53 protein-coding genes and 9 tRNA genes (1 of these 62 cut by a window edge) are annotated in these 55,801 nt (G+C 63.7%); 19 read left to right on the forward strand and 43 right to left on the reverse strand.

Annotation, left to right across the window (positions count from 1 at the left end):
• Positions 1–706: 706 nt before the first annotated feature.
• The 3 genes from NAV27_RS14145 to NAV27_RS14155 all read left to right on the forward strand — a co-directional run bounded on the left by NAV27_RS14145 (position 707) and on the right by NAV27_RS14155 (position 2,439).
• The gene (locus tag NAV27_RS14145; RefSeq protein ID WP_008567607.1) at positions 707–1,147 is read left to right on the forward strand and encodes a hypothetical protein; all 441 of its coding nucleotides are present in this window, start codon (positions 707–709) and stop codon (positions 1,145–1,147) included.
• 37 nt (positions 1,148–1,184) lie between these two features.
• A complete protein-coding gene (locus tag NAV27_RS14150; protein ID WP_008567608.1) occupies positions 1,185–1,592 on the forward strand; it encodes a hypothetical protein in 408 nt (135 codons plus the stop codon).
• Positions 1,593–2,241: 649 nt separating this feature from the next.
• Positions 2,242–2,439: a helix-turn-helix transcriptional regulator gene (locus NAV27_RS14155; RefSeq protein WP_008567609.1), complete on the forward strand. Its 198-nt coding sequence runs from the start codon at positions 2,242–2,244 to the stop codon at positions 2,437–2,439.
• A gap of 11 nt (positions 2,440–2,450) precedes the next feature.
• Here the strand turns inward: NAV27_RS14155 and NAV27_RS14160 are convergent, their stop codons facing one another.
• The 8 genes from NAV27_RS14160 to uvrB all read right to left on the reverse strand — a co-directional run bounded on the left by NAV27_RS14160 (position 2,451) and on the right by uvrB (position 8,810).
• Entirely contained in the window at positions 2,451–3,620 is a 1,170-nt protein-coding gene (locus NAV27_RS14160) for a tyrosine-type recombinase/integrase (RefSeq protein WP_102828786.1), read from the reverse strand.
• A 300-nt stretch (positions 3,621–3,920) separates the two neighbouring features.
• Positions 3,921–4,370 (reverse strand): acyl-CoA thioesterase, encoded by a 450-nt coding sequence (locus NAV27_RS14165; RefSeq protein ID WP_008567612.1) that lies wholly within the window; start codon positions 4,368–4,370, stop codon positions 3,921–3,923.
• Between the two features lie 213 nt (positions 4,371–4,583).
• Positions 4,584–4,659: transfer RNA gene (locus tag NAV27_RS14170), tRNA-Glu, on the reverse strand.
• A gap of 45 nt (positions 4,660–4,704) precedes the next feature.
• Positions 4,705–4,780, reverse strand: a tRNA-Ala gene (locus NAV27_RS14175).
• A 50-nt stretch (positions 4,781–4,830) separates the two neighbouring features.
• Positions 4,831–4,906 (reverse strand) — tRNA-Glu (locus NAV27_RS14180).
• 50 nt (positions 4,907–4,956) lie between these two features.
• A tRNA-Ala gene (locus NAV27_RS14185) sits at positions 4,957–5,032 on the reverse strand.
• 177 nt (positions 5,033–5,209) lie between these two features.
• Positions 5,210–6,691, reverse strand: a complete 1,482-nt coding sequence (gene gltX, locus NAV27_RS14190) for a glutamate--tRNA ligase (protein WP_102828785.1) — start codon at positions 6,689–6,691, stop codon at positions 5,210–5,212.
• 103 nt (positions 6,692–6,794) lie between these two features.
• Complete coding sequence (uvrB, locus tag NAV27_RS14195; protein ID WP_102828784.1) at positions 6,795–8,810, reverse strand: excinuclease ABC subunit UvrB; 2,016 nt, start codon at positions 8,808–8,810, stop codon at positions 6,795–6,797.
• Between the two features lie 210 nt (positions 8,811–9,020).
• Here uvrB and NAV27_RS14200 point away from each other — a divergent pair, with 210 nt between their 5' ends.
• Positions 9,021–10,217, forward strand: coding sequence for an amino acid aminotransferase (locus tag NAV27_RS14200; protein WP_008567616.1), 1,197 nt, complete (start codon positions 9,021–9,023; stop codon positions 10,215–10,217).
• Positions 10,218–10,317: 100 nt separating this feature from the next.
• Positions 10,318–10,393, forward strand: a tRNA-Asn gene (locus NAV27_RS14205).
• Positions 10,394–10,646: 253 nt separating this feature from the next.
• Here NAV27_RS14205 and NAV27_RS14210 read toward each other — a convergent pair.
• The 4 genes from NAV27_RS14210 to NAV27_RS14225 form a co-directional block, all read right to left on the reverse strand.
• Entirely contained in the window at positions 10,647–11,009 is a 363-nt protein-coding gene (locus NAV27_RS14210) for a VanZ family protein (protein WP_008567617.1), read from the reverse strand.
• Between the two features lie 198 nt (positions 11,010–11,207).
• The gene (gene bamJ / locus NAV27_RS14215) at positions 11,208–11,966 is read right to left on the reverse strand and encodes a BamJ family beta-barrel-assembly machinery protein (RefSeq protein ID WP_102828783.1); all 759 of its coding nucleotides are present in this window, start codon (positions 11,964–11,966) and stop codon (positions 11,208–11,210) included.
• A gap of 259 nt (positions 11,967–12,225) precedes the next feature.
• Positions 12,226–12,302: transfer RNA gene (locus tag NAV27_RS14220), tRNA-Asp, on the reverse strand.
• 13 nt (positions 12,303–12,315) lie between these two features.
• A tRNA-Val gene (locus NAV27_RS14225) sits at positions 12,316–12,391 on the reverse strand.
• A 212-nt stretch (positions 12,392–12,603) separates the two neighbouring features.
• Here NAV27_RS14225 and rdgC point away from each other — a divergent pair.
• Complete coding sequence (gene rdgC, locus NAV27_RS14230) at positions 12,604–13,524, forward strand: recombination-associated protein RdgC (protein ID WP_102828782.1); 921 nt, start codon at positions 12,604–12,606, stop codon at positions 13,522–13,524.
• Between the two features lie 54 nt (positions 13,525–13,578).
• Here rdgC and NAV27_RS14235 read toward each other — a convergent pair whose 3' ends face one another.
• From NAV27_RS14235 to NAV27_RS14250, 4 genes are all read right to left on the reverse strand, one after another.
• Entirely contained in the window at positions 13,579–14,940 is a 1,362-nt protein-coding gene (locus NAV27_RS14235; protein WP_102828781.1) for an MFS transporter, read from the reverse strand.
• A 7-nt stretch (positions 14,941–14,947) separates the two neighbouring features.
• Positions 14,948–15,274: an AzlD domain-containing protein gene (locus tag NAV27_RS14240; protein ID WP_102828780.1), complete on the reverse strand. Its 327-nt coding sequence runs from the start codon at positions 15,272–15,274 to the stop codon at positions 14,948–14,950.
• Entirely contained in the window at positions 15,271–15,987 is a 717-nt protein-coding gene (locus tag NAV27_RS14245; RefSeq protein WP_102828779.1) for an AzlC family ABC transporter permease, read from the reverse strand. The genes NAV27_RS14240 and NAV27_RS14245 overlap by 4 nt, the downstream gene beginning before the upstream one ends.
• Positions 15,988–16,163: 176 nt before the next feature.
• Positions 16,164–16,724: a GNAT family N-acetyltransferase gene (locus NAV27_RS14250; protein ID WP_008567624.1), complete on the reverse strand. Its 561-nt coding sequence runs from the start codon at positions 16,722–16,724 to the stop codon at positions 16,164–16,166.
• Between the two features lie 279 nt (positions 16,725–17,003).
• Here NAV27_RS14250 and NAV27_RS14255 point away from each other — a divergent pair, with 279 nt between their 5' ends.
• Both NAV27_RS14255 and NAV27_RS14260 read left to right on the forward strand, forming a co-directional pair.
• Entirely contained in the window at positions 17,004–20,471 is a 3,468-nt protein-coding gene (locus NAV27_RS14255) for a hybrid sensor histidine kinase/response regulator (RefSeq protein ID WP_102828778.1), read from the forward strand.
• A gap of 73 nt (positions 20,472–20,544) precedes the next feature.
• Positions 20,545–21,792 (forward strand): MgtC/SapB family protein, encoded by a 1,248-nt coding sequence (locus NAV27_RS14260; protein WP_077684009.1) that lies wholly within the window; start codon positions 20,545–20,547, stop codon positions 21,790–21,792.
• A 6-nt stretch (positions 21,793–21,798) separates the two neighbouring features.
• Here NAV27_RS14260 and NAV27_RS14265 read toward each other — a convergent pair whose 3' ends face one another.
• Positions 21,799–23,265 carry a DNA recombination protein RmuC gene (locus tag NAV27_RS14265; RefSeq protein ID WP_102828777.1) on the reverse strand — a complete coding sequence of 489 codons (1,467 nt, stop codon included), beginning with the start codon at positions 23,263–23,265 and terminating at the stop codon, positions 21,799–21,801.
• Between the two features lie 42 nt (positions 23,266–23,307).
• Positions 23,308–23,661, reverse strand: coding sequence for a tetratricopeptide repeat protein (locus tag NAV27_RS14270; protein ID WP_008567628.1), 354 nt, complete (start codon positions 23,659–23,661; stop codon positions 23,308–23,310).
• A 549-nt stretch (positions 23,662–24,210) separates the two neighbouring features.
• Between NAV27_RS14270 and NAV27_RS14275 the strand changes: the two genes are divergently transcribed.
• The 4 genes from NAV27_RS14275 to NAV27_RS14290 are packed head-to-tail and all read left to right on the forward strand — an operon-like array spanning position 24,211 to position 28,946.
• Positions 24,211–26,772 carry an intermembrane phospholipid transport YdbH family protein gene (locus NAV27_RS14275; RefSeq protein ID WP_102828776.1) on the forward strand — a complete coding sequence of 854 codons (2,562 nt, stop codon included), beginning with the start codon at positions 24,211–24,213 and terminating at the stop codon, positions 26,770–26,772.
• 35 nt (positions 26,773–26,807) lie between these two features.
• Positions 26,808–26,999 carry a YnbE family lipoprotein gene (locus tag NAV27_RS14280; protein WP_008567630.1) on the forward strand — a complete coding sequence of 64 codons (192 nt, stop codon included), beginning with the start codon at positions 26,808–26,810 and terminating at the stop codon, positions 26,997–26,999.
• An 8-nt stretch (positions 27,000–27,007) separates the two neighbouring features.
• On the forward strand, positions 27,008–27,352 hold the full coding sequence (locus NAV27_RS14285; RefSeq protein ID WP_008567631.1) for a YdbL family probable chaperone protein: 345 nt from the start codon (positions 27,008–27,010) through the stop codon (positions 27,350–27,352).
• A gap of 49 nt (positions 27,353–27,401) precedes the next feature.
• The gene (locus tag NAV27_RS14290; RefSeq protein ID WP_102828775.1) at positions 27,402–28,946 is read left to right on the forward strand and encodes a phospholipase D family protein; all 1,545 of its coding nucleotides are present in this window, start codon (positions 27,402–27,404) and stop codon (positions 28,944–28,946) included.
• 28 nt (positions 28,947–28,974) lie between these two features.
• Here the strand turns inward: NAV27_RS14290 and NAV27_RS14295 are convergent, their stop codons facing one another.
• Complete coding sequence (locus tag NAV27_RS14295; RefSeq protein ID WP_102828774.1) at positions 28,975–31,341, reverse strand: DNA polymerase II; 2,367 nt, start codon at positions 31,339–31,341, stop codon at positions 28,975–28,977.
• A gap of 51 nt (positions 31,342–31,392) precedes the next feature.
• Positions 31,393–32,364, reverse strand: coding sequence for a GlxA family transcriptional regulator (locus NAV27_RS14300; protein ID WP_102828773.1), 972 nt, complete (start codon positions 32,362–32,364; stop codon positions 31,393–31,395).
• A gap of 106 nt (positions 32,365–32,470) precedes the next feature.
• Here NAV27_RS14300 and NAV27_RS14305 point away from each other — a divergent pair, with 106 nt between their 5' ends.
• Positions 32,471–33,019: a cysteine hydrolase family protein gene (locus NAV27_RS14305; protein ID WP_102828772.1), complete on the forward strand. Its 549-nt coding sequence runs from the start codon at positions 32,471–32,473 to the stop codon at positions 33,017–33,019.
• Positions 33,020–33,146: 127 nt separating this feature from the next.
• Here NAV27_RS14305 and NAV27_RS14310 read toward each other — a convergent pair.
• From NAV27_RS14310 to dapA, 4 genes are all read right to left on the reverse strand, one after another.
• Positions 33,147–33,236: transfer RNA gene (locus NAV27_RS14310), tRNA-Ser, on the reverse strand.
• Positions 33,237–33,344: 108 nt separating this feature from the next.
• Positions 33,345–34,214 carry a phosphoribosylaminoimidazolesuccinocarboxamide synthase gene (locus NAV27_RS14315; RefSeq protein ID WP_102828771.1) on the reverse strand — a complete coding sequence of 290 codons (870 nt, stop codon included), beginning with the start codon at positions 34,212–34,214 and terminating at the stop codon, positions 33,345–33,347.
• 92 nt (positions 34,215–34,306) lie between these two features.
• Positions 34,307–35,404 carry an NlpB/DapX family lipoprotein gene (bamC, locus tag NAV27_RS14320; protein WP_102828770.1) on the reverse strand — a complete coding sequence of 366 codons (1,098 nt, stop codon included), beginning with the start codon at positions 35,402–35,404 and terminating at the stop codon, positions 34,307–34,309.
• Between the two features lie 17 nt (positions 35,405–35,421).
• Positions 35,422–36,300, reverse strand: coding sequence for a 4-hydroxy-tetrahydrodipicolinate synthase (gene dapA, locus NAV27_RS14325; RefSeq protein WP_008567638.1), 879 nt, complete (start codon positions 36,298–36,300; stop codon positions 35,422–35,424).
• 222 nt (positions 36,301–36,522) lie between these two features.
• Between dapA and NAV27_RS14330 the strand changes: the two genes are divergently transcribed.
• Both NAV27_RS14330 and NAV27_RS14335 read left to right on the forward strand, forming a co-directional pair.
• Positions 36,523–37,083: a glycine cleavage system transcriptional repressor gene (locus NAV27_RS14330; RefSeq protein ID WP_102828769.1), complete on the forward strand. Its 561-nt coding sequence runs from the start codon at positions 36,523–36,525 to the stop codon at positions 37,081–37,083.
• An 11-nt stretch (positions 37,084–37,094) separates the two neighbouring features.
• Positions 37,095–37,568 (forward strand): peroxiredoxin, encoded by a 474-nt coding sequence (locus NAV27_RS14335; RefSeq protein ID WP_102828768.1) that lies wholly within the window; start codon positions 37,095–37,097, stop codon positions 37,566–37,568.
• Between the two features lie 50 nt (positions 37,569–37,618).
• On the opposite strand, the gene NAV27_RS14340 is transcribed toward NAV27_RS14335, so the two are convergent.
• Positions 37,619–37,870 (reverse strand): sulfurtransferase TusA family protein, encoded by a 252-nt coding sequence (locus NAV27_RS14340; RefSeq protein WP_102828767.1) that lies wholly within the window; start codon positions 37,868–37,870, stop codon positions 37,619–37,621.
• Positions 37,871–37,977: 107 nt separating this feature from the next.
• On the opposite strand from NAV27_RS14340, the gene NAV27_RS14345 reads away from it, so the two are divergent.
• Entirely contained in the window at positions 37,978–39,408 is a 1,431-nt protein-coding gene (locus NAV27_RS14345; protein ID WP_102828766.1) for a M48 family metalloprotease, read from the forward strand.
• Positions 39,409–39,493: 85 nt separating this feature from the next.
• On the opposite strand, the gene nadA is transcribed toward NAV27_RS14345, so the two are convergent.
• From nadA to aspS, 16 genes are all read right to left on the reverse strand, one after another.
• On the reverse strand, positions 39,494–40,552 hold the full coding sequence (gene nadA, locus NAV27_RS14350) for a quinolinate synthase NadA (protein WP_102828765.1): 1,059 nt from the start codon (positions 40,550–40,552) through the stop codon (positions 39,494–39,496).
• A 237-nt stretch (positions 40,553–40,789) separates the two neighbouring features.
• Positions 40,790–40,865, reverse strand: a tRNA-Lys gene (locus NAV27_RS14355).
• A gap of 57 nt (positions 40,866–40,922) precedes the next feature.
• On the reverse strand, positions 40,923–41,597 hold the full coding sequence (queC, locus tag NAV27_RS14360; protein ID WP_102828764.1) for a 7-cyano-7-deazaguanine synthase QueC: 675 nt from the start codon (positions 41,595–41,597) through the stop codon (positions 40,923–40,925).
• Between the two features lie 53 nt (positions 41,598–41,650).
• The gene (queE, locus tag NAV27_RS14365) at positions 41,651–42,298 is read right to left on the reverse strand and encodes a 7-carboxy-7-deazaguanine synthase QueE (protein ID WP_102828763.1); all 648 of its coding nucleotides are present in this window, start codon (positions 42,296–42,298) and stop codon (positions 41,651–41,653) included.
• A gap of 113 nt (positions 42,299–42,411) precedes the next feature.
• Positions 42,412–43,230, reverse strand: coding sequence for a tol-pal system protein YbgF (ybgF, locus tag NAV27_RS14370; protein ID WP_102828762.1), 819 nt, complete (start codon positions 43,228–43,230; stop codon positions 42,412–42,414).
• A gap of 6 nt (positions 43,231–43,236) precedes the next feature.
• The gene (gene pal, locus NAV27_RS14375; RefSeq protein WP_008567647.1) at positions 43,237–43,740 is read right to left on the reverse strand and encodes a peptidoglycan-associated lipoprotein Pal; all 504 of its coding nucleotides are present in this window, start codon (positions 43,738–43,740) and stop codon (positions 43,237–43,239) included.
• A 57-nt stretch (positions 43,741–43,797) separates the two neighbouring features.
• A complete protein-coding gene (gene tolB, locus NAV27_RS14380) occupies positions 43,798–45,099 on the reverse strand; it encodes a Tol-Pal system beta propeller repeat protein TolB (protein ID WP_102828761.1) in 1,302 nt (433 codons plus the stop codon).
• A complete protein-coding gene (gene tolA / locus NAV27_RS14385; protein WP_102828760.1) occupies positions 45,096–46,097 on the reverse strand; it encodes a cell envelope integrity protein TolA in 1,002 nt (333 codons plus the stop codon). Before tolA ends, tolB begins: the two co-directional genes overlap by 4 nt.
• On the reverse strand, positions 46,097–46,549 hold the full coding sequence (gene tolR, locus NAV27_RS14390) for a protein TolR (protein WP_003290073.1): 453 nt from the start codon (positions 46,547–46,549) through the stop codon (positions 46,097–46,099). The genes tolA and tolR overlap by 1 nt, the downstream gene beginning before the upstream one ends.
• 11 nt (positions 46,550–46,560) lie before the next feature.
• Positions 46,561–47,253: a protein TolQ gene (gene tolQ, locus NAV27_RS14395; RefSeq protein WP_008567652.1), complete on the reverse strand. Its 693-nt coding sequence runs from the start codon at positions 47,251–47,253 to the stop codon at positions 46,561–46,563.
• A gap of 2 nt (positions 47,254–47,255) precedes the next feature.
• Positions 47,256–47,699 carry a tol-pal system-associated acyl-CoA thioesterase gene (gene ybgC, locus NAV27_RS14400; RefSeq protein WP_008567653.1) on the reverse strand — a complete coding sequence of 148 codons (444 nt, stop codon included), beginning with the start codon at positions 47,697–47,699 and terminating at the stop codon, positions 47,256–47,258.
• A gap of 51 nt (positions 47,700–47,750) precedes the next feature.
• Positions 47,751–48,803 (reverse strand): Holliday junction branch migration DNA helicase RuvB, encoded by a 1,053-nt coding sequence (gene ruvB / locus NAV27_RS14405; RefSeq protein ID WP_043297584.1) that lies wholly within the window; start codon positions 48,801–48,803, stop codon positions 47,751–47,753.
• Positions 48,804–48,807: 4 nt separating this feature from the next.
• Entirely contained in the window at positions 48,808–49,413 is a 606-nt protein-coding gene (gene ruvA / locus NAV27_RS14410; RefSeq protein WP_008567655.1) for a Holliday junction branch migration protein RuvA, read from the reverse strand.
• Between the two features lie 71 nt (positions 49,414–49,484).
• Positions 49,485–50,009, reverse strand: coding sequence for a crossover junction endodeoxyribonuclease RuvC (gene ruvC, locus NAV27_RS14415; protein WP_102828759.1), 525 nt, complete (start codon positions 50,007–50,009; stop codon positions 49,485–49,487).
• Positions 50,010–50,174: 165 nt separating this feature from the next.
• On the reverse strand, positions 50,175–50,924 hold the full coding sequence (locus NAV27_RS14420) for a YebC/PmpR family DNA-binding transcriptional regulator (protein WP_003290081.1): 750 nt from the start codon (positions 50,922–50,924) through the stop codon (positions 50,175–50,177).
• Between the two features lie 130 nt (positions 50,925–51,054).
• Complete coding sequence (gene aspS / locus NAV27_RS14425; protein WP_037019644.1) at positions 51,055–52,830, reverse strand: aspartate--tRNA ligase; 1,776 nt, start codon at positions 52,828–52,830, stop codon at positions 51,055–51,057.
• A gap of 301 nt (positions 52,831–53,131) precedes the next feature.
• Here aspS and NAV27_RS14430 point away from each other — a divergent pair, with 301 nt between their 5' ends.
• Positions 53,132–53,602, forward strand: a complete 471-nt coding sequence (locus tag NAV27_RS14430) for a Dps family protein (RefSeq protein ID WP_008567659.1) — start codon at positions 53,132–53,134, stop codon at positions 53,600–53,602.
• A gap of 245 nt (positions 53,603–53,847) precedes the next feature.
• On the forward strand, positions 53,848–54,459 hold the full coding sequence (locus NAV27_RS19165) for a cold shock domain-containing protein (RefSeq protein WP_102828758.1): 612 nt from the start codon (positions 53,848–53,850) through the stop codon (positions 54,457–54,459).
• 49 nt (positions 54,460–54,508) lie between these two features.
• On the opposite strand, the gene NAV27_RS14440 is transcribed toward NAV27_RS19165, so the two are convergent.
• A complete protein-coding gene (locus tag NAV27_RS14440) occupies positions 54,509–54,715 on the reverse strand; it encodes a SlyX family protein (RefSeq protein WP_008567663.1) in 207 nt (68 codons plus the stop codon).
• Between the two features lie 3 nt (positions 54,716–54,718).
• Positions 54,719–55,141 (reverse strand): HIT family protein, encoded by a 423-nt coding sequence (locus NAV27_RS14445; RefSeq protein WP_102828757.1) that lies wholly within the window; start codon positions 55,139–55,141, stop codon positions 54,719–54,721.
• A 408-nt stretch (positions 55,142–55,549) separates the two neighbouring features.
• Here NAV27_RS14445 and NAV27_RS14450 point away from each other — a divergent pair, with 408 nt between their 5' ends.
• Positions 55,550–55,801, forward strand: partial view of an OprD family porin gene (locus tag NAV27_RS14450; RefSeq protein WP_102828756.1) — the 5' end (the start) only. 1,005 nt of this gene lie beyond the right edge of the window; only the first 252 of its 1,257 coding nucleotides appear in the window; the start codon lies at positions 55,550–55,552; the stop codon falls past the right edge of the window.

A 55,801-nucleotide genomic window follows, 5' to 3' on the forward strand; every position in this document is an offset into this window, starting at 1 on the left:
GGTGAAAGTGGCCACAGCCCGCGCCGTTGCTGGGTTTCACACTTTCACCTTACTTGGAAACTGCCCCCCACTTTCACCTCTTCTCCGCCGTGAAGGGTGAAAGTGAACAGTTTCACCGTGGCAACTGAAGGGTGAAAGTAGCTACAGCCCGCGCTGCTGCTGGGTTTCGCACTTTCACCTTACGTGGAAAGTAGCTTCCAGTTTCACCTATCGACCCTTGAAAGGTGAAAGTGGCGGATTTCACCGCGGAAACTGAAGGGTGAAAGTAGCTACAGCCAGCGCCACTGCTGGGCTTCACACTTTCACCTAACCTTGGAAACCGTCCTCCGCTTTCGCCTGGCGTCAGCTTGCTACCGAGCTTCATGCACAAAGTCGTGGCTCCCACGGGAGCCAGAACATTATCGGCAGCGCTGCGAATACAGGGCGTGCAAGTTGGCCGCTTTATGGCTGGGCGCTTGATGAGAGAAGCTGACTGTTCAGCTCGCAGTGGCGCGCTGTTCGAGGCATTGGGCGAGCGGTATCCACGAGCCGAACTGTGCCGGGTGTTTGATGTGCAGCGCAGCAGCGTTTACGAAGCCTGCAAAACGCCGTCGCCGAGTTGATCACAGGCGAATCACCTCACGAACCTGAAGAGTGAAAGTGGCGGGATTTGGGTTCCTTGAAGTTCAGGCGATGCTGAAGGCACCTACATCCAAAGGAGCCAATCATGAATCTGATCATGAACCTCGCCAGCCTCTTCGCCTCAATCATCCAATCCGCCAAACCTGCGTGCACAACAATCATTTACCCCAGCCGGGGAAAGGCGGTATTAGTGCACGACGGCCTGAGCATTCGCCATGAACGCCGGTGGTACCAGCCGCTCGATCCGTTGACAGAGAAAGAAGCGGGCACGCCCGTCGACTTCATGCAGGATCACTCTGGTTGGGCCGATCCGGTCAATCAGAATCAGGCGTCTGCTTTCTTATCCAAAGACTTCGAGCACTTGGAAATCTGTGAGATCAATCCCGCCACAGGCCTTCACATGCTCGATGGCGGTATCGATGTCATAGGCAACCCATACGGCCTGGATCTGATGAGCAGCAGCCAGTCGTTTGGCCACGACATGGGCGACTTCGGCGGCGGTTTTTCTGCCTTCAGTATCGATTGACAGCTGCAGCTGCAACTTTCGCCAAGGAGAATCGCTCATGTCGCCACTTGCACTGGTAGCAAGCCTCACTCTGGCCATTGCCATCGGAATTTCCTGGCTGGTCCTGGCGCTTGATGCACCCATTACGCGACGCAAGCTGGTTCGGCAAATTCCACTGCCCTTGGAGCATCCGGGCTCTGCTCCCTATCGCAAGTCGCCGTCAAGGCTGCGACCGTGGACGGCACTGACGGGGTCCATGCTGATCCTGCTTTCGGGAATGAGCGCCGCAAGTCTCGGCAGACTGGCCATCATGCAACCGTCTGAAGCGACAGCAGTACTCCTGGCCTATCCACTTCTAAAAATCCTCTGGAGCAAGATCATGGGCACGGGGCCAATCGTCTGCGTCGTTCTGGCGGTACCGGGTACCTACTGCATCGTCGTTGGGCTTGGAAGCAAACGATGCTGAACCTGCGTTGCCTTCTGACATCCACTGTGGCAGTGCCATGTTGCGTGAGGCGATTTTTTGTCAAGAAGTCAGCTTCAAGACCGGCCTTGCTGCCATCGAACATCCACTTTGGCAACCCACCATGGTTGCCCCTGAACCAGAAGGACCATCATGGATACGACTGTAGGCAAGCTCCTGATAGCCGTCGGTACGGTGCTGATAGTCGTGGCTGCAGCAGCCGCAATTGGGCTTGTCCTGGCGAGACACCTAGACGGTAAGAATGCCCGAAATCAGTCGGGCAATAAGCCGCCTAATGACGAGTTTCACCGCTAAGCCGGCTGCGCGTCGCATGTGATGTACCGATATGGAGTTGCCTTGATACCGAGGCATAGGTGGCCACAGCCTGGACCGTTGCTGGACACGCTTTTAAACCTACCAAAATCTGGTCAGATAGCACCACAAAAGGGATTTGCAATGCTATTCAATGGGTGTCGGTTATGAGCAAGAGGAAACACCACATGCCGATGTCAGATAATCCCAGCACTAGCGAAGCGCTTCGAGCCAACAACTCGGGCGTGCAGACGCCCACGAGATACCTACTAACCGCCCTCAACATGCATTTAACTAGCCGCCAAGGCATGAAGAAGCATCGCAAGGGGGCGGCGCACTGATGAGCCAGAAACAGCTCGACCGCCTCATCAAGATTGAGGAGGTCATCAGCCAGGTTGGCATGGGTAGGACGAAAATCTACGGCATGCTTCAATTCGAGGAATTCCCAGAACCTATCAAGCTGGGCCGCTACTCGCGCTGGTCTCAGCTTGAGATTCAGGAATGGATTGAGGAACAGAAAGGCAAAAGGGCTGACTAGGCAGCCCTTCTTCACTGACAGTCCAGACAGAAGTCCTGCCACCATCGCATCATTTCGATTCGCTCAGGCAGGTATTGCGCATGGTTATACGCAGCCTTGGTCTGGTTGTCCTCTGCATGGGCCAATTGCAGTTCTATTACCTCACTTCGAAACAGGCCCGACTCATACAAGTGGGTGGAGGCAGTCGCGCGGAAATCGTGACAGGTAAAGCCCTTCATCCCGAGCCGTTCTAGCGCACGGTTGAACGTCGAACCATCCACCGGCTTGTCAGGATGGCGCAGCCCGGGAAACATCAGCCCACGCGCACCGGTAATGGTGTGCAACTCCTTCAGCAACTCGACGGCACGTGACGGCAAAGGCACCAAGTGGCGGCGCCGCTTCTTCATCAGTTCAGGCGGTATATTCCAAAGCGCTGCGTCCAAATCGACATGTTCCCAGCGCCCGCGACGAATCTCTACGGTGCGAAGGAATAGCAACTGCATCAGCTCCAGAGCGATGGTGTTCGTGCGAAAGCCACCATACCCGGCGAGTTCGCGCCGAAACCGTGCCATATCTTCAGGCGACATCGGCCGGCTATGCTGCACCGGGTCACGAACAAACGCTCCGTACAGCGCCGCGGCAGGGTCCGCGTCCGCGCGTAATGTCCGCACTGCATAACGGAACATCTGCGATAGCCAGTTGCACAGAGAGATTGCGTAGTAAGTTGCACCGCGCCTCTCCATCCGTCGTAGACATTCCAGCAGGTGCGCGGACGTAACATCGCGCAATGGCAGCCGACCCACGTAGGGGAACAGGTTCTTGGTGAACGCCCGGGTCAACTGGCCACGGTAGCCGTCAGTGATTCCAGTTTTGCTGCCGATCCACTCCAACGCGACGATCTTGAACGAAGACTGGCCCTCCAACACCTGCCTGGCTCGCGCTGTACGGCGTACATGAGACGGGTGGCGGCCCTGCTTGACCAGAGCACGAGCCTTGTCACGCTCCGCACGGGCATCTGCCAGCCCCATCTCGGGGTACTCACCGAGGGCAAATACATTTTCCTTGCCTTCGATCTTGTACCGGTAGCGCCAGAGCTTGGCACCGGTCGGGCGAATCTCGATGAACAGCCCTCGCTCATCCGAGAGTTTGCGGGGCCTCTCGCCCGGCTTGGCCTGGCGAATCTGGATGTCAGTAAGTGGCATTGCGGGTATCGCTCTCGCTTAAAAGTACCCCGCTTTAATACCCGCCTTTTACTTGACTGGCCCAGCACACCAGCGAACCCCCGTGAACACAAACCGTCCAAGGCCCGCGCCCTGCGCGGATAGTACGAATGTGAAAAAACGATGGAAAACAAGCTGCGCAGTCAATATGGATGATCTTGCGGGACTTGCTCTGGCTCACGGCAGCGGTTTTACCGACGAAAGAAGCGACCGCCACGGTCGATCAACGACGCGGGCGTTGCATCATACGAGCAACGCCGCGTCCGGGCGAGCCTGCTTCGGTCAGAGCCCGAGTGGATAGGGCTCGATCAACGCGCGACCATAGCCTTCAATGAACTCCGCCGGCATGCGCTTCGGCTTGCCGGTGGACATCTCGATGCACACGAACGTGGTCTGCGCGCGCAGCAGCGTCACCCCGTCCGCCGGCCGTACGAGCTGGAAATGCCGCTTCATCTTCAGCCGCTGATCGGACTCGACGATCCAGGTTGCCAGGCAAAGATGATCGCCCTCGTAGGCGGCGGCCAGATAATCGATCTCATGGCGCAGCACCGCCATTGCCCGGTTCAGCCGGCGATAGTCTTCCAGGCCGAGCCCCAGGCTACGCGAATGCTGCCAGGCACAGTTTTCCAGCCAGGACACATAGACCGCGTTGTTGGCATGACCGAGCTCGTCGATATGCTCTGCGCCGACATCCAGCTCGATGACGAACGCATCCGCCAGATCCCACCCCATGATGTTCCCCTTACGTTAACGCTGCGGTGTGCATGAAAGCCCAGTCGGGCCGCGCTGTCACCCCATAGCAAGGCAGCGCGATGCCCTGCCATTCAGCACGCCGAAGTATGCAAAAAAATGATGCACAGACGAGGCGGAGTTTTTTCGACCCCAAAAACAAAAGGGCCACTCCATGATGGAATGACCCCTTGAAGCCCAAGACGGGCAAGAAAATGGCGTCCCCTAGGGGACTCGAACCCCTGTTACCGCCGTGAAAGGGCGGTGTCCTAGGCCACTAGACGAAGGGGACGAAACCTTCGATACGATCCGGCAAATCTGCCGAAGCGCGTGGAATTGGTGGAGCTAGACGGGATCGAACCGTCGACCTCTTGCATGCCATGCAAGCGCTCTCCCAGCTGAGCTATAGCCCCGGATTTAGCGTCTCGCGACGTGCGCTACACAAGGTGTAGCAGCTGGAAAGTGGCGTCCCCTAGGGGACTCGAACCCCTGTTACCGCCGTGAAAGGGCGGTGTCCTAGGCCACTAGACGAAGGGGACGCAAGCCCTTCAAAGGCGACCGATCAAATGACCGGCGTGGCAATCGAGATTGGTGGAGCTAGACGGGATCGAACCGTCGACCTCTTGCATGCCATGCAAGCGCTCTCCCAGCTGAGCTATAGCCCCATCTCGAGGACGGGGCGCATATTAGGGGCGCACCTGGGCAGTGTCAACATTATTTTCGACCGCGCCCCGAAGTTTTTGGCAGCAGGAACAAATACTTATCGCCGACGAATGGCGCCATGCCGCCGCTCTCGCATGCCGCGCCCGTGTGACGGGGCACGGCCTCGAACTGCGCGGCGATCAGCCGATCGTCGCGAGCAGCTTCTCCCACTCCTTGGCTTCTTTCTTCGACGCGCCGCCGAGGAGTTCCAACGCATTACGCAACCGGAAGCGGGTCAGATCCGGCCCGATGATTTCCATGGCATCGAGCACCGACACCGAACTCGCCTGCCCGGTAATCGCCGCGAACATCAACGGCATCACATCGCGCAGCTTGAAACCGAGGTGCTCGGCGACCTGCATGATGCAGCCGGTGATGCGCTCCTTCTCCCAATGCCGCAGCGCCTCCAGCTTCCAGAGGATCAACTGCAGCACCTGCCGTACCTGGGCTTCGTCCAGTTTCTTGTGCGCGAATAGTCCGCTGTCGAGGTTCAGCGCGCCGGAAAAGAAGAAACCAGCCAGCGGTGCGATCTGACTGAAGGTCTCCACGCGCTGCTGCACGTGCGGGGCGATCTTCATCAGGTACTCCGGATTGAACGCCCACTTCTGCACTTCTTCCGCGAAGCGCTCCACCGGCAGCTCGCGCAGCCACTGGCCGTTCAGCCAGGAAAGTTTCTCCAGATCGAAGATCGGCCCGCCCAGCGACACGCGAGTGATGTCGAAGTGGGCGATCATCTCGTCGAGGGTGAACTTCTCGCGCTCGTCCGGCATCGACCAGCCCATGCGCCCCAGGTAGTTGAGCATTGCCTGCGGCAGGAAGCCCATGCGCTGGTAGAAGGTGATCGAGGTGGGATTCTTGCGCTTGGAGAGCTTGCTCTTGTCCGGGTTGCGCAGCAGCGGCATGTAGCAGTTCACCGGCGCTTCCCAGCCGAAATATTCGTACAGCTTGAGCAACTTCGGTGCGGACGGCAGCCACTCCTCGCCGCGCAGCACGTGGGTGATGCCCATCAGATGGTCATCCACCACGTTGGCGAGGAAATAGGTGGGCAGGCCGTCGGCCTTCATCAGCACCTGCATGTCGATGCGGTCCCAACCGATCTCCACCTCGCCACGCAGCATGTCCTTGACCACGCAGTTGCCCTCTTCCGGCACCTTCATGCGCACCACGTGCGATTCGCCAGCGGTGACGCGACGCTGCGCCTCTTCCGGCGCGATGTGCATGCAGTGGCCGTCGTAGCGCGGCGTTTCCTTGTTGGCCATCTGCTCGGCGCGCACCGCATCCAGACGCTCGGCGGAGCAGAAGCACGGGAAGGCGTGGCCCTTGGCGACCAGCTCGTCCGAGTATTTCTTGTAGATCGCGCCCCGCTCGCTCTGCCGGTACGGACCGTGCCGACCGCCGACATCCGGACCCTCGTCCCACTCGATGCCCAGCCAGCGCAGCGCGTCATAGATCTGCTGCTCGGATTCGCGAGTCGAACGCACCTGATCGGTGTCCTCGATGCGCAGGATGAACTGGCCGCCGTGCTGACGCGCGAAGCACAGGTTGAACAGCGCGATATAGGCAGTGCCGACGTGGGGATCGCCGGTCGGAGATGGCGCGATGCGGGTGCGGACCGTGGTCATGGAAGCTCTCGAACGAAAGGACGGACGGAAAATCGAAGGCGCGAATGTTAGCAGGCGCGGCGCCGGCTGCTCCAGTTCGCCCCCGGGCAGCACGGCTGTCGCGCTAGACCTGCAGCAGGCGCTCGCGCAGCTTGTGAATCTCGTCGCGGGCCTCGGCAGCAGCTTCGAACTCCAGGTCGCGCGCCAGCAGCAGCATCTTTTCCTCCAGCTGACGGATGCGCTTGGTGATCTCGCTCGGCGAACGCAGCTTGCTCTCGTAGCGCGCACTCTCCTCCGCGGCCTTGGCCTCGCTGCGCCGTTTGCGGCTGCGCGAGCCGGGCACGGTGGCGCCTTCCAGAATGTCCTGCACATCCTTCTTCACGCCCTTCGGCACGATGCCGTGGGCCTCGTTGAAGGCGATCTGCTTGTTGCGACGGCGCTCGGTCTCGTCGATGGCGCGCTGCATCGAGCCGGTGATGTTGTCGGCGTAGAGAATGGCGCGACCGTTGAGGTTGCGCGCAGCGCGGCCGATGGTCTGGATCAGCGAACGCTCGGAGCGCAGGAAGCCTTCCTTGTCGGCATCGAGGATCGCGACCAACGATACCTCCGGCATATCCAACCCCTCGCGCAGCAGGTTGATCCCCACCAGCACGTCGAAAGTGCCCAGGCGCAGGTCGCGGATGATTTCCACGCGCTCCACGGTATCGATGTCCGAATGCAGATAGCGTACGCGCACGTCATGGTCGCCAAGGTAATCGGTGAGGTCCTCGGCCATACGCTTGGTCAGCGTGGTAACCAGTACGCGCTCTTCCTTGGCCACGCACTTGCGGATCTCGGACAGCAGGTCGTCGACCTGGGTCAGCGCCGGCCGCACCTCGATCTGCGGATCGACCAGACCGGTCGGTCGCACCACCTGCTCGACCACGCGGCCGGCGTGCTCGGCCTCGTATGGCCCGGGCGTGGCGGAAACGAAGATGGTCTGCGGACAGATCGCCTCCCACTCGTCGAAGCGCATCGGTCGGTTATCCAGCGCCGATGGCAGGCGGAAGCCGTACTCCACCAGGGTTTCCTTGCGCGAACGGTCGCCCTTGTACATCGCGCCGACCTGCGGCACCGAGACGTGCGACTCGTCGATCACCAGCAGCGCATTGGGTGGCAGGTAGTCGAACAGCGTCGGCGGCGGCTCGCCCGCCTCGCGTCCGGAGAGGTAGCGCGAGTAGTTCTCGATGCCGTTGCAGTAGCCCAGCTCCATGATCATTTCCAGATCGAAGCGCGTGCGCTGTTCCAGACGCTGCGCCTCCACCAGCTTGTTCTGCCCGCGCAGGTAGTCGAGCCGCTCGCGTAGCTCGTCCTTGATCTTGTCGATGGCACCGAGCAGCGTCTCGCGCGGGGTCACGTAGTGACTCTTGGGGTAGAAGGTGAAGCGCGGCAGCTTGCGGATCACCTCGCCGGTCAGCGGATCGAACGCCGACAGACTCTCCACTTCGTCGTCGAACAGCTCGATGCGCACCGCTTCGAGCTCCGATTCGGCCGGGAACACGTCGATCACGTCACCGCGCACACGGAAGGTCGCGCGGGCGAAATCCATATCGTTGCGCGTGTACTGCAGGCCAGTCAGCCGGCGCAGCAGCTCGCGCTGATCAAGGCGATCGCCGCGATCGACGTGCAGCACCATCTTCAGATAGGACTGCGGATCACCGAGGCCGTAGATGCAGGAGACGGTGGTGACGATGATCGCGTCGGGCCGCTCCAGCAGCGCCTTGGTCGCCGACAGGCGCATCTGCTCGATGTGATCGTTGATCGATGCGTCTTTCTCGATGAAGGTGTCCGACGACGGAACGTAGGCTTCAGGCTGGTAGTAGTCGTAATAGGAAACGAAGTATTCCACCGCATTGTTCGGGAAGAACGCCTTGAATTCGCCATACAGCTGGGCCGCCAGCGTCTTGTTCGGCGCCAGCACCATTGTCGGGCGCTGCACCTGGGCGATGACATTGGCGATACTGAAGGTCTTGCCCGAACCGGTCACCCCCAGCAGCGTCTGGTGCGACAACCCTGCCTCGAGACCCTCGACCATCAGGCGGATGGCCTCCGGCTGATCGCCGGCCGGCTTGAATCGCGTGACCAACTCGAACTTGGACATCTCGCCCCTCTGAAAAAAACATGCTGGACCCCAGGTTCTGCACCCCACCAGCAGGCTGTCGGAGCGCCGGCCGCGCGGGGCAGAAAACCGCTTTAGCATATCGCAGGCTGCAGGAGTGGCCGCTATACTACCGCCCCGTTTGCGCATCCCCCTGCGCGCCAGTGCGGGGGTCGATGTTTCCGCCACTCTTCTCTTTCGAGCCCCCTCACCATGAGTTTGTTCTCTGCTGTCGAAATGGCGCCGCGTGATCCCATCCTCGGCCTCAATGAAGCCTTCAATGCCGACACGCGGCAGAACAAGGTCAATCTCGGTGTCGGCGTCTATTACAACGAAGAAGGCCGTATTCCGCTGCTGCGTGCCGTTGCCGAGGCCGAACAGGCACGCATCGCCGCACATGCACCGCGCGGTTATCTGCCGATCGAAGGCATCGCCGCCTATGACTCGGCAGTACAGAAGCTGCTGTTCGGCAACGATTCGGCACTCCTCGCCGAGGGTCGCGTGGTCACAGCCCAGGCTCTGGGCGGCACCGGCGCACTGAAGGTCGGCGCCGACTTCCTCAAGCGACTGCTGCCCGACGCCACCGTGGCGATCAGCAACCCGAGCTGGGAAAACCATCGCGCGCTGTTCGAATCCGCCGGCTTCCCGGTGCAGAACTACCGTTACTACGACGCCACCACCCACGGTATCGACCGTGCTGGCCTGCTCGCCGACCTGCAGGATCTGCCGGCGCGCTCCATCGTGGTGCTGCACGCCTGCTGCCACAACCCGACCGGCGTCGACCTCACGCTGGAGGACTGGAAACAGATTCTCGACGTGCTGCAGGCACGCGGACACATCCCGTTCCTCGACATCGCCTATCAGGGCTTCGGTGACAGTATCGAGGAAGATGCCGCAGCCGTGCGCCTGTTCGCCGCCTCGGGCATGACCTTCTTCGTCTCCAGCTCGTTCTCCAAGTCCTTCTCGCTGTATGGCGAGCGGGTCGGCGCGCTGTCGATGGTCACCCAGAACCGCGAGGAGTCGGCGCGCGTGCTGTCGCAGGTCAAGCGCGTGATCCGCACCAATTACTCCAACCCGCCAACCCACGGCGCAACCATCGTCGCCTCGGTGCTCAACAGCCCGGAACTGCGCGCCATGTGGGAAGCCGAGCTGGCCGAGATGCGCGAGCGTATCCGCGAGATGCGCCTCAGCATGGTCAAGCAACTGGCCGCCAAGGGCGCGAAGATCGACTTCAGCTTCGTCGCCGCTCAGCGCGGGATGTTCTCCTATTCGGGACTCACGGCCGAACAGGTCGAACGCCTGCGCGCCGAGTTCGGCGTCTACGCCATCAGCACCGGCCGCATCTGCGCCGCCGCGCTGAACCGCAACAATCTGGATATCGTCACCGACGCCATCGTCCAGGTTCTGTAAGGGTCGCCGCGGGCAGGCATATCTTGCCTGCCCGCGGTGTTGCGGGACAGCCCGGAGGGGTTGACTTCTCCTTTCCAAACAGTAGGATACGCACCGTTGTTCCGCGATAGCTCAGTCGGTAGAGCAAATGACTGTTAATCATTGGGTCCCTGGTTCGAGTCCAGGTCGCGGAGCCAAATTCGAAAGCCTCGGTTAAAACCGGGGTTTTTTTGTGTCCGCCGGACTCTCACCAGGGACTGCGTCCCAGGTTATTCGGCCCACGGCCTCACCCCTTCGGGGCCGCGCTGAAGCGCGTTCTGCTAGCGCAGTCGAGTCCAGGTCGCGGAGCCAAATTCGAAAGCCTCGGGTAAAGCCGGGGCTTTTTTATGCCTGACGAAATCGCACCACGGGCTGCGGCCCTGCAAACTCCCGCCCCCGCCGCACCGCTCGTCACTCGGTGAGCGGCTGCTCGGCACGCAGGCGCAGCCAGCTCTGTACCAGCAACGAGCAGCCCCACCCCAGCAACACGCCCAGCACGTTGGCCAACATGTCCCAGCGTGACGCCATGCGATGCGGGAGCAGACCCTGCGTCAACTCGATCAGCAACGCCGCGGCGACTGTGAAACCGAAGCCCCACAGAAACGAAAGCCGGGCAAACGCCAGGCGCAGCGTGAACGCCAGCGCGGCAAACCCGAGCAGGTGATGCAGCTTGTCCTGCTGGTCAAACAACTGCGGCACCGGTTCCGGTCGCAACCCACTTGCCAGCACCACCGCCAGCACAATCAAAAAAGGCAACACACGCAAGTACGACATGGAACAGGGAAGCCCTCTTGATCAAGACCGTGGTCGGTTCGTCCATCCCGCCGTCAACGCAGGAATGGCGACGACCAGGACACAGACCACGGAATATGCATATCGATCAATCAACCGAACGACATTCGATCGACGCGAGCATGAAGCACAAACAAAAACGCCCCACGAGGGGGCGTTTCGGAGGGATGGCTGTTGCGATCACTCTTTGCTGGCAGCATCCGCCGCACCAGCGGGAGCTTCTTCGGCCGCCGGTGCCGCGTCGTCACCCTTGATCCCGAGCAGTTCCAGCTCGAAGACCAGCACCGAGTTGGCCGGAATCAGTGGGCTCGGGCTCTGCTCGCCGTAAGCCAGCTCGCTCGGGATGTAGAGCTTGTACTTCTCGCCGACGTGCATCAGCTGCAGACCTTCGACCCAACCCGGAATCACGCCGCCGACCGGCAGATCGATCGGGCTGCCACGCTTGATCGAGCTATCGAACACGGTGCCGTCGGTCAGGCTGCCCTCGTAATGCACGGTGACGATGTCGTCGGCCGTCGGCTGCGCGCCCTCGGCAGCCTTGATCACTTCGTACTGCAAGCCGGACTCGGTGGTCTTCACGCCGTCGCGCTTGGCATTTTCCTCGAGGAATTTCTTGCCGGACTCGACCGCCTTGGCGTTCATTTCAGCCATGCGCTCTTCCGAACGCTTCTGCAGGAAGGCAAACGCCTCCATCAGCTGCTCGTCGGTCAGCTTCTGTTCCTGCTTGCCGATGGCGTCCTCGATGCCCTGCGCCACTGCCTGCGAGTCGAGATCATCCATCCCCTCCTGCGCCAGGCTCTTGCCCATGTTCAGGCCGATCCCGTAGGAAGCCTTCTGCGCAGGAGTTTCCAGCTTGACACTGGTCTGCGAGTCGCAGCCGGCCAATACCAGGCCAACCAGGGCGACCGCTGATGCCAAACGATGATGTCTCAGTCTCATGCTGTTTCCTTTTTACTCTGGCAGGGACAGGCCCCGAAAAGACGCCGAGCTTAGCAGGCACGCGCAAACACTGGCTACCGCGCACCCTGGCCGGGACAGTAAAGAGAGTGCAAAGAGAGACGTGGGCATCAGCATCGATGCAGAAGCGATCACGGCGACGGAATGTGCTCGCCGAGCAAACGACGGGCATAAAAAAAGCGTCCATCAAGGACGCTTCTTTTAATGCTTCCGGGCGTTCAGTGGACCCATGAAGCAAATATGGCGCAGCGGACGGGACTCGAACCCGCGACCCCCGGCGTGACAGGCCGGTATTCTAACCGACTGAACTACCGCTGCGCTTAACCTCGAGTGGTGGGTGATGACGGGATCGAACCGCCGACCCTCTGCTTGTAAGGCAGATGCTCTCCCGGCTGAGCTAATCACCCTTTGCTCTCGAAGTGGGGCGCATTCTAGAGAGGCATCCGTGCCTTGGCAAGCCCCTTATGAAAAAAAAATTGCAGGCGTTCCAAAGACTTAGGAAAAGCCCGGGTTTGCTGCCGTATTTCCCGTTTGTACAGCCCGCGCCGACCGACAGGGTTGGCCTGTGCTCCGCAGGGAGGAATAATGCGCGCTTTGCTTTCCGGAGAGTCACCCTGCCATGTGGTTTCGCAACCTGCTCGTCTACCGTCTCACCCAGAACGTTCCTTTCGATCCCGAGACACTCGAAACCGCACTCGCCGCCAAGCCTGCCCGCCCCTGCGCCAGCCAGGAACTGAGCACCTATGGCTTCGTCGCGCCGTTCGGCAAGGGCGAGGATGCCCCGCTGGTGCATGCCAGCCAGGGTTTCCTGTTGATCGCCACGCGCAAGGAGGAACGCATCCTGCCGGGCAGCGTGGTCAAGGACGCGCTGAAGGAGAAGGTCGACGAAATCGAGGCCGAGCAGATGCGCAAGGTCTACAAGAAGGAGCGCGACCAGATAAAGGACGAGATCATCCAGGCCTTCCTACCGCGCGCCTTCATCCGCAAGTCCGGCACCTTCGCGGCGATCGACGCCGAGCGCGGCTTGATTCTGGTGAACTCCGCGAGCCCGAAGAAGGCCGAGGACCTGCTGTCGACCCTGCGCGAAGCCATCGGCTCACTGCCGGTGCGACCGCTGACGGTGAAGATCGCGCCCAGCGCCACGCTTACCGAATGGGTCAAAGCGCAGAAGGCGGCCGACGACTTCTTCGTGCTCGACGAATGCGAGCTGCGCGATACCCACGAGGACGGCGGCACGGTGCGCTGCAAGCGTCAGGACCTTACCAGCGACGAGATCCAGCAGCATCTGGAGGCCGGCAAGCAGGTGACCCAGCTGGCGCTGGCCTGGCAGGACAAGCTGTCCTTCGTGCTCGACGACAAGACGGTGATCAAACGCCTGCGCTTCGAGGAACTGCTGCAGGATCAGGCTGAACAGGATGGCGGCGACGACGCCCTCGCCCAGCAGGACGCCAGCTTCCTGCTGATGATGATGACCTTCCGCGAGTTCCTCCCGGCACTGTTCGAGGCACTCGGCGGCGAAGAGATTCCGCAGGGCATCTGAACCGCCCCGCGCGGGCGCGGCGCCGCTGGTCGACAGCGGCAGTTCCCGCCCGCGCTAGTCCCGGCGCACGCGCAAGCGCAGCGCCAACGCACCACCCCGGCGCGGGCCTAGCAGCCAGAGCAGAAACCGCTCGATGAACTCTGGCACCGACAGAAACAGCGCGCCGGTCACCACCAGGCTCAGCAGCGAAACGACGAGAAACAGTTGCGCAATCGTCAGTTGCAACAGCACCAGCAGCACGATGGCCACCAGCGCCGACGCGACCATGAACAGCGCGTTGAGGATGTTGTTCGCCGCCACCACCCGCGAGCGCTCGTGAACCACGCTGCGCGACTGGATCAGCGCATACAGCGGCACGATGTACAACCCGCCGAACATGCCCAACCCGAGAATGTCCGCCAGGATCAGCCAGGCCAACGGCTCGCCCAACAGCGTCAGCCAATCCTGCGTGCCAGCGACCGCCGGAAACGCCGCCGCGTGCCACCACAGCAATAATCCGCACAGGCTCAGACCCAGCGCGCCGAAGGGCACCAGGCCAAGCTCGACGTGATGCCGCGACAACCGCTCGCACAGCAGCGAACCCAGCGCGATGCCCACCGAAAACAGCGTGAGAATTAGCGTCACCACGCTTTCGTCACCGTGCAGCAGCTCCTTGGCGAAGGCCGGAATCTGCGTCAGATAGGTCGCACCGAGGAACCAGAACCAGGAATTGCCGAGCATGGCGTGCGAAACCGCGCGCTGCTGGCCGAGCCCCAGGCGCATCACCCGCCATGACTGGCGCAGCACATTCCAGTCGAGCTTCAACTGCGGCAGCGCCGCCGCGGTCCGCGGAATGCCGAGGCTGGTGAGATAGCCCGCCAGCGCCAGCACCACCACGCTGAGCGACACCAGGGCGACGTAATACTCACTGACCATCAGCAGCCCGGCGCAGAGCGTACCGCCGAGGATCGCCAGGAAGGTGCCCATCTCCACCAGGGCATTGCCGCCCACCAGCTCGTCGTCATCGAGCTGCTGCGGCAGGATCGAGTACTTCACCGGACCGAACAGCGCCGACTGCGTGCCCATGCAGAACAGCACCAGCAGCAGCAACGGCAGATTGCCCAGCAGCAGGCCGCAGGCGCCGGCGAGCATTATCGGAATCTCGGCGAACTTGATGCGGCGAATCAGCCAGGCCTTCTCGAACTTCTCGCCGAACTGCCCGCCCAGCGCGGAGAACAGAAAGAACGGCAGGATGAACAGCAACGCGCAGAGATTGACCAGCAGGCTCTTGTCCGCGCCGCCAGCGAGGCGGAACAGAATCGCCAGAACCAGCGCCTGTTTGAACACGTTGTCGTTGAACGCGCCGAGCAGTTGCGTCAGGAAGAACGGCAGGAAACGCCGCTTGCCGAGCAGGGTGAATTGCGAATGCATGCTCATCGCCGGCTCACAGGGTCAGCTGGCCGAAAGCCCAGCGCAGCAGGAAGAAGCACAGCAGCCCGCCGGCGATGGTCGCCAGCAGGTTGCGCGTCAGCACCGCAATCGCGATCGCCAACACGCCGGCCAGCAGGTAGGCGTTGCGCCAGTGCAACGCCCACTCGCCTTCGCGCAGCAGCATGCCGGGCACCACGATGGCCGTCAGCACCGCCACCGGCACATAGTGCAGCCCCTGCTCCACCAACCGCGGGAAACGCAGGTTCGGCCAGGCGAAGAAGGCATAGCGCGTCAGGAAGGTGATGGCGAGCATGCCGAAGATGAGCAGCCAGGTATTCATAATTCTCCCCGCGCACGCGCGGCCGCTTCGGCGCGCTGCTCCAGCCAGACGCCGACGATGATGCCCGCCAGCGCGGCGGCAATCAGCCCGAGCTTGTAGGGCAACTCCCAGGTCAGCAGCGCGACGATGCCGGCGCACACCGCCGAGGCCACCTGCGGGCGGGTGGTCATCATCGGCACGGCGATACCGATGAAGGTCGCGATCATGGCGAAATCCAGTCCCCAGCTCGCCACATCCGGTACCGCCTGGCCGAACAGCACACCGACCAGCGTGGACAGCTGCCAGTTGACGAACATCGTCAGCGCCGCGCCGAGGAAGAACCAGTGCTTGTGCGGCGAGGCATCGTCACGGGCATAGCGCTGCTGCACCACGGCGAACGCCTCGTCGGTGAGCAGGAAGGCCAGCGGCGCACGCCAGCGGCCCGACAGGTGGCGCACGAACGGCTGCAGCGCCGCGCTGTAGAGCGCATGGCGCAGGTTGACCACGAAGGTGGTCAACAACACCACCGCTGCGCCCACGCCGCCGCTGATCAGAGTCACGGCGATGAACTGCGCCGAACCGGCGAAGACCAGCGCCGACATGCCAAGCGTCTGCCAGAACGACAGGCCCGCGCCAATGGACAGTGTGCCGAAGATGATGCCGAAGGGGATCGCACCGAGCACCAGCGGCAGGATATCGCGACAACCGTGGAGGAACTCTTGCGAACGCGACATCGAATCCCCTGGCGATGACAAGGCACAACGACCGCAGCGACGCTGCGCCGGTCTGGCGAGCGTAGCGGGCAGTCGGGACAGTTGGATGACCGGAGCGACGGTCCGGCAAAGGACGAACCTTACCGCAAAGTCCGCCGCAGGCGCGACGGCCTGCACGCGCCACGCGGGAAGGCAAATCAGCCGAGTGTCAGTTGCGCCTTGAGCGCCGGCCATTCCTGATCGGTGATGCTGTACAGCACGGTGTCGTCGAGCCGGCCGTCGGCGAGCCGCCGATGATTGCGCAGCAGCCCTTCGCGCTGCGCGCCGAGCTTCTCGATGGCGCGCTGCGAGCGCAGGTTGCGCGCCGCCGTCTTCAATTGCAGGCGCACCAGCTGCCAGTCCTCGAACGCGTGGCGCAGCAGCAGTGCCTTGATCGACGCATTCAGGCCGCTACCGTGCTCGGCGCGGTCGAGCCAGGTCCAGCCCAGTTCGGCGGCCGGCAGGCTGGGCATGAAGTCGGCGAAGCGCGTGGTGCCGACGATGCGTTCGGCCAGCCGTACGGTGAACACCACGGCACGCTCTTCGCGCTGCTCGGCCAGCGCATGGCGGTACCAGTCCGGGCGCAGCGGCCCGTTCATGTACATCAGCTCGTCGCGATTCGCTTCGGCCAGCGACACCAGCTGGGGGATGTCGGCTTCGACCATCGGTTCCAGGCGCAAGGCTCCGCGTTGGAGCATGAGCGGACGCGGCGTGAACATGCATGATCTCCCGGTAGTGGACAGGCTGGCCGATGCCAGCCAGATTCAGACAGCGACGCGACGCCAAGTGCACCGCGCAGAGCCGCCGGCGATGCTGCCGCCAGTGCCGTGCCGACCCCATGCGACCTTGGTCGCACCCTGCGACACGGGCTGCACGAATGCTGCGAAACTGCGCCGATTCATCATACTGATTACCCGGCAGCCCCCAGTCTTGAGCGTTCGGCACGTTTGTCGTCGCCGCCCCGCTGGCCTGTCGCTACTTCACTGTTCGGAGCTGGCATGACCCTGTCTGGCGGGCTGATCGCACTGGTCGCCCTCATCTACATGACCATTCTGTTCGCCATCGCCTTCTATGGCGATCGCAAGCGCGAGTCGTCGATGTCGCCGCGTCTGCGAGCATGGGTCTACAGCCTCTCGCTGGCGGTGTACTGCACCAGCTGGACCTTCTTCGGCGCGGTCGGCCAGGCCGCCGAACAACTGTGGGCGTTTCTGCCGATCTACCTGGGCCCGATCCTGCTGCTGCTGTTCGCTCCCCACGTGATCCAGAAGATGATCGTGATCAGCAAGCAGGAGAACATCACCTCGATCGCCGACTTCATCGCCGCCCGCTACGGCAAGTCGCAGCTGCTGGCCGTCGTGGTCACGCTGTTCTGCCTGGTCGGCGTGGTGCCGTACATCGCGCTGCAGCTCAAGGGCATCGTGCTCGGCGTCAACCTGCTGATCGGCACCAACATCGATGCCACCGGCACCGGGACCGGCGACACGGCGCTGATCGTTTCCATCGCCCTGGCGCTGTTCACCATCCTTTTCGGCACACGCAACCTGGACGTCACCGAGCATCACCGCGGCATGGTGCTGGCGATTGCCTTTGAATCGCTGGTCAAACTGCTGGCGTTCCTGGCGGTCGGCGTCTTCGTCACCTTCGGCCTGTTCAACGGCTTCGGCGACCTGTTCAACCACGCCCACGACTCGGCCGAGCTGTCCGATTACTGGGCCGAGACGGTCAACTGGCCGTCGATGCTGGTGCAGACCGCCGTGGCCATGATGGCCATCGTCTGCCTGCCGCGGCAGTTTCACGTCGCGGTGGTGGAGAACATCGAGCCGCGCGACTTCCGACTGGCGCGCTGGGTGTTTCCCATCTATCTGATACTGGCAGCGGTGTTCGTCGTGCCGATCGCCCTGGCCGGACAGGTGCTGCTGCCCGCCGGCATCTCGCCGGATTCCTTCGTCATCAGTCTGCCGCTGGCCGAGGCGCATCCCGGGCTTGCCCTGCTGGCCTTCATCGGTGGCGCCTCGGCCGCTACCGGCATGGTGATCGTTGCCAGCGTGGCACTGTCGACCATGGTCTCCAACGACATGCTGCTGCCCTGGCTGCTGCGCCGCCAGGAAACCGAACAGCCGTTCGAGGCCTTCCGCCATTGGATGCTGTCGGTACGCCGCATCAGCATCGTCGCCATCCTGCTGCTGGCTTACGTCAGCTATCGCCTGCTCGGCCCCAACGCCAGCCTCGCCACCATCGGCCAGATCGCCTTCGCCGCCATCACCCAGCTGGCACCGGCGATGGTCGGCGCGCTGTACTGGAAACAGGCCAACCGTCGCGGCGTGTTCGCCGGCCTCGCCGCGGGCGCGGCGATCTGGTTCTACACGCTGATCCTGCCGCTGCTCGGCTGGCCGCTGGAGATGTTCCCGGGGCTGGTATGGATGTACAGCGGCTCCATCGGCTTCGACATCAGCCCGCTGACGCTGGGCGTCACGCTGTCGCTGATGGGTAACGCGACCCTGTTCTTCTGGGTCTCGATCCTCACCCAGACCCGCGTCGCCGAGCACTGGCAGGCGGGGCGCTTCATCGGCCAGGAGGTCACCTCGCCGAGCAGCAACCGGCGCCTGCTCGCCGTGCAGGTCGAGGACCTGCTGACGCTCGCCTCGCGCTTCGTCGGCGCTGAACGTGCCGAAAGCAGCTTTCAGCGCTTCGCCCGGCGTCATGGCCAGGACTTCTCGCGCCGCCAGCAGGCCGACGGCCAGTGGATCGCACACACCGAGCGGCTGCTCGCCGGCGTGCTCGGCGCCTCCTCCACCCGCGCGGTGGTCAAAGCCGCACTGGAAGGCCGCGACATGCAGGTCGACGACGTGGTGCGCATCGTCGGCGAAGCCTCGGAAGTGCTGCAGTTCAACCGCGCGCTGCTGCAGGGCGCGATCGAGAACATCACCCAGGGCATCAGCGTGGTCGACCAGTCGCTGCGACTGGTGGCCTGGAACCACCGCTACCTCGAGCTGTTCGAGTATCCGGACGGACTGGTGTACATCGGCCGGCCCATCGCCGACATCATCCGCTACAACGCCGAACGCGGCCTGTGCGGCCCGGGCGACCCCGACACCCATGTCGCCAAGCGCCTGTACTGGATGCGTCAGGGCCGCGCGCACACCTCCGAACGGCTGTTCCCCAACGGCCGGGTGGTCGAACTGATCGGCAACCCGATGCCCGGCGGCGGTTTCGTCATGAGCTTCTCGGACATCACCGCCTACCGCGAGGCCGAGCGCGCGCTGAAGGACGCCAACGAGGGTCTGGAACAGCGCGTCAGCGAGCGCACGCAGGAGCTGTCGCAGCTCAACCAGGCGCTGATCGAGGCCAAGAGCACCGCGGAGGCGGCCAACCAGTCGAAGACGCGCTTCCTCGCCGCCGTCAGCCACGACCTGATGCAGCCGCTCAACGCCGCGCGACTGTTCTCCGCTGCCCTCTCCCACCAGCAGAACGCCCTGCCGGAAGAGGCTCAGGAGCTGGTGCGCCACCTCGACAGCTCGCTGCGCTCGGCCGAGGACCTGATCACCGACCTGCTGGACATCTCGCGTCTGGAAGGCGGGCGAATCATGCCGGACCGCAACGCGTTCCCACTCGCCTCGCTGTTCGACACGCTGACCACCGAATTCACGGTGCTGGCGCGCGAACAGGGCGTGGATTTCCGTGTACACGGGAGCCGGCTGCGCATCGACAGCGACATCCGCCTGCTGCGCCGGGTGTTGCAGAACTTCCTGACCAACGCCTTCCGCTACGCCAAGGGCCGCGTGGTGCTCGGCGTGCGTCGCCAGGGCAAGCACCTGCGTCTGGAGGTATGGGATCGCGGCCCGGGCATTCCGAAAGACAAACTGAAGGTGATCTTCGAGGAGTTCAAGCGTCTGGACAGCCACCAGACCCGCGCCGAGAAAGGCCTGGGCCTGGGGCTGGCGATCGCCGACGGCCTGTGCCAGGTACTGCACCATCCGCTGGAGGTCCGCTCCTGGCCGGGCGTGGGCAGCGTGTTCAGCGTGACCGTGCCGATCGCCCAGAACGCCAAGCCACGCCAGGTGAAAGGACCTCGCGACGTCCAGCACACCGCGCTGACCGGCACCCAGGTGTTGTGCATCGACAACGAGGACAGCATCCTGATCGGCATGAACAGCCTGCTGACGCGCTGGGGCTGCCAGGTCTGGACCGCGCGTGACCGCGCCGAATGCGAAAGCCTGCTGGCAGAGGATGTGCGTCCGCAGCTGGTGCTGGTCGACTATCACCTCGATCACGGCCAGACCGGCACCGAGCTGATGGCCTGGCTGCGCACCCGCCTCGGCGAGCCGATACCGGGCGTGGTGATCAGCGCCGACGCACGCCCCGAACTGGTGGCGGAAATCCACGCCAGCGGCCTGGATTTCCTCGCCAAACCGGTGAAGCCCGCTGCCCTGCGTGCGCTGATGAGCCGTCACCTCACGCTTAACTGAGGCCGCGCGCGGGCAGCTCTCGCCGGCCGCCGCGGTTACACTGATGGCCGTTTGCTGCAACGGCCAGGTAGCCATGAACTCCGAACTTCTACTCAACCTCGCCACCGCACTGGGTGTCGGCCTGCTGATCGGCACCGAACGCGACTGGAACAATCGCCAGCAGGCTGGTGGCGAACTGGTCGCCGGGCTGCGCACCTTCGGCCTCGGCGGCCTGCTCGGCGGACTAGCGGCGCTGGGCGTGACGCATTTCGGCGCGACGGTGTGGATCGCCCTGTTCGTCATGTTTGCCCTGCTGGTGATCGTCGGCTACCTGCTCGACGCGCAACGCAGCGGCGACCACGGCATGACCACCGAAGTGGCGCTGCTGGTGACCTTCCTGCTCGGCAGCCTGGCGGTAGCCGAAAGCCGCCTGCTGGCGGCCTCGTTCGCCATCGTGGTGGCTTTGCTGCTAAGCCTGAAGGCGCGCCTGCACGGCGCCCTGCAGCAACTCAACGAGGCAGAGCTGGGTGGCGCACTGAAGCTGCTGTTCATCTCCGTGGTGCTGCTGCCGGCGCTGCCCAACCAGGGCTATGGTCCCTGGCAGGCGCTCAATCCGTACACCACCTGGCTGATGGTGGTGCTGATCACCGGCATCGGCTTCGCCGCCTACGTGGCGATCCGCCTGTTCGGCGCCCGCCACGGCCTGCTGGTCACAGCGATACTCGGCGGTATGGTGTCGTCCACGGCGATGACGCTGACCCTGGCCCGGCTGGATACCCCCAAGCTGCGCTGCGCGCTGGCGGCCGGGCTGCTGGCCACCTCGGCGCTGATGTTTCCGCGCGTGCTGCTGGAGGTCGGCGTGGTCAACGCGGCGTTGCTGCCGTCCCTGCTGGCGCCGATGCTGACGGCGGGTGGCATTTATGCCGGCGGCGCGCTGGTGTACTACCTGCGCGCTGCTCAGCAACCGGACATCAACACCGAGCCGCCACTGAAGAACCCCTTCGAGCTCGGCCCGGCACTGCGCTTCGCTGCGCTGCTGGTGGCGATCCTGGTGATGGTCGAAGGGGCTCGCCGTTGGCTGGGCGATATCGGCGTCTACCTGGTCGCCCTGCTCTCCGGGATGAGCGACGTGGATGCGATCACCCTGTCCCTCGCCAACAGCGCGCAGGCCGACCTCGATGCGCATATCGCCGTACGCGGGATCTTCCTCGCGGCGCTGAGCAACAGCCTGGTCAAGGCCGTGCTGATCGCCCTCGTCGGCGGTCGGGCACTCGCCCTGCGCACCGTGCCGGTGATGCTGGGCGGCCTGCTCTGCGGTCTGGCAGTGCTGATGCTGGTGTGAACGGCGCTATTCGCCCGTCTCGCCCAAGGCTCCGGCACGTTCCAGCCAGTCGCCCGGCAGGCGCTTGCTCGCCCGGGCGCCCAGCGCCTTCAGCTGTTCGGCGCGCCCGACCAGATTGCCCCGCCCCTCGGTGAGCTTGCCGCGCGCGGCGAGATAGGCCCGGTCGAGCTGCTGCAGGCGGCTGCCGACCTCGTCCAGATCCTGCAGGAAGGCGGTGAACTTGTCGTACAGCGCCCCGGCCTTCTCGGCGATCTCGCGCGCGTTCTGATTCTGCCGCTCCTGCCGCCAGAGACTGTCGATGACCCGCAGCGTGGCCAGCAGCGTGGTCGGGCTGACGATCACCACGTGCCGCCCGAACGCCTCCTGGAACAACTCGGGATCAGCCTGCAGCGCGGCAGCGAACGCCGCTTCGATCGGCACGAACAGCAGCACGAAATCCAGGCTCTGCAAGCCCTCCAGCCGCTGGTAATCCTTGAGCGAAAGCCCCTTGAGGTGATTGCGCAGCGACTGTACATGCTGCTTGAGCGCCAGCGCCCGACTGTTCTCGTCTTCGGCACAGGTCAGCGCCTGGTAGGCGGTCAGGCTGACCTTGGCGTCGACCACCACCTGCTTGTCGCCCGGCAGCCGGATCAGCACGTCCGGCTGGAAGCGCTCGCCATCGGCGCTCTTCAGGCTGACCTGCGTATGGTATTCGCGGCCTTTCTCCAGGCCGGCGTGTTCCAGCACCCGCTCGAGCACCAGTTCGCCCCAGTTGCCCTGGGTCTTCTGCCCTTGCAGCGCACGAGTGAGATTGGTCGCCTCGTCGCCGAGGCGCTGGTTGAGCTGCTGCAGCCGCTCCAGCTCGCGTGCCAGCGAGAAGCGCTCGCGCGCCTCGCTCTGGTAGCTCTCCTCGACACGCTTCTCGAACGCCTGGATGCGCTCCTTCAGCGGATCGAGCAGCTGGCCGAGACGTTCATGGCTGGTGTCGGCGAAGCGCTGCTCGCGCTCGTCGAAGATTCTCCCGGCCAGCTCGGCGAATTGCGCACGCAGCTCATCGCGCGCTGCCTGCAGGTCCTGCAGGCGCTGCTGATGCGCCGCCTGCTGCTCACGCAGCTCCGCGGTAACCGCCGCATGCGCCGCGCTCAGGCGGAGCAGTTCGGCCTGCTGGGCGTCACGCTCGGCCTGCAGTTCGTCGAGGCGGTCGCGGTCGTCGCCATGACGGCTCTGCAGCCACTGCGCCTCGCGCCGCAGCGCCGCGAGTTCGGCCTGCTGCGCGGCCTTGATCTCCTGCAGATCGGCCTGTTCCAGCCGGACGCTTTCCAGCTGCGCGCTCAGCCCTTCCTGTGCCAGCGCGGCCTGAGTCAGCCGCTCGTCGAGCAGAGCCCGCGCAGCCTCGGCCGCCGACAAGCGGCGCTGCAGATAGAACGCAGCGACTATCGCGCAGACGCCAACGAACGCCAGCCCGGCCAGCAGGAAATCGGAATCGAGAGACATGAAGGGCTCCGGCAAAATGCCGGGCAGTATAGCGAGCGGCCGTCAGGCGCGCTGCGACAGGCGCTGAAGCCAGCGGGCAGCATCCTGCGAGCCCTGCGCCGCGGCCTGCTCCAGCCAGAGCCGGGCCTTGGCCGGCTCGCGGTGCTGCGGTTGGCAGTACAGCCGTCCCAGCTCCAGCTGAGCCTGGCAGTCGCCCGCGCGAGCAGCCTGGCGCAGCAGCTCGAAACCGATGCGTCGGTCGCGCTGGCTATCGCAATCCCGGCAGAGCAACTGCCCCAGGCGGCTCTGCGCCTCGATCACGCCTTCGCGCGCCGGCTGCTTGAGCAGCCGCCCGGCGATCCGTTTGACGCCGACGGCGCGCCCCAGGCGCTCGCTGTCGAGCAGCCAGACGGCCATGCGCACCGGTAGCGGCGAGCCGGCAGAAGGAACGGTGGTAGGACGCATCGTCATGGATCGAGGGCGCGGCAGAGGATGAGGGCGCGCACTCTACACCTTTTTACCGAGAGTTGAAGTCTTGCCAAAACCGGCAAAACACGATCTAGATCACGTTCTGTTTTTCATCCACAGAACCTGTGGATAAGTCGGTGGACAATCGGCGAACAACTCTCCGCAAGCCCGGTGTTTCGGGGCCTGCGGTTAAACTGGCGGTTTTTTCACCACCAAAAATTATCCTTTAATTTCAATCAGTTACGCTCAATCCCAGCTAGCACGCGGGTTTGCGACAGTTTGTCATAAGCGCTTGACAAAGCCGCCAGGCGAATGTGCACAAGTCTGCCGGGACGGGCTGCAAGAGCCTTGGCGCAAGGGTTTGCGCGGCCCCGGCAGATCGCTATGCGGGAACTTTTCCGCACCCGCCCGGTCCCGCGGCGCACAACGCCGGCGGTACGATTGCATACACCTTTTGCGGCTATGCTGTGCCGTCGGAATGAGCACGGATCGGGAGCAATGAGCACAAGGCGCAAGCGCTGGCTCTGGTTGTCGCTGGGCCTGCTGCTACTGGTCGGCGCGGCATTCATCTATGCCCAGTATCGCTGGCAGCAGCTGGCGCGGGCGCAGGGCATCGAAACCCTGCATTGGCAGGGTCTGGCGCTCGCGCGCGACGGATTGTCGCTGCAGCACCTCTCCTATACCCAGCAGACGAGTGGCGGCGGCCGACTCACGCTGCGCGCCGAAGGCGTTTCGCTGCGATTGACCGATCTGTTACGCGGCCAGCCCCCGCAAGCGCTGGAAATCGCCCAGCTCGAGCTGGACTGGCAAGCGCCTGCATCCACTTCACCGGCAACAGCGGACACCGCGCCGAGCGCCGCGCTACTGCGCCGCTGGGCCGCCTGGCTGCCGCGCACGTTGACCATCAACGACCTGCAGCTGCGCCTGCCCTGCGCCAGCGGGACCTGTCAGGAACAGGCGCGCCTGCGTCTACAGCACGCCGGTGCCGAGCTGCTGCCGCTGAATGGCGAGCTGACGCTGTCGCGTGGCGATCATCGGGCGACGCTGTTGATCGAGGCCACCGCCGAAGGCGCCGCGATCCGCGCGCAGGGACGGTTGCTGCTCGACGATCAGCCACGCCTGAGTCTCGACAGCCAGGCGACGCACGACGACACGCAGCAGCACTGGCGCGGCTCGCTGGCCCTGAGCGGCCTGCCCGAGGCGCCCTGGGTGCTGGAATGGCTCGGCACTTGGCTGGAGTACGACCCCGCAACGCTCGGCGAGCTGCCCAGCGACATGCGTCTCGGTGCCGGCTGGGCGCTGTCACGGCCGGCGACCGCTGCCCTGGCCGACTGGCGCCAGCTGAGCGGTGAGCTGCAGCTGTCGACCGATCTGCCGCTGTTCTGGCCACTGCTCGACCTCGGCGAGCTGCGCGGCCGGCTCGACCTCGGCGCACGCGCCAGCGCTGGCCTCTGGCTGCCAACTTCATTGACCGCCGATCTGCAGATGCGCCCCGGCGCGCGGCTGCTGCAAACGCTGCCTGAAACGCTGCGGCCGGACCTGCTGCGCCTGGCCATCACGCCTGCCGGCAACGCACCGCCCGGCGCCCCACTGACGCTGCAGCTGCGGCTGGAAGGCGAAGGCGCCAGCCCGGCTACCCTGCAGGCGCAACTGCAGGTCGAGACCGGCGCAGCGGAGCCCGGCATCGTCGTAGAGAACGCGCGCCTGCAACTGCGCAGCCCGCACCTCGCGCAGGCGCCGTTCGATCTGCGCAACCTGCAGGCCGACCTGCGCCTGCACGGGCGCATCGCTGCGGCGCACAGCGAGCTAAGCCTCGCGGCAAACTCGCGTCTGCGCATCGAGCGACTGGCCGCCGGTACGCTGCTGGCGCAACAGCTCGACGCCGAACTCGACGGCCTGCAACTGCAGTTCGGCGCCACTGCCGACACCACCCCGCAACTACGTCTGTACGGCCCCGCCAGTCTGCGACTGGCACGCCTGCAGCAGCCGCAGCTGGTCGCCCAGGGCTGGCAATGGAACGGTCGGCTCGACCTCGACGCCAATCACCTGCACGCCAGCGGCGCGCTGGGCAATGCCGCCGGGCTGGCGCTCGACATCGAGCTGGAGCAGGCCTGGAACGGCGCGCTGCAGATCGACGGCAAGCTGCCGGAGGTATTTCTGCGCGCCGGCAATCCGCTCGCCGGCACCCTGGCCGATTGGCCCACGCTGCTGCAGCTCGACAGCGGCCGGCTGCAGGCGGACGGCCGCCTGACCGTGCCCGCCGGCAAGGCGCCGCTTGCGGCCAGCCTGGCACTGCGTGGCAACGGGCTGGCGGGCATCTACGACCGTACCGAGCTGAGCGGCCTGGACCTCCGGCTCGCGCTGAGCCTGGCGCGCCAGCAGCTGCGCCTGGAACTTCCCGAGCTACAGCTGCAGCGCGCCAATCCTGGCTTCGAATTCGGCCCGCTGCGCCTGCGCGGCGACTATCAGGCCGACCTCGCGCAACCGGCGCAGGGCCGGCTCAGCTGGCAACTGGCGGAAACCCGCCTGTTCGATGGCCGCCTGTGGCTGCAGCCCGGCAACCTCGACCTCGCCGGCCAGCCGCAGCCGCTACAGGCCCGTCTGGAAGGCCTGCAGCTGCCGGCGCTGCTGGCTGCCTATCCGACCGAAGGGCTGAGCGGCAGCGGCATCCTCGACGGCAGCCTGCAGCTGCGCTACCTGTCCGCGGGGCTGGTGATCGACGATGGTGAGCTCGCCGCGCGGGCGCCGGGTGGCTTGCTGCGCTTCCGGTCGCCGAAGATCGATGCCCTCGGTCAGGCCAATCCGGCGATGAAGATCGTCGCCGACGCCCTGCACGACTTCCATTACGATCTGTTAGCCAGCGACGTCCGCTATGATGCCAACGGCAAGCTGGACCTCGGATTGCGTCTGCACGGCCGCAATCCGGGTCTGGAAGGCGGCCGGCCGATCAACTTCTCGATCAACCTCGAAGAGGACATCCCGGCGCTGCTGACCAGTCTGCAACTGAGCGACCGGGTCAGCGAAACCATTCAACGGCGGGTGCGCGAACGTCTCCAGTGAGGCGCGGCAGCCGCGATACCACAGGAGAAGTCGCCATGCGCGCGCACCATCCGCCGATCCTCCTGACGCTGGTCCTGCTCGCCAGTGCCTGCACGCCCCGCGTGGAGCTGGCCGTGCCGAACGAGCCGATCAACATCAACCTGAACGTGAAGATCGAGCACGAGATCTACATCAAGGTCGACAAGCAGCTCGATTCGATCATCAACGAAGACAGCGGACTGTTCTGAGGAAAGCCATGAAAACCTATCTGAAACTGGCCAGCCTGCTGCTCGCGCTCGGTCTGGCGCTGCCGGCCGCCGCCATGACGCTCAACGAAGCCATGTCCGCGTTGGGCACCGCCAAGGCCGCCGGCCTGCTCGGCGAGAAGCCCGACGGCTATCTGGGCGTGGTCGAGTCGCGCGGCGATGCCGAGGAGATCGCCAGCCAGATCAACCAGGCACGCCGGGCCGAATACCACCGCGTGGCCAAGCAGAACGGCGTCAGCGTTGGCGACGTCGAAGCCATCGCCGGCAAGAAGGCCATCGAGAAAACCCCGCCCGGACAGATCATCCAGCTGAACGGCAACTGGGTTCGCAAATGACCGCTCGGCCACGGCCAGCCGCCGGCGGTCGGGGCTGGCGTCAGTGCCGGTGACGCCCAGTCTGCGCCTGCGTCTCGCCCTGCTCTGCAGCCTGCTGCTGGTCGGCTGCACGTTGCCGCCGCTGGAGGGCCGCCCCCGCTCCAGTGCGCCGAGCCCTGCTGAAACCGCCGACACGCCACTGGGCCGCGCACTCGCTGCGCTGGTCGCTGCACATCCGGGGCGCAGCGGCATCCATCCGCTGAGCGACCCGCGCGATGCGTTCGCCGCGCGCGCGATGCTGGCCAACGCCGCCGAGCGCACGCTCGACGTGCAGTACTACATCTGGCGCAACGATCTCACCGGCACGCTGCTGTTCGAAGCGCTGCACGATGCCGCCGACCGCGGCGTCAGGGTGCGTCTGCTGCTGGACGACAACGGCACCAGCGGTCTAGACCGCCGGCTGGCGACGCTCGATGCGCATCCGCTGATCGAGGTGCGGCTGTTCAATCCCTTCGTGGTGCGCCAGCCGAAGGCCATCGGCTACCTCAGCGATTTCTCCCGCGCCAACCGACGCATGCACAACAAGTCGTTCACCAGCGACAACCAGGCCACCATCGTCGGCGGCCGCAATATCGGCGATGAATATTTCGCCGCCAGCGAGGGCATGCTCTTCGCCGATCTGGACGTACTGGCGGTCGGCCCGGTGGTCGATGAAGTCTCGCGCGACTTCGACCGCTACTGGGCCAGCGACTCCGCCTACCCGGTGACCGGCATCCTGCCCGCGGCAAGCGAGACAGCGCTGGACGAGCTGTCCGCGCAGGCGTCGATCATCGAGCGCGACCCGGCCGCCGGCCGCTACATTGAGGCGCTGCGCGATTCCGCGTTCATCCGTGACCTGCTCGCCGGCCATCTGCCGTTCGAGTGGGCGACCACACGCATGGTCAGCGACGATCCGGCCAAAGGCCTCGGCCTGGCCGACGGCGAGGGCCTGCTGACCTACCAGCTGGGCCAGATCCTCGGCGAGCCACGCCGTGACGTCGAACTGGTCTCGCCCTACTTCGTCCCCACCGCCACCGGTACCGAGGCCTTCGCCGCGCTGGCGGGCAACGGCGTGAAGGTGCGCATCCTGACCAATTCACTGGACGCCACCGACGTCGCCGCCGTGCATGCCGGCTACGCCAAGCGCCGCAAGGATCTGTTGCAGGCCGGCATTGTGCTCTACGAGCTGCGCCGGCTGGCCGACGGTAACGAGCCGAAGGACAAGGCCGGCCCGTTCGGCAGCTCCGGCTCCAGCCTGCACGCCAAGACCTTCGCCGTGGACCGCGAGCGGGTCTTCGTCGGTTCGTTTAACTTCGACCCGCGCTCGGCGCACCTGAACACCGAACTGGGTTTCGTCATCGACAGCCCGCAGCTGGCGGCACGTATCGAAACGATGTTCGACGAGCAGATTCCCGCCGCCTCCTACGAGGTCCGCCTGGCCGACAATGGCCGGCTCTACTGGCTGGAGCGCCGCAACGGCACCACCGTCCGCCATGACAACGAGCCGCAAGCGGGCTTCTGGCGGCGCGCCTCGGTGACGCTGCTGTCCTGGCTGCCGATCGAGTGGCTGCTGTGAACCACTGAGGTCGGCAACGCGCGGCCGCTCAGAACAGGTCGAGCTGCCCGTCGATCAGCGCGGAGAAGTCATCGCCGACGAACGGCAGAATCGCCTCTGCCACTGGCTGCAGCTGGCGCGTCAGGTAGTGGTCGTAGTCGATTGCGGCACGGCGTACTTCCAGCGGCTCGGGACCGGCGACGGTAATCACGTAGCGGATCCAGCCACCATTCTGATACTGCCGCGGCCGACCCAGGTGATCGTTGTACTCGTCGGCCAGACGCGCCGCGCGCACGTGCGGCGGCACGTTGCGCTGGTAGTCGGCAAGCCGGCGGCGCAGACGCTTGCGGTAGATCAGCAGCTCGTCGAATTCGCCCGCCAGCGTGCGCTGCACGTAATCGCGCACGAAGTCCCGATAGGGCTGGCGATGGAAGATGCGCCGGTACAGCTCCTGCTGGAAACGCTGGGCCAGCGGCGACCAGTCGGTGCGCACCGTTTCCAGCCCCTTGAAGACCAGGCCGTCGCTGCCGTCCGGCAGCGTGACCAGGCCGGCGTAGCGTTTCTTGCTGCCCTCCTCGGCGCCGCGGATGGTCGGCATCAGGAAACGCCGGAAGTGCGTCTCGAACTGCAGCTCCAGCGCGCTCTCCAGGCCGAATTCCGCACGCAGCTGCGCGCGCCAGTCGTCGTTGATCTGCTGCACCAGCGCACGGCCGATGCGCGCAGCCTCCTCGTCGGAGTGCGCGCGGCGCAGCCAGACGAAGGTGGAGTCGGTGTCGCCGTAGATCACCGTGTGGCCCTGCGCCTCGATCAGCTCGCGGGTGCGCCGCATGATCTGGTGGCCGCGCAGGGTGATCGACGATGCCAGACGCGGATCGAAGAAGCGGCAGCCGCTGGAGCCAAGCACACCGTAGAAGGCGTTCATGATGATTTTCAGCGCCTGCGCCAGCGGCTTGTTGCGCGCACGCTTGGCCGCCTCGCGCCCCTGCCAGACGCGTTCGACGATCGCCGGCAGGCAATGCCGGGTGCGCGAGAAGCGCGCGCCGCGAAAGCCCGGCACCGAGGCCTCGTCGGTCGGCTGGCGCAGCCCCTCGATCAGTCCGACCGGATCGATCAGGAAGGTCCGGATGATCGAGGGATACAGGCTCTTGTAATCGAGCACCAGCACCGATTCGTACAGCCCCGGCCGCGAATCCATGACGAAGCCGCCGGGGCTGGCTTCCGGCTCGCGCTCGCCGAGGTTCGGCGCGACGAAGCCCTGGCGATGCATCAGCGGCAGGTACAGATGCTCGAACGCGGCCACCGAGCCACCGCTGCGGTCGGCCGCCAAGCCGGTGACGCTCGCCCGCTCGAGCAGGAAGTCCAGCAGTTCGGCATGGGCGAAGATGCGCGTGACCAGCTCGCAGTCCTTGAGGTTGTAGCGGGCCAGGGCCGGCTTGTCCTCGGCGAACATGCGGTCGATCTCGGCCATGCGCTGGTACGGATTGTCGATCGCCTTGCCCTCGCCGAGCAGGCTCTGGGCGACGTTCTCCAGGCTGAACGAGGGGAAGCTCCAGGTCGCCGAACGCAGCGCCTCGATGCCGTCGATGAGCAACCGCCCCGCCGCCGCGGCGAAGAAGTGGTTGCGCCGCTGGCCGTGCTCGCGCCACTCCATTTGCGCCCCGCCGCGGCCCAGGCGCAGCGGAATCTGCAGACGCTGCGCGTGCTCGTGCAGCACACGCAGGTCGAACTGCACGAGGTTCCAGCCGATGATCGCATCCGGGTCGTGCGCCGCCAGCCACGCGTTCAGGCACTCCAGCAGCTCGGCGCGGCTCTGACAGTAGTCGAGACGAAAATCCACCGTGGCGTCCGACCCGTTCGCCGGGCCGAGCATGTAGACCTGCCGCTGGCCGCAGCCCTCCAGCGCGATGGAGTAGAGATCGCCGCGGGCATTGGTTTCGATGTCCAGCGAGACCAGTCGCAGCCGCGGCCGGTAGTCGGCGACCGGTTTGAGCTGCGCGTCGATCAGGCCTTCATCGCCAGCGGGCGTGCCGCTGAAGCACACCGGCGCGGTGATGAAACGCTCCATCAGGTAGCGCTCCGGCGGGCGGATGTCGGCCTCGTACACATCCACACCGGCATCGCGCAGCAGCCGCGCGCAATCGAGCAGGCGCCGGTACTGCCGGCAATACAGCCCCAGCACCGGCCGCTGACGGAAATCGCGCAACGCCAGCGGACTCAACTGGACATCGACTTCGCGCCGCAGCAACGCCTCGGCCCGCGTGCGCTCGTGCGCCGGGATGAAAGCGACCACCGGCCGGCTGGGAACGCGCACCAGGCGCGCGCCGGCAGCGGTGGCGAGCCAGAAGCTGATCTCGCAGCCCTCGGCAGTGTCGCGCCAGTGCCGGGTCAGAATGAACCCCTGCGGTAGATCCGCCATTACTCTCTCGGTCGCTCAGGCAAAGGCGGATTCTACGTCAGCACGCGGCGATCAGCCGGCCTGGAAGCGCTGGCGATACTCGCCCGGGGTCAGCCCGACGATGCGCGTGAAGACCTTGCGAAACGCCCCTGGGTCGCCATAACCGACCTCCCAGGCGACCCGCTCGATGGGCAAGCGGCCGGCCTGCAACATCTCCCGCGCCCGCCCGACGCGCAGGCGCTGGCAGTATTCAGTGGTCGTCATGCCGGTGGCCTTCTGGAAGCGCCGCAGAAAGGTGCGCGCCTCCAGCCCGGCGCGGCGTGCCAGGTCGGCGAGTGCAACCTCCTTGGCATCGGTTTCGGCAAGCCAGTGCTGCACGGCGAGCACGGCGTCGTCGCCATGCGTCAGGCGCGGCGCGAAGGCGCTGTAATAGCGCTGCTGGCGCCCCGGCGGATCGACCAGCAACATCCGCGCGGTGTCGATCATGATCGCCGCGCCCAGATAGCGATCCACCAGCCGCAGCCCCAGGTCGGTCCAGGCCATGATGCCGCCGGCGGTGATGATGTCATCGGCATCGATGATGAGCTGGTCGACATCCACCTGAACGTCGGCAAAGCGGGCCAGCAGGCGCTGCGCATAGAGCCAGTGGGTGGTCACGGTACGGCCGGCGAGCAAGCCGGTTTCGCCAAGCAGGAACGCGCCGGCGCACACCGATGCCAGCGTCGTGCCCGCCGCATGCTGCGCCCGCAGCCAGTCCCGGTAAGGCGCCGCTGCCTCGGACGAAAGCGGCTCCTCCAGGCTGGGCGGCAGGATCAGCACCTTCGGCGCGCCTCCCCCGCCCGGCAACGAATCGCGGATGCGCACCGGCGCATCGTCGTCGGCCTGTTGCTGCCAATGACTGACCCGCAGCAACGCGCCGGGTACCGGCCGCTCGTCGGCGATGCGCTGGGCAATCGCGAACAGATCGCTCAGGCCCAGCACGGCCGCCATCTGCGCACCGGGGTACAGCAGTATTCCGATCTCGATGCTGTTTTCCTGCGCCATATGTCTCTATCGCCCCGCAAGTTGTCGATCGCGCCACTTCGCAGCGTGCCGCCGCTGGCCAAGGATAGCCAGACCCTTTTTCACCCAAACGCAAAGGAATTCCCGTATGAGCAAACGAGCCGTCATCGTCATCGACCTGCAGAACGAATACACCCCGGCGGGCAAGCTGCCCCTGACGGGCATCGAGGCCGCGGTCGCCAACGCCGCACGGGTGATCGACGATGCCCGCGCCAAGGGCATCGCGATCATCCACGTCCGCCACGAATTTGCCCACGGCGAAAAACCGGCATTCACGCCCGGCACCGATGGCGTGCTGATCCAGCCCGAGGTCGCGCCGCGCGAAGGTGAGCCGGTCGTCATCAAGAACCACGTCAACGCCTTCCGCGAAACACCGCTGCAGCGCCTGCTCGATGAGCAGAACGTACGGGAACTGGTCGTCGTCGGTGCCATGAGCCACATGTGCGTCGATGCAGCGGTACGCGCCGCGGCGGACCTCGGCTACGCAGTCACCGTGCTGCACGACGCCTGCGCGACGCTCGATCTGGAATTCGGCGGCGTAACGGTACCGGCCGCACAGGTCCACGCCGCGATGATGGCAGCGCTCGGCTTCGCCTACGCCACCATCCGCTCGACCGACGAATACCTGTCCGCTTGAGATGAGCGAGGAGAGAGGCTGTTACCGAACGCGACGGCCTCCGCACCCCGGCACTGCAAATCGAGCACGCAAAAACACGAAACCCCTGATTCCTCGAAGAAATCAGGGGTTTCGCGTATCGATGTAATGGCGGAGAGATAGGGATTTGAACCCTAGGTACCCGCGAGGGTACAACGGATTTCGAATCCGTCCCGTTCGGCCACTCCGGCATCTCTCCAGCGGCGCGCATGATAGCAGCTCGGTTCGCGTTGGCGAACCCCGGCCGCTGACATTTTTTTCAATTTTTCAGCATCTTGCGCACTCGCCACCTCGCTTCGCCACGCGCTCAGGCAGTCAGGCGGGTCAGCGCCTCGCGGTATTTGTCCGCGGTCTTGCGCGCGACCTCGGCAGGCAGCGCGGGCGCCGGCGGTTCTTTGTTCCAACCGGTGGATTCCAACCAGTCGCGAACGAACTGCTTGTCGAAGCTCGGCGGATTGCTGCCTTCAGCGTAACTGTCGGCGGGCCAGAAGCGGCTGGAGTCGGGCGTCAGTACCTCGTCCATCAGCGTCAGCGTACCGTTTTCGTCGAGGCCGAACTCGAACTTGGTGTCGGCGATGATGATGCCGCGGGTGGCTGCGTACTCGACGGCAGCGCTATAGAGCGCAATGGATACGTCACGCACCTGTGCGGCCAGTTCTGCGCCGATGATGGCTTCGCATTGGGCGAAGGAGATGTTCTCGTCATGATCGCCCACGGCCGCCTTGGTCGAGGGCGTGAAGATCGGCCGCGGCAGCTTGGCCGCCTCCTTGAGGCCTGCCGGCAGCTGGATGCCGCAGACCGTGCCGCTCTTCTGGTATTCCTTCCAGCCGGAGCCGGCGATATAGCCGCGCACGATCGCTTCCACCGCAACCGGCTTCAAGCGCTTGGCCACGACCGCGCGGCCCTCCACCAGCGGCAACTCTGCGGGCGAAACCACATCCTCGACGCGATCGCCGGTGAAGTGATTGGGCACCAGATTCTTGAGCTTGTCGAACCAGAAGTTGGAGATGGCCGTGAGAATCTTGCCTTTTTCGGGAATCGGCTCGGCGAGAATCACGTCGAAGGCCGAGAGACGATCGGTGGCGACCATGAGCATGCGCTTGTCATCGATCGCGTAGAGATCACGGACCTTGCCGGAATAGATCTTCTTCAGGCTCAGGGTGGAGGGAGTGGTCATAGGGGGAATTCCGCTGTTGGCAGGTCATCAAAACGAAACAGGCGAAACCTGAGTTTCGCCTATTGAGATCGGTACAGGGCTGCCGGCTTCCTTTAGCCCAGGTTGTCCTTGATCAGCGACAGTACGCGGCGCGCCACGTCGGCTGGAGCCACGGCGTCGATACCCTTGTCCAGCGTCACCAGCACCTTGTCGCCAGCGCGAGTCAGACGCAATTGATAACGCTCGGCACGCGCCTCGATCTCGTCCTTGTCTTCTCCGCCGAACAGCCGCCCGAAGAAGCCCGGCTTTTCTTGCGGGTCCTTCGCGCCTTCGGCGAGATTGACATAGTAGACGCCCAGGCTGCGATCCAGGTCGTCGACCCGCACGTCGCCAGCCTGCAGCGCGCGACCGACACTTGACCAGGCGCGGTCAAAGTCGGTCTCCAGCTGCAGCACCGGAATGCCTGCACCGTCGTCGCTAAGCGTGACGCGGCTGGGCGCGTCGAAGTCGCGCTCGGCCAGCAACGACACGGAGCCAGCCTGCTCGGCGCTGCTGGCGAGCTTGGCATGCAGTTCGTCGAGCAGCACGCGGTCCAGCTCTGGATTGCTGGCGGTCTGTGGCCAGGTAATTTCCTCACTGCTGCCGAGTGGGCGCTTCACGCTGAGCACGTAGACTTCGCTGGTGTTGCGCTGCACGCCGGGCTCGACACGCACGCGCACCCGCGCTTCATCGTCCTGCAGGCCGAGATTGCGCGCGACGGCTGGATCGAGCTGATCGCCACGCTGCCATGCAGTGCTGAATTCGCCGGTCTGTGGACGTTCATCGGCGATATCGAAGCCGTTTTGGACGAAGAACTGCCGCGTCGCCGCCCAGACCTGGGCTGGCGCGCGCTGGGCGACCAGCCAGCGGGAGTCCTCGGAACTCTGGATGCTGAAATCGCTGACCTGTGCCGCCACCTGCAGACGCTGCGGACGCGGTACTTCGTATTCGCCTGTATGCGTGGAATCGGCGACCTGGCTTGGGATCGGCAACAGCGGATCGAGCGGGCGGATATCGCCATCTACCGGCACCTGCATCGGCGCGACCTGGCGCGCTGAAAGATAATCGCTGCCGCGATCGCGGAAATATCCGTCGTCGCCCCACAGCCAGCCGCAGCCGCTGGTAGCAGAGATGATCAGGGCTAGGGTCGAGAGTCCGGCCAGTCGCTTCATGCGTATTCCTTTGTTGTTCAAGCCAGCACGCCGGTCTGGCGCATTGCCTGGCGTAGCGGTTCCTGGTAGCTCGCACTCAGCCAGGTCAGTGGCAGACGAATGCCATTGCCCATCAGGCCCATTTCATGCAGCGCCCACTTGACCGGAATCGGATTCGACTCGAGGAACAACGCACGGTGCAGGGGCATCAGGCGCTCGTTGATGGCGCGCGCCGTCACTGCATCGCCGGCCATCGCCGCGGCACAGAGATCGCTCATAGCCCGAGGTGCCACGTTGGCTGTCACCGAGATGTTGCCCTTACCGCCGAGCAGCATCAGCTCAACGGCGGTGGGGTCGTCGCCGGAATACACCAGAAAATCCTTGCCGACCCGATCCAGCACTTCCTGGCCGCGTTTGAGATCGCCGGTCGCTTCCTTGATGCCGATGATGTTCGCCACTTTGGACAAACGCTCGACCGTCTCCGGCAGCATGTCGCATACGGTGCGACCCGGCACGTTGTAAAGAATCTGCGGAATCGCTACCGCTTCGGCGATGTGCTTGAAGTGCTGGTAAAGGCCTTCCTGGGTCGGCTTGTTGTAATACGGCGTGACCAGCAGACAGGCATCAGCTCCGGCGTCACGAGCGTTTTCCGTCAGCTCGACGGCCTCGCTGGTGGAGTTGGCGCCAGTGCCGGCAATGACAGGAATGCGGCCAGCAACCTGGTCAACGACGCGACGTATTACTTCGATATGCTCAGCCACACTGAGGGTTGCCGATTCACCGGTCGTTCCGACGGCAACGATTGCATTCGTACCTTCCTGCAAATGGAAGTCGACGAGTTTGCTCAGGCTATCCCAATCCAGACCACCCTGTGCGTCCATGGGGGTGACCAGCGCCACCATACTGCCCGCAATCATGCAACCGCTCCTGCCGGAAAAAGAGAGGCGTAATGGTACAAGGCTCCATTGCGCTTTGCGAGCACACCGCGTAGTCCGAACGCAATGATCGGATGCACCTGCCAGCCCACCTTTCCACGCCCGCCGAACCTACGACACATTCCCACGCGCGGCGCTTTTCGCTACTCTTAGCCGTTTTCGGCTTGGCTGGCCGACCCGATTCATCACCGCCAGGAATGTTGCATGTCCACCCCTCCAGTACCCCGCGAACAGTTCCTCGTCATCAGCGCCCTGGGCGCCAGTCCCATGGAGCTGACCAATGTGCTCTGCCGGGCCAGCAACGAGAACCGTTGCGCCGTCGTCAGCACACGGCTGACTCGCCACGGCGCCTGCAGCGCTCTGGTGCTGGAGATCACCGGCAGCTGGGACGCCCTCGCACGCATGGAAACCGCCCTGCCCAGTCTGGCCAAGAAGCACAGCTTTACCGCCAGCGTAGTTCGTAGCGAGGCCCTGGAAAGTCGTCCGCAGGCGCTGCCGTACGTCGCCTATGTCAGCGCCGTGTACCGACCGGATATTCTCAACGAGCTGTGCCAGTTCTTTATCGACCACCGTGTTGAACTGGAAAATCTGACCTGCGATACCTACGAGGCACCGCAGACCGGCGGCACCATGCTCAACGCGACGCTGACCGTTACCCTTCCCGCCGGCACCCAGATCAGCTGGCTGCGGGATCAGTTTCTCGACTTCGCCGATGCGTTGAACCTCGATGCACTGATCGAACCGTGGCGCCCGCAAAACCCGTAAGGAATTCCGTTATGGCAGTCGAACTCGGCCAACCCATCGCAACCTTCCAGGCCCAAGCCACCGGCGGCCTGCAGATCGATCTCGGCGCACTGAAGGGCGAACAGATCGTCCTGTACTTCTATCCCAAGGACAACACGCCGGGTTGCACCACCGAAGGACAGGATTTTCGTGACCGCCATGATGCCTTTCGCGCGGTCAACACGCAGGTGTTCGGCGTCTCGCGCGACAGCCTGAAGACTCACGAGAACTTCAAGAACAAGCAGGGCTTTCCCTTCGAACTGATCAGCGATCAGGACGAGCAACTCTGTCAACTGTTCGAAGTGATCAAGCTGAAGAAGCTCTACGGCAAGGAATATCTGGGCATCGATCGCAGCACCTTTCTGATCGATCGCAACGGCGTGCTGCGTCAACAATGGCGCGGCGTCAAGGTTCCGGGACATGCCGAGGCAGTCTTGCAGGCCGCCCGGACGCTGCACGACGCCTGAACCAAACGGGGCGGATTTTTCGCCCCTCGCACACGCAGATGACTCGCCTCTCAGGCCTTTCTCAACCAGTAGCGATAGATTCCGTCGTTCTCTTCCTCATGCAGCAGGGCGTGCCCGGCCAGCTTGGCGAAACTGCGAAAGTCCCGTTGCGAGCCAGGATCGCTGGCGATCACCTTCAGCACCGCACCACTGGGCAGGCCGTTGAGTTCCAGCTTGGCCTTGAGCAGCGGCATCGGACAGGCGAGCCCTACCGCATCCAGCTCGGCGTCGAAAGCAAGAGTCGGTTCGTCCGCCTCGATCATGGTCCAGCCTCCGCAAAAGGAACGCAGGATACCGAGCGCGGACGCCCTCTGGCCAGCCGCCCGAACACAAGGCTACAGTAGCGCTCCACCACCATGAGCCCGCCTGGATGAATCTGCTGCGCCCGACCCTGCTGACGCTCGCCTGCCTGCTCGCCTCCCCGCTTCCCGCCAGTGATCTTCCGTCGCTGGGCGATGCCAGCTCGAGCATCGTTTCACCGGAGCAGGAGTACCTCCTGGGCCGCGCCTGGCTCAGCCTGCTGCGCGGGCAGGTTCGTCAGCTATCCGATCCGTTGCTCAAGGATTATGTGGAAAGCAGCGTCTATCGCCTGACGGAAACCAGTCAGCTGCAGGATCGCCGCCTCGAGTTCGTGCTGCTCGAGAGCCCGCACCTCAACGCCTTCGCCGCACCGGGTGGAATCATCGGCGTCAACGGCGGCCTGTTCATTCATGCGCAGACAGAGGCCGAGTACGCCTCGGTGATGGCACACGAACTGGCGCACCTGTCGCAGCGACACTTCGCTCGCGGCCTGGAAGCGCAGCAACGCATGCAGGTACCGATGATGGCCGCCATGCTTGCCGGTGTAGTGGCCGCCGCGGCCGGCGCCGGCGATGCCGGTATCGCCGCGATTGTCTCGACCCAGGCCGCGGCGATCCAGGCGCAGCGTCGCTTTTCACGCCAGAACGAGCAGGAAGCAGACCGCATCGGCATCCTCAACCTCGAGAAGGCCGGCTACGACCCCCGCGCCATGCCGCAGATGTTCGCTCGCCTGATGCGCCAGTATCGCTATGACCAGAAGCCGCCGGAATTTCTGCTGACGCACCCGGTTACCGAGTCGCGCATCGCCGACACCACCAACCGCGCGGAACAGCTCGCCAACGGCGGTATCGAAGACAGCCTGCGTTACCAGCTGATCCGCGCACGCACGCAGCTGCGTTTCGAAACCACACCCGGCCTCGGCGCCAAACGCTTTCGCGCGCAGCTCAACGAGAACGCCGACCTCGACGCCGCGCGCTATGGCCTGGCGCTGGCACAGATCAAGGGCGGGCAACTGGATGAAGCGCGCAGCACCCTCGCACCGCTGCTGAACAAGGCACCGGACGAACTGATCTACAACCTCGCCCAGATCGAGCTGGAGGTCACCGCCAACCGCCTGCCTCAGGCGGAGCAATATCTTCAGCGCATGCTGCGCCAGTACCCGGGCAGCTACCCGTTGCGCCAGGCACGCATCGATCTGCTGATCAAGCAGGGACAGACCACCCAGGCAGCCAAGGAACTTGATCAGCTGGCTGCACAACGCAGCGCCGATCCGGACATCTGGTATCAGGTTGCCGAGATTCGCGGACTGACGGGCAACATCGTCGGCGTCCACGAGGCCCGTGCCGAGTATTTCGCGCTGGTTGGCGATTACGACCAGGCCATCGAGCAGCTGGATTTCGCCAAGCGTCGCTCCAGCAACTTCCAGCTCGCCTCACGCATCGATGCCCGTCAGCAACGGCTGATGGAAGAAAAACGCATGGTCGAAGATATGCTGCGCTGAACGCAGTACCGAGGCGCATTCGTCAGACTGAACGAATACGCCTCTTCTCCGTGCCGCGCTCTCGCACCCTCTTCGCAACAGTCGCTTAGGCGTTGCCGGCCTGGCGCAGGCGCGCGGCCTGGGTGAAGTCGAGCATGCGCTTGAGCGGCCTGACCGCACGCGGAATCAGCGCCGGATCGACGCGAATCTCGTTGCTTCCTTGGCGCAGGCAATCGAGCGTGCGCTCAAGGGTATTCATCGCCATCCACGGACAGTGCGCACAGCTGCGACAGGTCGCGCCCTGACCAGCAGTGGGCGCCTCGATGAAGATCTTGTCGGGACACAGCTGCTGCATCTTGTAGAAGATGCCGCGGTCGGTCGCGACGATAAACGACGTGTTCGGCAGCGTCTGCGCCGCCTTGATCAGCTGGCTGGTGGAGCCGACGGCATCAGCCAGCTCGATTACCGCCTCTGGCGACTCGGGGTGCACGAGAATCGCTGCATCCGGGTATAGCGCCTTCATGTCTGCCAGCTGCCGCGCCTTGAACTCCTCATGAACGATGCAGCCGCCGTCCCACAGCAGCATGTCCGCACCGGTTTCACGCTGCACGTAACTCCCCAGATGCTTGTCCGGCGCCCAGATGATCTTCTCGCCGTTATCCATCAGGCTTTCGACGATCTCCAGCGCGCAGCTGGAGGTCACCACCCAGTCGGCGCGCGCCTTGACCGCGGCTGAAGTATTGGCATAAACCACCACGGTACGCTCTGGGTGCTGATCACAGAAGGCGGCGAACTCCTCGACCGGGCAACCCAGGTCGAGCGAACAGGTGGCATCCAGCGTCGGCATCAGCACGCGCTTCTCCGGATTGAGAATCTTCGCCGTCTCCCCCATGAACTTGACACCGGCCACCACCACCGTCTGCGCCGAATGCTCGTTGCCGAAGCGCGCCATTTCCAGCGAGTCGGAAACACAGCCGCCGGTTTCCTCGGCCAACGCCTGGATAACCGGGTCGGTGTAGTAGTGCGCAACCAGGACCGCATTCTGCTTTTTCAGCTCGGCTGCGATCTCGCTGCGCAGGTGCGCCTCCTGCTCGGGCGACAGCGGCTTGGGCTGCTTGGCGGCGAGATGAGCCTGCACAAGGATGCGTTCGGGTATTTGCGTCATGTTGCGGGTCCTGCATGCACATTTGCGTGAAGCGCCGAGTATACCCGGGCATCGAACGGATTCGGCAGTTGGCGCCATTAAAGCACTTAAGCGAGCAGATGCTGGCGCAGCAGCCGCGCGCCCCGTCATGCGCTTCGGCCAGCCAATCACCGCAAAAGCGCTAATCGAGTCACGCAGAAACAAAAAAGCCGGAGACCTTAGCGGCCTCCGGCTTCATGGCTCTCTTAGGAGAGAATCTGGTGGGTCGTGTAGGATTCGAACCTACGACCAATTGGTTAAAAGCCAACTGCTCTACCAACTGAGCTAACGACCCGATGCGGGCGCATGATACTGATTTGATTGATGAAATCAACGATTTTTTTATTTTTCTTCAACGATAACGCGTAGGGTCGGCGATTCCGGCTGCGGCAAATCCCGCGGCCCGCAGACGGCAGCTGTCGCATTTTCCGCAGGCGCGCCCATCGTCATCAGCCTGATAGCAGGACACAGTCATCGCATAGTCCACGCCCAGGCGAGCTCCTTCCTGCACGATCTGCGCCTTGCTCAACTGTTGCAATGGCGCCCGGATGCGGAACCCGCGGCCTTCGACGCCTGCCTTGGTCGCGAGATTGGCCAGACGCTCGAAGGCCTCGACGAACTCTGGCCGGCAATCCGGATAACCCGAGTAATCGATCGCATTGACCCCGATGAAGATGTCATGGGCATCCAGCACTTCCGCCCAGCCGAGCGCTAGTGAAAGGAAAACGGTGTTGCGTGCCGGCACGTAGGTAACCGGAATGCCCTCACCGGGGAGCTCGGGCACTTCGATGCGGTCATCGGTGAGCGCCGAACCGCCGATGCCATCGAGATTCAGCCCGATAACCTTGTGCTCGACCACACCAAGCTGCCGGGCGACTCGCTCGGCAGCCTGCAACTCGGCACGGTGGCGCTGCCCATAGTCGAAGCTCATGGTGTAACAGCTGTAGCCCTGGTCACGGGCGATCGCCACGACCGTCGCCGAATCAAGGCCACCCGACAACAGAATGACCGCTCTTTTCTCGCCCATGCCTTTCCCTCAAACGGTTGATAGTCGGCCGCCGCAGACCGCAGCGCCGGAACTCAATGTCCGGGCGCGTCGTTCCAGATGATCTTGTGCAGCTGTAGCTGCAGGCGCACCGGCAGGTTGTCGTTGACGATCCAGTCCGCCAGAGCCCGTACATCGACCTGTCCATGACTGGGCGAGAACAGCACCTCACCCGCTCGCCGCTCCAACCGGTACTCGATCAGCTTCGACACCGCCCAGTCGTAGTCTTCGCGCGAGCAGATAACGAACTTCACCTGATCGTTCGGGGTAAGCAGCGCTATGTTTTCGTAGCGATTGCGCCCGACCTCGGCGGAGCCCGGCGTCTTCAGGTCGAGCACGCGGCTTACCCGTTCGTCTACGCCGGCGATGTCCAGCGCTCCGCTGGTTTCCAGCGAGACGCCGTAACCGGCATCGCACAGTCGCTGCAGCAGTGGCAGACAATTGGGCTGCGCCAGCGGTTCGCCACCGGTGACGCAGACATACCGCGGCGAGTAGGCGGCGACACGCTCGAGGATGGCTTCGAGCGTCATCAGCTCGCCACCGTTGAAGGCGTACGCGGTATCGCAGTACTGACAGCGAAGGGGACAGCCGGTCAGGCGAACGAACACCGTGGGCAGTCCACTGGTGCGCGTCTCCCCCTGCAGCGAGTAGAAAATCTCGGTAATTCGCAGGGTCTGGTGCATATCAGCCACGGGCGTGACGGCTAAACAGGCCATCCGCCTCCGTTGCAGGTAAAGGGGGCGCCGATTCTAACGAAAAAACCCGCCGTGTGGGCGGGTTTCGTTTGATCGAGCACTCAGCGGTTGAGCTGTCGCTGTGCCAGCTGGGCCGCCGAGCTGTTCGGAAACTGAGCAATGACCTGCCGCAGAATACCCTGCGCCTTGTCACGGTTGCCCAGTCGCAGCTCGACATCGGCGAGCTTGTACAGCGAGTCAGGCACTTTGTTGTGCTGCGGGTAAAGCTGACTGACCTTGGCGAAAGCCTGGCCGGCTCCCTGCAAGTCGCCTTTTGCAAGATTAACCTCGCCCAACCAGTACTGGGCATTGCCCGCATACTGACTGTTCGGATACTTGCGCAAAAATGCACCGAACGCCTGGCTGGCCTTGTCGAAATCCTTGGCCTTGATCAGATCGAAGGCTGCGTCGTAGTACAGCTTCTCCTTCGCCGGATCGCCTGCCGGATCGCCCGAGGGCGCCGGGGCATTTGGTGCAACACTGCCGCCGCTGGCGCTCTGGCCAGCATCGGCAACGGAATTCTGACCGGACGCGGCACTACCAGCGACACCACTGGCCAAGCGACGATCAAGATCTTGGTAACGCTCCAGACCTTCCTGTTGCAGACGTTGAATCTGGTTCTGCTGTTCCTCAAGCATGCCGCGCAACTGCGCGATCTCTTCCTGCATCTGCTGCAACTGCTGGAAGAGCATGCCCTGTGCCGAGGCTGGAGCAGCGGCTCCACCCCCGACATAGGCACCGCCACTCTCCGGCGCGGCCGTGGAATAACCCGAGTTGCCGTAAGCGGCTCCCGAATCACCCTCGACTACCGGCACCTGGGCCGCCGCGATCAGCGGCATCCCGAATACTGCGAGACTCAGAGCGTGGCGGTACTTGCGCATGACGAATTACTTACGCAGTTCGACGCGGCGGTTCTGAGCCCAGGACTGCTCGTCGTTGCCCATGGCAACCGGACGCTCTTCACCGTAGGAAACCAGTTCCAGCTGAGCCGGGGAAACGCCCTGCAGTACCAGGTAGCGCTGAACGGCCTTGGAGCGACGCTCGCCCAGAGCCATGTTGTACTCACGGGTGCCGCGCTCGTCGGTGTGGCCTTCCAGAACGACGCGAGCGCCGTTGCCTTTCAGGTCCTTGGCGTGTACGTCGAGGGCACGCATGGCTTCCGGCTTGAGGTCGGAGCTGTCGTACTCGAAGTAGAAGGTGGTGATGGCGCGCAGAGCAGCTTCTTCGCTCATGCTGCCGTCAACGGAACCAGCGTCCGCACCGTAGCCAGCGTTAGGATCGATAGCGCCCGAGCCTTCGCCGGAATCGTCGCCGCCCTTGGAGGAACAGCCAACAGCGACAGCCATGGCCAGAGCCAGCGCGGTGAACTTACCGAATTTCAGCATTTCCATCTGTAACAACCCCAGGTGTGGTTTTGGTTTGTTGGTTAAAAAAGCGTTGGTACCGCATCAGTTCAGGTAAGGGGACCAGGATGGCTCTCGGACTTCGCCTTGAGCAGTAGGAAGCGGGAGCCTCACTCGCCCATTGATGGACACGAGCATCAGGACTCCCCGGCCCTGCTGGCGGGTTGCGTAGATTAGCATGGTGCCATTAGGCGCAACAGTGGGCGATTCGTCCAGAGTGGTCTCCGAGAGCAGGCGCAGACTGCCCCGCTGAAGGTCCTGAGCGGCAACCTTGAAGTTGGTATAGCCATCCTGCCGATGAATCATGACCAGCGTCTTTTCGTCAGCCGACAGTTTCGGGTTGGCGTTGTAGTTGCCGACGAAGGTAACCCGCTCGGCCGCACCGCTGCCCAGTCGCTGCTTGTAGATCTGCGGCTTGCCGGCGCGGTCGGAGGTGAAATAGATGGTCTGGCCATCGGCACCCCAGAACGGCTCGGTGTCGATGGAATAGTGATTGGTCAGCCGCTGCAGCTGCCGCGAGCCCAGATCCATCACATAGATTTCCGGATTGCCGTCCTTGGACAGCACGAATGCCAGGCGATTGCCATCCGGCGAGAATGCCGGCGCACCGTTCAGCCCCTCGAAACCGGTGACTTGCTCGCGCCGACCGGTGTCGATGTGCTGGATGAAGATGCGCGGCCGCTTCTGCTCGAACGAAACGTAGGCGATGCGCCGACCGTCCGGTGAGTAGCGCGGCGACAGGATCGGTTCGCGCGACTGCAGCAGCGTCACTGCGCGCGCGCCATCATAGTCGGAGCGCTGCAGGGTGTAGCGGGTGTTTGCGCCACCGAGGCGCTCCGCCGTCACGTACAGCAAACGAGTGGAAAAGGCACCCTTGATGCCGGTGAGTTTCTCGAACGCCTGGTCGGAGACGTAGTGCGCCATGTCGCGCAGCTGATCGGGAGAACCACCGACACTGCCGGTCATGACCTGCTGTTCGGTGGTCACGTTGAACACACCGAACTGCACCTGCAGACGCCCACCGGACGGCTGGATACTCCCCACCACGACATACTGGGCGCCCAGTGCCTTCCAGTCACGGTAGATAATCTCGCTGCCGCGGGTAGGCATGCTGATCATGTTCTGCCGCGGGATCGGCTGAAAAATACCGGAATTGCGCAAGTCATTGCCGATGATATCGGCCATGTCCTCGGGCAATACGGTGCCGCCTTGCCAGCCGAACGGCACCACCGCCACCGGGATGGCGCGATCGGTACCGCTGGTGACGACGATGTTCTTCTCCTGCGCTACCGCCGTTCCCAGCAGGCAGCAGAGAAGGACGAGAATACCTCGAAGGGAATTGATCACAACGCTAGATCCTCTGGCGTGAACGTCATTTTGAACGATCGGTAGGGTTGGAAATCCTGCGGACTGAGCCCTTGCATCTCCGTCAACCGACCAATATTCCTCACCGCAGCAACCGCGGAGTTGTCGAATGGCACATCGCCGCTCGACCTCGCCACGCTGACCCCGGTGATGGTGCCATCAGGCAACATGTTCACCTGCAACTGCACCGACATGTTGTTGCGGGCCGAAGGCGGACGCGTCCAGCCCTCGGCGGCGCGCAGACGAATCAGGTCATCGAAGTTGCCCGCCACCTGATCACCCTGACTGTCAGCCAGCGCCTGCTGGCGCTCGGTTGTGTCCGATAGCAGCTCGGCCAATGCCTGCGCCTTCTTATCCTCGGCCGCTTTACGCGCAGCCTCTGCCGCAGCCTTCTTCTTCGCCGCTTCGGCTGCCGCCTTTTTCTTGGCGTCTTCAGCCGCTTTCTTCTTCGCCTGCTCAGCCGCCGCCTTTTTCTTCGCTTCCTCGGCAGCCTTCTTCTTGGCCTCTTCAGCCGCTTTCTTCTTCGCTTCTTCGGCGGCCTTTTTCTTTGCGATATCGGCCTGTTTCTGCTGTTCGACCTTCTTGGCTTCCTCGGCCTTCTTCGCTTCAGCAGTCTTCTTCGCAGCGGCCGCTTTCTCCGCTTCGGCCTTTCGAGCCTGCTCGGCCTTCTTTTGTTCCGCAGCCTTGGCCGCTGCCTGCTTCTGCTGCTCGACCTTGCGCTGTTCCATCTGCTCGGTCTCGTATTGCTTGGCAGCAGTCTTCTTGGCTTCGCCAGCGATCTTTTGATTAGTCTGGGTCGTGGCCTGACTTTGCGACTTCAGCTGATACAGCGTGGCCTGAACGATGGGCTTGGACGGCGGCAAATCGGGCGTCATGGCGAAGCTGACGAAAAGCAGGCCGAAGATGATGACATGCAGACCAACCGCCAGAACGACGGGCCAGAAGTAGCTTTCCGCAGGAGAGCGTTCAGCGTGCTGCATCAGGGCGCCTCGGTGATCAGGCCGACGTTGCCCACGCCTGCTTCCTGCAACCCACCCATCGCGGCCATGACCGAGCCGTAATCGACCGCCTTGTCACCGCGCACGAATACCTGCACCTGCTTACCCTGGCTGCGATTCTGATTCATGATCGCCGTGACCGCCCTGGTCATCTCATCGAGCGTCAGCGCACGATCCTGCACGGTATCGGTGTCCACCTCGCTGCCCATGTTCCAGTAATAGGTCTTGTCGGCCTTGATCGAGATGGTCAGCACCTGGGCGTTGTTGTCCTGCGGCAGCGCCTCGCTGCTGACCTTGGGCAGATCGACCTTCACGCCCTGGTTGAGCATGGGCGCGGTCACCATGAAGATCACCAGCAGCACCAGCATCACGTCGATGTAGGGCACCACGTTCATCTCGGCGACGGGCTTGCGTCTGTTGCGAATTCTGGCCATTACGTGAGGCCTCAATCTTCGGTGGTGTGAACTTTGCGATGCAGAATCGCCTGGAACTCGTCGGCGAAGGTGTAGTAGCGCCCGATCAGCATCTCGCCGCGAGCGGAGAAACGGTTATAGGCGATAACCGCCGGAATTGCGGCGAACAGGCCGATAGCGGTGGCAATCAGCGCCTCGGCGATGCCCGGGGCAACAGTCGCCAGGGTGGCCTGCTGCACCTGGGCCAGGCCACGGAAGGAATTCATGATGCCCCACACGGTACCGAACAGGCCGATATAGGGACTGGTCGAACCGACGGTGGCGAGAAATGGCAGGCTCTGCTCGAGTTTTTCTTCCTCACGGGAAATGGCCACGCGCATCGCACGGTTCACGCCATCCATCACCGCATCGGGGTCAACGCCCTGCTGCTGGCGCAGCCGGGAAAACTCCTTGAAACCTGCGCGGAAGATCTGCTCGACCCCGGAATCCGGATCGGGATTGCTACCGGCCTGGCGGTACAGCTTGGACAGATCGATGCCCGACCAGAAGCGCTCCTCGAAGGCATCCAGCGAACGCTTGGCGGCACGCAGCAGATTGCCACGCTGGAAAATCATGATCCATGAGGTGACCGAGGCCCCCACAAGGATCAGCATGACCAGCTGCACCACGAAGCTGGCATTGCTGATCAGGCTCCACATGGACATATGATCGACGTTGGCTTCCACGCTTACTCTCCTGCAGGGGATAGACCCGAGTCGGCGAAGGCTGCGCGCAGCGCTTCGGGAATGACTCGGGGTTTCAGACTTTCGGCACGCACGCAGGCCACCAGGACCTGACCTTCACACAGCAATCGCCCATCCGCGGCACGCTTGACCTGCTGATTGAAACGCAGACTGGCGCGCTTCATTTCAACCACCTCGGCACTCACCAGCAGCTCGTCGTCCAGTCGCGCCGGGGCGTGATAACGCGCCTCGCACGAATGCACAACGAACAGCAGGTCTTCCCCGACGAGCTGCGACTGGTCGAAACCCAGGTCGCGCAGGCGTTCGGTACGAGCCCGTTCCATGAACTTGAGGTAGTTGACGTAGTAGACGATGCCGCCCGCGTCGGTATCCTCGTAATAGACCCGACAGCGATGGACGAACGGCTCAGCGTTGATTCGCGCGCGCATACTAGTGCCCGGCCTGAAAAATGCCAATTGGGTGGGTAAATAATATTTTCATCAATCCGTGTCGCCGCTGAACAGATCCGGCGTGGGCGATTCGGCCAGACGCCGCGGCAGATTCAGGCCGAAGTGCAGATAGGCGTGCCGCGTGACCACGCGCCCACGTGGCGTACGCATAATGTATCCTTGCTGGATCAGGTAGGGCTCGAGCACATCCTCGATGGTATGGCGCTCTTCACTGATGGCGGCGGCCAGGCTGTCGACGCCCACCGGCCCGCCATCGAACTTCTCGATCAGCGCCAGCAGCAGGCGGCGATCCTGATGATCGAAGCCCCGCTCGTCGACATCCAGCATATTCAACGCCAGGTCGGCGATCTCGCGGGTGATCTCACCACGCCCGCGCACTTCCGCGAAATCGCGGACACGGCGCAGTAGGCGGTTGGCGATGCGCGGGGTACCACGCGCGCGGCGGGCAATCTCGAAGGCGCCTGCCGCCTCGGTCGGCAACCCGAGGATGCCTGCCGAACGACTGACAATGGTCGCCAAATCCTCGGTCGAATAGAACTCCAGGCGCTGCACGATGCCGAAGCGATCGCGCAGCGGATTGGTCAGCATGCCGGCACGGGTCGTCGCGCCAACCAAGGTGAAGGGTGGCAGATCGAGCTTGATCGAGCGCGCCGCCGGGCCTTCGCCGATCATGATGTCGAGCTGGAAATCCTCCATCGCCGGATACAGCACCTCCTCGACGATCGGAGATAGACGATGGATCTCATCGACGAACAGCACATCGCCCGCTTCCAGATTGGTCAGTAACGCGGCGAGATCGCCCGGGCGCTCGAGGACCGGGCCGGACGTGCTCTTGATCGAGACACCCATCTCCTCGGCGATGATGTTCGCCAGGGTGGTCTTGCCGAGGCCGGGCGGGCCGAAGATCAGGGTGTGATCCAGCGCCTCGCCGCGACCCTTGGCGGCGCGGATGAACAGGTCCATCTGCTCGCGCACCACCGGCTGGCCGATATATTCGGCAAGCCGTAACGGGCGGATGGCGCGGTCCAGCTGCTCGTCGCGGTCACGACTGCTGGCGGTGATCAGGCGGTCGGCTTCGATCATGGCGTTACACCATGCCCTTGAGGGCACGGCGAATCAATTCTTCACTGCTCAAACCGTCTTCCTGTATGGCGCCGACTGCCCGACTGGCTTCCTGCGGCTTGAACCCCAACGAAATAAGGGCGCTGACCGCATCGTTCTCGGCGCTTGTGACTGCCCCGGCGCCGCGAGGTTCAACCACCAGCGTGGCAATCGAGGGCATGGTTTCCCAGGCCTTGAAGCGATCCTTGAGTTCGACCAGCAGGCGCTCGGCGGTCTTCTTCCCGACCCCCGGTATTTTCACCAGGGTCGATGTGTCCTGCGCTTGCACGCAACGCACCAGCTCGTCCACCTCCATCCCCGACATCAGCGCCAGCGCCAGCTTCGGCCCTACGCCGTTGAGGCGAATCAGTTCGCGGAACAGCTCGCGCTCACGCTTCTCGAAGAAACCGTAGAGCAACTGGGCGTCTTCGCGCACCACCAGATGGGTGTGCAGCGTGACGCTTTCGCCAACGCCGGGCAGGCGATAGAGCGTGGTCATCGGCACCTCGACCTCATAGCCGACGCCGTTCGCATCGAGAAGCAGATGAGGCGGTTGCTTTTCCGCCAGGGTGCCACGCAAACGTCCGATCACGATTCCGCTTCCTCCAACATCGCCGGTCTCGCCCGGCGACTGCCAAAACTGTTCTACCGCCCCAAGCGGGACTACAAGCGCAAACGTCCGCCCCGGCGCTTGGCGCCGCTCAAACCGTGCGGAATCAGGCTCTGCCGATGATGCGCATGGCACAGCGCGATGGCCAACGCATCGGACGCATCGATCTGCGGCTTTTCCAGCAGCTTGAGCAAGTGCATGACCATCATCTGGACTTGCTGCTTGTCCGCCCCACCGGTTCCGACAATTGCCTGCTTGACCTGGGTCGCTGTGTACTCCGCGATCTGCAGGCCGGCCTCGGCACCGGCGACGATTGCCGCACCGCGTGCCTGGCCGAGCTTGAGCGCCGAATCGGCGTTGCGCGCCATGAACACCTGCTCGATGCCCATCGTCACCGGGCCGTAGGTCCGGATCACCTCGCTAACACCACCGAATACCGCTCGCAGACGCTCGGCCAGCTCGCCGCTGCCGGTGCGAATGCAGCCCGAAGCCACATATTCGCAGCCGCGCCCGGTGTCACGCACCACCCCGTAGCCGGTAATTCGCGAGCCGGGGTCGATTCCCAAAATCAGCGTCATGGCCGTGGTCGCGCTGTCTATTTATCCAGTGCCCGAGTATACGGCTGCGCCTCCCGGCGCGCCACCGCCGAGCCGATTCAGGCCCGGCGATTTCGTCAGACTGACGCGCATAAAAAAGCCGGAAGCGCCGCTGGGCGTCTTCCGGCCTTCCTCGATCCGATGCCGTCAGCCGAGCTGTTCCATGATCTCGTCCGCGATCTCGGCGTTGTGGTAGACGTTCTGCACGTCGTCCAGATCCTCCAGCGCATCGATCAGACGCAGCACCTTCTGCGCGGTCTCGACATCGGCGATCGGAGCGGTGATCGAGGGGATCATCGCGACTTCAGCCTCATCACCCTTGAAGCCGGCCTGAGTCAGCGCCTCGTTGACCGAAAGGAAGTCGGCGAAGCTGGTGTAGATTTCCACCGAGCCGTCCTCCTGGCTGACCACGTCATCGGCGCCCGCTTCCAGCGCCGCTTCCATCAGCGCGTCCTCGTCGACACCCGGCGCGTAGCTGATCTGCCCCTTGCGATCGAACATGTAGGCCACGGAACCATCGGTGCCAAGGTTGCCGCCATTCTTGCTGAAGGCGTGGCGCACCTCGGCCGCAGTACGGTTACGGTTGTCGGTCATGGCCTCGATGATGATGGCCACGCCGCTGGGTGCGTAGCCCTCATAAGTCAGCTCGGTCATGTTGTCGGCTTCGTTGGAGCCGGCACCACGGGCGATGGCGCGGTCAATCACGTCGCGCGACATGTTGGCGGTCAGCGCCTTGTCCACCGCCAGGCGCAGGCGCGGGTTGTCCGCGGGTACGCCACCGCCGTGTTTGGCCGCCACGGTCAGTTCGCGGATCAGCTTGGTGAAGATCTTGCCCCGCTTGGCGTCCTGACGCTCCTTGCGGTGCTTGATGTTGGCCCATTTGGAATGACCAGCCATAACTCACTCCATTTCTTCAACTGGATCAGTAGTTCCGAAACCCAACCCGCGGGCGGGCTTCGCCGAATCGCCTGGCAAACCGCTACTGCCAAGACGAAGAAGCCTGGCAAAACCAGGCTTCCGATGGTGCTTATTCCGCCTTGGGCTGCTCGCGCAGGCGGATGTGCAGGTCGCGCAGCGCCTTGTTGTCCACCGCACCCGGCGCTTGGGTCATCACGTCCGCAGCGCTCTGGGTTTTCGGGAACGCGATCACTTCGCGGATCGACTGCGCACCGGTCATCAGCATCACCAGCCGGTCCAGGCCGAAGGCCAGACCGCCATGCGGCGGCGCGCCGAACTTCAGTGCGTCGAGCAGGAAGCCGAACTTCTCTTCCTGCTCGGCCTCGTCGATGCCGAGGATGCGGAATACCGCCTGCTGCATTTCCTTGCGGTGAATACGGATGGAGCCGCCACCCAGCTCGGTGCCGTTGAGCACCATGTCGTAGGCGCGCGACAGCGCGGCGCCCGGATTGGCCTCCAGCTCCTCGGGGGTGCACTTGGGCGCAGTGAACGGGTGGTGCAGCGCCGACAGCGAGCCGTCGTCGTTCTCCTCGAACATCGGGAAGTCCACGACCCACAGCGGTGCCCACTCGCAGGTCAGCAGCTTGAGGTCATGGCCGACCTTGATGCGCAGTGCACCCAGCGCTTCGGAGACGATTTTCGCCTTGTCGGCGCCGAAGAAGACGATGTCGCCATCCTGCGCACCGACGCGGTCGAGAATGACGTTGAGGTTGTCTTCGGGGATGAACTTGACGATCGGCGACTGCAGGCCCTCGACACCCTTGGCACGCTCGTTGACCTTGATGTAGGCCAGGCCCTTGGCGCCGTAGATGCCGACGAACTTGGTGTAATCGTCGATCTGGCTGCGCGGCATGCTCGCCGCGCCCGGAACGCGCAGCGCAGCGACGCGACCCTTCGGATCGTTGGCCGGGCCGGAGAAGACCTTGAACTCGACGGCATTGAGCTGATCAGCAACGTCCACCAGTTCCAGCGGGATGCGCAGGTCGGGCTTGTCCGAGCCATAGCGGCGCATGGCTTCCTCGAACGGCATGTGCGGGAATTCGCCGAACTCCAGGTCCAGTACTTCCTTGAACAGCTTGCGGATCATGCCCTCGGTGATGGCAATGATGTCCGCCTCCTCGAGGAAGCTGGTCTCGATGTCGATCTGAGTGAATTCCGGCTGGCGGTCGGCGCGCAGGTCTTCGTCACGGAAGCATTTGGCGATCTGGTAGTAGCGGTCGAAGCCCGCCACCATCAGCAGCTGCTTGAACAGCTGCGGCGATTGCGGCAGGGCGAAGAAGTTACCGGCGTGGGTGCGGCTCGGCACGAGGTAGTCGCGCGCACCCTCGGGAGTCGGGCGACCGAGGATCGGCGTCTCGACGTCGAGGAAGCCGTTCTCGTCCAGGTAGCGACGGATGCTGGCGGTGATGCGCGAGCGCAGCTTGAGCTTCTCGGCCATCTCCGGGCGACGCAGATCGATGAAACGATAGCGCAGACGAGTTTCCTCACCCACGTCGCTGTATTCGTTGAGTGGGAACGGCGGGGTTTCCGCCTCGTTCAGCACGTCCAGCTCGTAGCCCAGCACCTCGATGGCGCCGGAGGCGATGTTCGGGTTAACCGCACCGGCCGGACGCAGACGCACCTTGCCGCGAATGCATACAACGAACTCGCTGCGCACGCGGTCGGCGACGGCGAAGGTTTCCGCGCGATCCGGATCGAATACCACCTGGGCGAGACCTTCACGATCACGAATGTCGAGGAAGATCACCCCGCCATGGTCGCGACGGCGATGTACCCAGCCGCAGAGAGTGATTTCCTGGCCATCCAGGCTTTCATTGAGTTGGCCGCAATAGTGGCTGCGCATCATGGTGGTGTTCGCTTCTCGTATCTTTGATTCGTTAGGTCGCTGGAGCCGCGGTGCCGGCGCACGATTGCCGGGCGCCGCTTCCTGGCTATCGAGCCGCCGGGCACAAGCGCGGGATTATATCCGCATAATCGTCACGACGCAGCCGTCGCCCGGCAGCCAAGCCTGCGCATTCGCTCGCAGGGAACCCACGACGAGAAGCCCCTTCCAAAGCCAGGTGGCCTGCCGCGACGCCACATCAGCAACAAAAGCCGCGGTTTTTCTGGCATAACTGCAACCGGATCCCCCACCAAGGAGAACAACCATGGAAATCGATATCGGCATCGCCGAACAGGACCGTGCCGCCATCGCAGAAGGGCTGTCTCGTCTGCTCGCCGACACCTATACGCTGTACTTGAAGACCCACAACTTCCACTGGAACGTCACCGGGCCGATGTTCAACACGCTGCATACCATGTTCGAGACTCAGTACACCGAACTGGCGCTCGCCGTGGATGAGATCGCCGAGCGTATCCGCGCTCTCGGCTTCCCGGCGCCGGGAACCTACGCTGCCTATGCGCGCCTGTCGTCGATCAAGGAAGACGAAGGCGTGCCATCTGCCGAGCAGATGATCAAGCTGCTGGTCGAAGGCCAGGAAGCGGTCGTGCGCACCGCACGTGGCATCTTCCCGCTGCTGGATAAGGTCAGCGACGAGCCGACTGCCGACCTGTTGACCCAGCGCATGCAGATCCACGAAAAGACCGCCTGGATGCTGCGCAGCCTGCTGGCAGCCTGAGTCATCCTCGCCGAGGCGGTCGCCATGCCACCCGCCTCGGCTGCAGGCTCCCTCCCCCGGGCGCACCGTCAGTGTGCGCCCGGCCAAGGCTCATTTGAGCGCCACCGGCCTTTGCTGTTAAATACGGCCGCGCTGCGGCGCCGAGTCTCTTCGCCAGTCAGGCATCTGCACGTCTGCTAGCTCATTCCCCAGGCACTCGCCTGCCGCCGCCTTTTCCTGTCGTGTATCCACTACGAGTCATAAGAATGCTCAAGATCGTCCATGTATTAACCGGCGTCCTCGCCTTACTGCTGTCATTCGTACCCAGCCTGCGCGGCGATCTGCCGCTTCTCCTGCAACCAGCCGCACTCTGCCTGCTGATGATCGGCCTGCTGAATATCCAGTTCATTCCGTCGATTACCGCGAACACCGATCCGCGCGCCCGTCCCGTTCTGCTCGGCGTATCAGTGCTGCTGGTGCTGGCCGCCGCAGCCCAGGCTCTCATCCTGCTACTGCCGCTGGAGCAGATCGCCGGCCAACCGGCCACGCTCGCCAGCCTGCTGCTGGTATTCGTCGCCGTGCTCCTGCACCTGGCGGCTACTCGCACCCAGCGCCAGCCGCAGCGCGAACGCCCGCGGCAGCAGCGCGCACCCGCCGCCAGCGTCAGCGGCGCCGGCCGGGAAACCGGTACGGTGAAGTGGTTCAACACGTCCAAAGGTTTCGGCTTCATTTCCCGCGATAGCGGCGACGACGTGTTCGTGCATTTCCGCGCGATTCGCGGCGAGGGCCATCGCGTGCTGACCGAAGGACAGCGCGTCGAATTCACCATCATGTTGCGTGACAAGGGCCTACAGGCCGAGGACGTGGTCACGTTGTAAGTGCGATGCCGGCAGGCGCAGGCCCTGCCGGCCTCTTGCGCTCCACCGGTCAGTAATGCGGTGGCGGCGCCTCGTCTTCCTCGCCCCCGATGCTGCTCTGCATTTCTTCCAGCCGCCTGGCCAATGCCTGCAACTGCAGCTGCATTCGATCAACCAGACGCCGCTGCTCGACCAGCACATCGTTCAACGTCTGGATCGTATCGTCCTGAAATGCCAGTCGCGCCTCCAGATCGGCGATTCGCGATTCCACGTTCATAACTCACTCTCCGAAGCGAAACTGATCGGTCAACACAGTCTTGAGGCGGGCCCTGATCGCCGCCGCCTGATCCTGCGTATACGGCTTGGGCTGATGCCGCCCCCACACCGGCGCCGGCCACGCCGCATCATCGCGGGAGCGGGCAATGACGTGCATATGCAGCTGGCTGACGACGTTGCCCAACGTCGCGACATTCATCTTGTCCGCGCCGAAACTGTCCTTGACGATTTCTGCAAACGCGGTGGTTTCACGCCACAACTGCTGCTGATCCGCTGCGTCCAGCTGAAACAGCTCGCTGACCGCCTCGCGCCGCGGCACCAGGATGAACCACGGGTACTGTGCATCGTTCATCAGCAGTAGCCGACACAACGGAAAGTCGCCAATCGGCAATGTGTCCTGCTCCAGACGCGAATCGAGAATGAACATAACGGCGCTCCTGTATGACAAGGTCAGGCGCGGTCGAACCCACGCTGGCGCCAAGAATACCCTTGCGCGCGGATCCGCGCCTTCACGGAGCAGAGGCAAGCGAGCATGCCCCACCATGCAGCACATGCTGCCGCTCGGCTTGGTGCGCGCGCGTGCAGCGCCGAGCCGACACGACTTGAGTACGCTTCTTGCTAGACAGCGATTGGTCGAGTCTTGCACGTAAGCCGAAAGCAGGCTTGGCAAACTTGCTCTAGCCTATCGACGCAGCTAAACAGTACATTCTGCGAATGGCTCGATACTAAGAAGCGTAATACGCCGAAATCGGGCCAGATTCGGATAACAAGAAGCGATCTCTGCGTGCGTCGACACGAGAGCAAGCACCGTTTTGAACCAATGGAGCAAATCACGATGAAAGTGATGAAGTGGAGCGTAATCGCCCTTGCCGTTGCGGCGGGCACATCCCAAATGGCGCTGGCCAGCCAGCAGTCGGAAGCGAAGGGCTTCGTCGAGGATGCAAACCTGGACCTGCTGCTGCGCACCACCTATTTCAACCGCGACTACAAGGACAACCGGGCAGATGCCAGGAGCCTGGGGCAAGGCTTCATCACCACCTTCGAATCGGGTTTCACCCAAGGCACCGTTGGCGTAGGTGTTGATGCC

The organism is Stutzerimonas degradans, assembly GCF_024448505.1.
GTDB lineage: Bacteria > Pseudomonadota > Gammaproteobacteria > Pseudomonadales > Pseudomonadaceae > Stutzerimonas > Stutzerimonas degradans.

Coding starts and splice junctions, on each gene's coding strand:
- NAV27_RS14145 (WP_008567607.1), top strand. CDS start 707: ATGAATCTGATCATGAACCTCGCCAGCCTCTTCGCCTCAATCATCCAA.
- NAV27_RS14150 (WP_008567608.1), top strand. CDS start 1,185: ATGTCGCCACTTGCACTGGTAGCAAGCCTCACTCTGGCCATTGCCATC.
- NAV27_RS14155 (WP_008567609.1), top strand. CDS start 2,242: ATGAGCCAGAAACAGCTCGACCGCCTCATCAAGATTGAGGAGGTCATC.
- NAV27_RS14160 (WP_102828786.1), bottom strand. CDS start 3,620: ATGCCACTTACTGACATCCAGATTCGCCAGGCCAAGCCGGGCGAGAGG.
- NAV27_RS14165 (WP_008567612.1), bottom strand. CDS start 4,370: ATGGGGTGGGATCTGGCGGATGCGTTCGTCATCGAGCTGGATGTCGGC.
- gltX (WP_102828785.1), bottom strand. CDS start 6,691: ATGACCACGGTCCGCACCCGCATCGCGCCATCTCCGACCGGCGATCCC.
- uvrB (WP_102828784.1), bottom strand. CDS start 8,810: ATGTCCAAGTTCGAGTTGGTCACGCGATTCAAGCCGGCCGGCGATCAG.
- NAV27_RS14200 (WP_008567616.1), top strand. CDS start 9,021: ATGAGTTTGTTCTCTGCTGTCGAAATGGCGCCGCGTGATCCCATCCTC.
- NAV27_RS14210 (WP_008567617.1), bottom strand. CDS start 11,009: ATGTCGTACTTGCGTGTGTTGCCTTTTTTGATTGTGCTGGCGGTGGTG.
- bamJ (WP_102828783.1), bottom strand. CDS start 11,966: ATGAGACTGAGACATCATCGTTTGGCATCAGCGGTCGCCCTGGTTGGC.
- rdgC (WP_102828782.1), top strand. CDS start 12,604: ATGTGGTTTCGCAACCTGCTCGTCTACCGTCTCACCCAGAACGTTCCT.
- NAV27_RS14235 (WP_102828781.1), bottom strand. CDS start 14,940: ATGAGCATGCATTCGCAATTCACCCTGCTCGGCAAGCGGCGTTTCCTG.
- NAV27_RS14240 (WP_102828780.1), bottom strand. CDS start 15,274: ATGAATACCTGGCTGCTCATCTTCGGCATGCTCGCCATCACCTTCCTG.
- NAV27_RS14245 (WP_102828779.1), bottom strand. CDS start 15,987: ATGTCGCGTTCGCAAGAGTTCCTCCACGGTTGTCGCGATATCCTGCCG.
- NAV27_RS14250 (WP_008567624.1), bottom strand. CDS start 16,724: ATGTTCACGCCGCGTCCGCTCATGCTCCAACGCGGAGCCTTGCGCCTG.
- NAV27_RS14255 (WP_102828778.1), top strand. CDS start 17,004: ATGACCCTGTCTGGCGGGCTGATCGCACTGGTCGCCCTCATCTACATG.
- NAV27_RS14260 (WP_077684009.1), top strand. CDS start 20,545: ATGAACTCCGAACTTCTACTCAACCTCGCCACCGCACTGGGTGTCGGC.
- NAV27_RS14265 (WP_102828777.1), bottom strand. CDS start 23,265: ATGTCTCTCGATTCCGATTTCCTGCTGGCCGGGCTGGCGTTCGTTGGC.
- NAV27_RS14270 (WP_008567628.1), bottom strand. CDS start 23,661: ATGGCCGTCTGGCTGCTCGACAGCGAGCGCCTGGGGCGCGCCGTCGGC.
- NAV27_RS14275 (WP_102828776.1), top strand. CDS start 24,211: ATGAGCACAAGGCGCAAGCGCTGGCTCTGGTTGTCGCTGGGCCTGCTG.
- NAV27_RS14280 (WP_008567630.1), top strand. CDS start 26,808: ATGCGCGCGCACCATCCGCCGATCCTCCTGACGCTGGTCCTGCTCGCC.
- NAV27_RS14285 (WP_008567631.1), top strand. CDS start 27,008: ATGAAAACCTATCTGAAACTGGCCAGCCTGCTGCTCGCGCTCGGTCTG.
- NAV27_RS14295 (WP_102828774.1), bottom strand. CDS start 31,341: ATGGCGGATCTACCGCAGGGGTTCATTCTGACCCGGCACTGGCGCGAC.
- NAV27_RS14300 (WP_102828773.1), bottom strand. CDS start 32,364: ATGGCGCAGGAAAACAGCATCGAGATCGGAATACTGCTGTACCCCGGT.
- NAV27_RS14305 (WP_102828772.1), top strand. CDS start 32,471: ATGAGCAAACGAGCCGTCATCGTCATCGACCTGCAGAACGAATACACC.
- NAV27_RS14315 (WP_102828771.1), bottom strand. CDS start 34,214: ATGACCACTCCCTCCACCCTGAGCCTGAAGAAGATCTATTCCGGCAAG.
- bamC (WP_102828770.1), bottom strand. CDS start 35,404: ATGAAGCGACTGGCCGGACTCTCGACCCTAGCCCTGATCATCTCTGCT.
- dapA (WP_008567638.1), bottom strand. CDS start 36,300: ATGATTGCGGGCAGTATGGTGGCGCTGGTCACCCCCATGGACGCACAG.
- NAV27_RS14330 (WP_102828769.1), top strand. CDS start 36,523: ATGTCCACCCCTCCAGTACCCCGCGAACAGTTCCTCGTCATCAGCGCC.
- NAV27_RS14335 (WP_102828768.1), top strand. CDS start 37,095: ATGGCAGTCGAACTCGGCCAACCCATCGCAACCTTCCAGGCCCAAGCC.
- NAV27_RS14340 (WP_102828767.1), bottom strand. CDS start 37,870: ATGATCGAGGCGGACGAACCGACTCTTGCTTTCGACGCCGAGCTGGAT.
- NAV27_RS14345 (WP_102828766.1), top strand. CDS start 37,978: ATGAATCTGCTGCGCCCGACCCTGCTGACGCTCGCCTGCCTGCTCGCC.
- nadA (WP_102828765.1), bottom strand. CDS start 40,552: ATGACGCAAATACCCGAACGCATCCTTGTGCAGGCTCATCTCGCCGCC.
- queC (WP_102828764.1), bottom strand. CDS start 41,597: ATGGGCGAGAAAAGAGCGGTCATTCTGTTGTCGGGTGGCCTTGATTCG.
- queE (WP_102828763.1), bottom strand. CDS start 42,298: ATGCACCAGACCCTGCGAATTACCGAGATTTTCTACTCGCTGCAGGGG.
- ybgF (WP_102828762.1), bottom strand. CDS start 43,230: ATGCGCAAGTACCGCCACGCTCTGAGTCTCGCAGTATTCGGGATGCCG.
- pal (WP_008567647.1), bottom strand. CDS start 43,740: ATGGAAATGCTGAAATTCGGTAAGTTCACCGCGCTGGCTCTGGCCATG.
- tolA (WP_102828760.1), bottom strand. CDS start 46,097: ATGCAGCACGCTGAACGCTCTCCTGCGGAAAGCTACTTCTGGCCCGTC.
- tolR (WP_003290073.1), bottom strand. CDS start 46,549: ATGGCCAGAATTCGCAACAGACGCAAGCCCGTCGCCGAGATGAACGTG.
- ybgC (WP_008567653.1), bottom strand. CDS start 47,699: ATGCGCGCGCGAATCAACGCTGAGCCGTTCGTCCATCGCTGTCGGGTC.
- ruvB (WP_043297584.1), bottom strand. CDS start 48,803: ATGATCGAAGCCGACCGCCTGATCACCGCCAGCAGTCGTGACCGCGAC.
- ruvC (WP_102828759.1), bottom strand. CDS start 50,009: ATGACGCTGATTTTGGGAATCGACCCCGGCTCGCGAATTACCGGCTAC.
- NAV27_RS14420 (WP_003290081.1), bottom strand. CDS start 50,924: ATGGCTGGTCATTCCAAATGGGCCAACATCAAGCACCGCAAGGAGCGT.
- aspS (WP_037019644.1), bottom strand. CDS start 52,830: ATGATGCGCAGCCACTATTGCGGCCAACTCAATGAAAGCCTGGATGGC.
- NAV27_RS14430 (WP_008567659.1), top strand. CDS start 53,132: ATGGAAATCGATATCGGCATCGCCGAACAGGACCGTGCCGCCATCGCA.
- NAV27_RS19165 (WP_102828758.1), top strand. CDS start 53,848: ATGCTCAAGATCGTCCATGTATTAACCGGCGTCCTCGCCTTACTGCTG.
- NAV27_RS14440 (WP_008567663.1), bottom strand. CDS start 54,715: ATGAACGTGGAATCGCGAATCGCCGATCTGGAGGCGCGACTGGCATTT.
- NAV27_RS14445 (WP_102828757.1), bottom strand. CDS start 55,141: ATGTTCATTCTCGATTCGCGTCTGGAGCAGGACACATTGCCGATTGGC.